Source organism: Ruoffia sp. FAM 20857 (genome assembly GCF_045528645.1).
Classification (GTDB): Bacteria; Bacillota; Bacilli; order Lactobacillales; family Aerococcaceae; genus Ruoffia; species Ruoffia halotolerans.
Map to the genome: position 1 here is coordinate 1 of NZ_JBGQRB010000013.1, position 51,338 is coordinate 51,338.

Genomic DNA, 51,338 nt, shown 5'->3' on the forward strand with positions numbered 1-51,338 from the left:
ACGGCGAGACAGAGTGATTGGAATTTATCCAAACATAGCCTCTGCAGAGCGTTTAATCGGTTCGATATTAATTGATTTCCACGAAAATTGGGAAAATAACGCTCGGACATTCTTACAAGTGTAATGTACATGATGACCAGATGATATAACTACATTGAGACTTTTACACAAGATTATGGACTTGACAATGACCCGTCCCGTTAGGTGTTTAATTTCCCGTGTCAAGAGGCGACGAGTCCTGTTAGGTGTTTAATTTCTCCTGTCATGCGGTGACGTGTCCTGTTAGCCGTCCAATTTCCCCTGTCATGCGATGACGTGTCCCGTTAGGTGTTTAATTTCCCCTGTCATGTGATGACGAGTCCTGTTAGGTGTTTAATTTCCCGTGTCAAGAGGCGACGAGTCCTGTTAGGTGTTTAATTTCCCATGTCATGTGTTGACCTGTCCTGTTAACCGTCCAATTTCCCCTGTCACCAAATGACCAGTCCCATTAACCATCCAACAACCCATGTCAACACCCAACACCCCCATCAACATCCTTTCCTAAATTTATATTCAATGAATCCTACATTTCCTATTGCAATATTCCATATACATGGTAAAATTTTGACAGGTTAAAGGGACTTTTAAAGTAATCCAGAGAGGTTACTAAAGACTTCATTTTATAGAGGGTTTTGCGATGAGCAGGCCATCGATTTACATATGAACTTCTTTAAAGCCCTGTTATTGCAAAGGGCTATTTTATTTTGTCCAAAATGAACCTAAACAAAAAGGAGCTGTTTATATGGAAAATTCAGGAAAAGAAAAAAGAATGTTGTTGGATGTGCATGAGAAGCCATTTTTAATACCTGGTTTATTATTAAGTTTCCAACATGTGTTTGCGATGTTCGGTGCGACAATTTTAGTGCCTTTAGTATTAGGTTTACCAGTGTCGACGGCACTTTTAGCAAGTGGGGTTGGGACGCTGATTTATATGGTTGTGACTCAGTTTAAAGTACCGGTATATTTAGGTTCATCATTTGCTTATATTACAGCGATGTCATTTGCGATTGATCAAATGGGCGGAAGTATTGATGCCGCTCAAACTGGAATTATGTTAGTTGGACTTGTTTATGTTGCTGTAGCATTTATCATACATATAATCGGAAGCGGCTGGATTAATAAATTATTTCCACCAATCGTTATTGGACCAATGATTGTTGTTATCGGATTAGGTTTATCAGCAACTGCAGTTCAAAATGCTGGATTTGTTGCAGGTGGAGATTGGCGTCAAATTCTAACGGCAGTGGTGACATTTGCTGTAGCTGTATTTGTGACATTTAAAGGAAAAGGTTTTGCGAAAGTAATTCCATTCTTAATCGCAATTATTGTGGGTTATATTGTGGCGATTTTACTAGGGATTGTAGATTTAACACCAGTTCAAGAAGCAAGTTGGTTCGCGTTACCAGATATTCGCCTGCCTTTTGGAAACAGTCCAGATCGATATAACTTCTACTTTGGTGCTGAAGCATTAGCGATTATTCCAATTGCGTTTGTAACAATTGCGGAGCATATGGGAGATGTGATGGTTCTTGGGGAAATTACAGGGCATGATTATATTAAAAAACCTGGTTTAGACAGAACTTTAGCCGGAGACGGAATTGCCTCTTTATTCTCAGCCTTTATTGGAGGACCAGCCAATACAACTTACGGGGAAAATACTGGAGTTATTGGTATGACAAAAGTTGCGAGTATATCAGTCATTCGTAACGCTGCTATTATTGCAATTATCATCAGTTTCTTAGGTAAATTTACGGCTCTAATTTCGACAATTCCTCAATCAGTTTTAGGTGGAATGTCCATCCTACTTTACGGGGTTATCGCAAGTAATGGGTTAAAAGTTTTAATCAGTAATAGAACAGACTTCAACCAATCACGTAACTTAATTATCGCAAGTGCGATGTTAGTTATTGGTTTAGGTGGGGCAGTTCTTGAAGTAGGTTCAGCCTTAGTTATTTCAGGAACAGCTTTAAGTGCGGTTGTTGGAATTATCTTAAACTTAGTTTTACCTGCTGAAGAAAAATAATATCCGCCTTAAGTTGGATGCCAAAACACCAAATTATGCGATAATAAATATACGCTAATCTACAAGCCGAAACGTTCAAAGCGTTTCGGCTATTTTTTATTCATCTTAAATTAATGTCAATGTTGTATAATAGCTACAAGTTGTCGGATGCAAAGAATAATGGTATATATGGTATAATTATTGTGATTTCAACTAAGGAGGAATACATATGTTTATGGATTGGACTTACATTTTAGTCCTTATCGGAATGGGAATTGTTATGTTTGCACAAAATCGTGTGCAATCGACATTCAATAAATACGATCAATTAGATACAGAAAAAAGAATTACAGGGAAGCAAGCAGCAGAGCATATCTTGCAAACAGCAGGAATATCTAATGTAAAAGTGGAACAAGTAAGAGGGCGTTTAACTGATCATTATGACCCTAGAAATAAAGTGTTGCGCTTATCAGAAGCAACTTATGATCAAACTTCAGTAGCTGCAGTAGCCGTAGCAGCCCATGAGGTTGGACATGCGATTCAAGATCAAAAAGATTACGCATTCTTAAAAGTAAGAAGTGCGATTGCACCGGTCGTTCAAATTGGGTCATCTATCGCGATGCCTTTAATTTTAATTGGTTTATTATTTCAATTAACTGGTTTAGTTAATATAGGGATTCTTGCTTTTGGTTTAGTTGTCGTTTTCCAATTAGTCACTTTACCCGTAGAGTTTGATGCAAGTAAAAGAGCCCTAGCGATTCTAGGGGATACAGGAGTATTTGTGCAGGAAGAAGTGCCCGCAGCGAAAAAAGTGTTAGATGCAGCGGCTTTCACATATATTGCAGCCACGTTAAGTACGGCGCTCCAGTTAATACGACTCATTCTAATATCGAACCGCAGAAGATAAGAATGAATTGAAAGGGATGGTAGATTGTGAGCTTATGGAATAAAATCACACAAAGAAAAGCGAATCGAGATATCGCGAATAATTTAATGGAGAAGACTCAGCAAGAAGTGGACCGCATTGAACCCATTAATATTTTAGTTGCTGGGAAAACAGGAAGTGGTAAAAGTACTTTAATAAATGCTGTCTTCCGAGAAAAATTAGCAGAAACCGGTGTTGGACAACCGATTACTCAACACGTTGAGAAAATTACTAAAGAAGGTGTCCCACTGACTTTGTATGACACAAAAGGATTAGAGCTTAATCCAGAAGCGCAGCATGAAGTGTTACTATCACTTTCAAATTTAATTAAAAGCCAAAAAGAAAAAGGATCTCATGAGGCCATCGATATAGTTTACTACTGTATTAACAGTACAATGGCCCGGATTGAACCTTTTGAAATTGAGTTAATTGAAGCGATGGCTGAACATGTGCCTGTATTATTAATCATGACGCAGTCAATTGGTGAGAAGAATAGTGACTTTGAGAAATATTTAAACGAACTCGATTTGCCAGTTCAGTCAACTATTCCACTATTAGCGAAAACGTATTTGATTCGAGGCGAACAAAGAATTCCTGCCTATGGATTACAAGAATTAATTGATACAACACTTGAAGTGGTGCCAACAGAGGTACACAAGGCTTTTATCAACGCCCAACAAATAGATTTGAACATTAAAGTGGAACACGCTAGGCGTTGGGCAAATAAGTATGTAGCTTCAGCTTTTGGAGTTGGTTTTTCACCGATTCCGATTTCCGATGCCACGCTTCTTGTGCCGATGCAAATCACAATGTTAGCGCACATTACATCTATATTTGGTTTGTCATTGGACAAATCACAAATTGTGTCAATTATTGCAGGGATTGGTGGGACTGGTGGGGCGACTTACTTCGGTAAAATCCTCGTCTCATCAGCTTTTAAACTCATACCAGGTATCGGGACAGTTGCTGGTGGGATGATCTCTGGGACAACTGCAAGTGTGTTGACTGTAGCTTTAGCTTTCAGTTATATTGAAGTACTTCGTCAAATTGCGATCGCTGAAATTATTGGACGCGATATGAAGATTAAAGAAATTCAACAAATAATGAACAAAAATTTATCTGAACAACTTGATGTTGTTTACGAAAATCTTCCTAAAGACATTAAAGAAAAATATTTACCTGAATGGTTAAGTACATTTTTAAATCAATAGACGCTAGAGTAAAGTGATTGTTTCCAATATGTTGGACACAATCACTTTTTTTGTATAAATTCAAAAGAATCTTTGAAAAAGTTTGTGATTAAGTGTACAGTGATACTATCTTGAATAATAAAAAGGAGGGATATAAATTGATAAAAAAATATATTTACATCATCTGTGGGTTTATTACGTTTGTGATAGGTTTTATTGGGACTATCTTACCTGTATTGCCGACGACTCCCTTTTTATTATTAGCCGGTTTCTTTTTTGCACGAAGCTCCGAACGCTTTACAAACTGGTTGCAACAAACTAAAATGTATCAGTTTTACGTTTCAGATTACGTTGAAACTAAATCTATTCCACGTAAAAAGAAATACAAAATGCTTGTCAATATCGTGATTTTAATGGGCGTATCAATTTATTTCGCACCAATTATATTTGTAAAAATTATACTCGCTTTATTAATGTTGGGCATTCTGTCTGTCTTGTTCTTAGTCGTACCAGATAGAGAAGAATCATATCAGTGTAACGAAAAAAACACGAGCCACACCGGAAATTAATCCGAAGTGGATCGTGTTTTCTATTTTATTTCACGTCGTTTGAATAGACTGATCCCAATAAACATAAAGATAGCGAAATAAATCAAGGCTAACCATGGCGTGAAATCAATCCCTTGAATCATGATTGGATTATCCGGACTTAATTGGGTGAAGATGTAAGGTTCAATCATTTCGATAAAATCAAAACGCAATGCCAAAAGCTGTAAGATTAAAGGTAAGGCAACGATACCTAGTATCGTTAAATTCATCAAAGCATTACTCGTTGAGAAAAAATATATGATTTGAAAAAGTGCCAAGTACATTAACCAAATTGGTAAGTAACTTAAAACAGTCTCCATAAATAAAATCTCATAATAAATCGAAATGCCACCATTGAAAATCATAGAACCCGCAATAGCAAACCCGGTGATAGTAATAAATAAAAAGCAAACAGCTAAAAATAGACTACTCAAGTATTTAGTTAAGTAAATCTTCATTCGAGAGTGCCCTGTACTCACAGTGTTAATTAAAGTGCGGTTTCGCGTTTCGTCATGAAAAGCCGTATTGCCTAGACCGATTAATAGGAAAATTGCGGTACTTGTCATTAATGGGATAAAGGCAAAGTAAATTAAAGACTCTGCCGGAAGGACTTGAATAATTGGGCGAATGCCTTCTTCTACCCAAGTTCCGAGATAAAAAATTAACGGAATGGCTGCACCCAGTAATAAACCAACAAGTAACCAAATTTTAGGTGCAAGGCGGGTTGAAAGTTGGTATAATTCAGCTTTAAATAATCTCATCATTAGAATGCGCCTCCTCAGTTAAATTAATAAACATCTCTTCAAGATTATGGGAGTTACGCGATAAATGAGAAAGTTTCAGATTGTTCTTTACAAAGGTATCAGCAATGTCGCTGGCTTCAATATTTGGGTCAAATACATGGATCATCCCTTCAGCTGTCACTTCAAATTCAGTTGTATTTAACTCTGTTTCAAGCAGTTGGCTAGCTCGGCCAGTGTCATCTACTTTAAACTCAAAGTAACTTTGCAGACGTTGTTGTAATTCTTCTTTGGTGAACTCATCGATTTTCTTGCCATGGTTTAAGATTACAAAGCGGGTCGCCAAGTTTTCTAACTCCGAAAGAATATGTGAAGAGACTAGAATCGTTAAGTTTGTTTCTTTAGCTAATTTTTGTAATAACTTTCTCACTTGAATAATACCTGCAGGGTCGAGACCATTTGTTGGCTCATCAAATACAAGCAGTTCCGGTTCATGAATTAGAGCTAAGGCAATGGCTAAACGTTGCTTCATACCTAAAGAAAAACCTTTGAATTTCTTGTTTCCAACATCTGCTAACCCGACAAGTGTTAATAATTCATCGATGCGGTTCTTATTTTTAATGCCTCGTTGAATCCGATAGAATTCTAGATTTTGTTTGGCAGACATTTCCGGAAAGAAGGCAGGGTCTTCTATAATAGTACCTAAATACTTGCGGTTTTCTCTTAAACCTGCCGCATCTAAGGAACCAAATAATTTTAAGTCCCCATCATAAACGGGAGTCATACCGGTAATAATTCGAAATAAAGTTGTTTTTCCAGCGCCATTGGGACCAGCGACACCGACAATTTCACCTTTGCTCACATTTAAATTAAAGTGTTCTAACGCTTGTTGTTTACCGTATTGTTTAGATACATTGTTTACTTCTAATACTAGCGAATTTTTCATTTTCTTATCCTCTCATTCGCATTTGGTTTATGCGATCATTTCTCTTTAAATATACGCGAATTGAGTACGCTTTTCATAGGACTCTAGTTGTATATTGAAAAATATGTGAACTATTCAAACGGTTTTTTATCCTTTCATACATAATAACACCGTCAAACAATAAATACGAAGAGAAACACATAGAATTATACATTTTTCATATGATTAAATTGTCATGTTTAATGGTCTTGACTTTAGCAAACTTCGGGAGTAGTATAGTGAAAGCCTAAATAGTAACCATTACATTTAAGAGAGGTTGATCATTATGAAATTATTTAAGAAGTTTATTTTATTTGTTATTGCTTTCGCTTTAATTATACCTGGAGCCAACATTCATGCCCAAGACAAAAAGACGGTCATGACTACATTTTATCCAATGTATTACTTAGCGAGCCGAATAGGTGGAGACGCTATTAATGTTGAGATGCTTTTAGAAAGTGGACAAGATGCGCATTCGTATGAATCTACGGCAAAAGATGCTGTGGCAGTTCAAGAGGCGGATTTATTCATCTATCAAGATGATGAGATGGAGTTTTTTGTCAGTGATTTATTAAGGATTGTTGATCAAGCGGCAACTCAAGTGCTTGAATCAACGGAAGGCATTGACCTATTATCAGGTGATCATAATCATGAAGAAGAGGAACATGATCATGAGGAAGGTCATGAAGAGGAACACAATCACGGCGATGAACATGACCACGAAGAAGGTCACTCGCATGAGTTTGATCCACATACGTGGTTAGATCCAAACTTTTATTCTCAACAGGCAGAAAATGTCAAAAATGCCTTAATTCAACTCGATCCAGCGAATAAAGCAACTTATACTGAGAATGCCGAAAAACTATCTGAAGAATTAACAGCATTGAATGAAGCATTTGAAACTGGTTTAGCTGATTTGAAGAACAGAACAATTGTCGTTCAACATGAGGCTTTCGGATACTTAGCTCACGCTTATGATTTAGAACAATTAGCCATTAGTGGCTTAGCAAATAATGCCGAACCGAGTGCTAAAAAGTTAGCTGAAATGACCAAAGTAGTGAACGAAAGAAACGTTCAAGTTATTTATATTGACCCGACGACATCAACGACTATTTCAGAAACAGTGAGCCAAGCAACCGGTGCAGAGTTACGACCATTAAGAACATTGGAATTCATTACAGAAGAAGAAATTGAGCAAGGTGAGGATTATTTCAGTATAATGAGAGAGAACTTAGCTCAATTAACGAAATAAAACGTACAACTAGAAAGGTGTAACATTATGTCTCTATTAGAAGTGCATGACTTATCATTTTACTATGATGACGAAAAAGTGCTAGACAGTATTAACTTTACAATTGAACCCGGAGAATTTGTTATCTTAACTGGGGAAAATGGTGCAGCAAAATCAACTTTAATTAAAAATATCCTCGGTTTGTTAAACCCAGCCACTGGTCGAGTCATCTATTCAAAACTAAACCAATTTGGAGAGAAGTTATCTATAGGATATGTCCCACAAAATGTGACGTCCTTCAATGCTGGTTTCCCCAGTACCGTTCAAAAATTAGTTGAATCAGGTCGTTACCCTAAAGGACGTTGGTTCAAAAAACTCGATGCCACAGATTATGAATATGTAGACCGAGCGTTGAAATCCGTCGGGATGGATCATTTAAGAGGTCGTAAAGTTGGGGAATTATCTGGCGGTCAAAAGCAACGAATTAATTTGGCTCGTACATTTGCGGTGGATCCAGACTTTTTTGTACTCGATGAGCCAACAACTGGGATGGATGTTGCTTCAAGAAAATCTTTTTATAAATTATTACGTCATACATCTAAAGTTCATGGGAAAGCGATCCTAATGGTAACACATGCGGATAATGAACTGGATGGCTTTTTTGACCGTGAGATTCGACTTGTCAGAGAGGGGGGAACACCATGGAGTTGCTTCAGTATGACTTCATCCAACGCGCATTAGTTGCGGGTGTTGCGATTTCCTTTATTACACCGATTATTGGCTTATTATTAATTTTACGCAGACAGTCATTATTAGCCGATACTTTATCACATATTTCCTTAGCAGGAGTAGCCTTAGGGATGTTCCTTCAAGTAGATCCAACACTTTCTACTTTATTATTTGTTGTCGGTGCATCAATTATCATTGAGTACTTGAGAACAATTTACAATACCTTCTCAGAGATTTCCGTTGCAATTATGATGTCAGCTGGAATGGCGATAGCCTTAGTATTGGTAAGTTTGAACTCAAACTCAGGTAATTTCCAAATTGATCAATACTTATTTGGTTCAATCTTATTGATCTCACCAAGTGAAGTGAAAATTCTAGTTGGACTCTCAGTCACTATTGTTATTTTCTATCTAATCTTTAGAAGAACACTATATGTGATGAGTTATGATGAGGCGACTGCTTATACTAGTGGACTGCCAGTTCGATTCATTTCAATTATTTTTTCGGTATTTACAGGGGTTGCGATTAGTATTATGATGCCAATTGTTGGTGCATTACTTGTTTCAGCATTAGTCGTTATCCCATCTGCAACTGCTATTAAAATATCAGATAGCTTTGGGAAGACAATTGTTATAGGTATTATCATTAATTTAATTGGGATATTTGCTGGTATATTTGCGAGTTATGGATACGATACACCGCCAGGAGCGTCGATTACATTAGCCTTTATCGTGATTTTTGTCATTGTATCGTTGGCTGCTTACTTTGTGACTTTACGCAAACGTAAACATAATAATCCATCTTAAACTAAAGAAGTCAAACTCGTGAGAGTTTGGCTTTTTTGTGTCATTTTATATAGAGTGTGTCATTGTCACAAAGAAGTGTGCCAAAGTTCCTAGTTGCTTGCTATTGAAGCGTTACCAAAAAGTCTATATTATAATAATTGAATACAAATTAAATTAAGGAGGCGTCGTTGTGGATAATACAAAAAATAATGCAGGGCTGAAAGCAAAAGTCCAGAAACTCGGTAGTTACTTAAGTAGTATGGTTATGCCAAATATTGGAGCGTTTATTGCGTGGGGTGTTTTAACAGCCCTATTCATTCCGGATGGATATTTCCCGAATGAAGATTTTGCTGGGATAGTTGGGCCAATGTTAAGTTACTTACTTCCAATCTTAATTGGGTACACTGGAGGTAAGATGGTACATGGTGATCGCGGAGCGGTCGTAGGTGCGATTGCAACAGTAGGTGCGATTGTTGGGTCAGATGTAACGATGTTTATTGGTGCAATGGTGATGGGACCTTTAGGTGGTTGGTTAATCAAGAAATTTGATGAGAGATACCAAGATAAGATTCCATCTGGTTTTGAGATGTTAGTCAATAACTTCTCATCTGGTTTAATTGGATTTGCATTAGCATTAATTGCTTTTGTGGTTGTTGGACCAGTTGTTGCTAGTTTAACGTCAATGATTGGTGTTGGGGTAGAAGCCTTAGTTCAAGCAGGCTTACTACCATTAGCAAATATTCTTATCGAACCAGCGAAAGTTTTATTCTTAAATAATGCGTTGAACCACGGTATCTTTACACCTCTTGGTTCTGAGCAAGTAGCTGAAGCAGGAAAATCAATTCTATATCTATTAGAAACTAACCCTGGACCAGGTTTAGGGGTGTTATTAGCTTTCATGTTCCTTGGTAAAGGGTCTGCAAAAGGATCTGCACCCGGAGCAGCGATTATTCACTTCTTAGGTGGAATTCACGAGATTTACTTCCCATACGTTATGATGAAACCATTATTATTCTTAGCAGTAATTGCTGGGGGTATGACAGGAACATTCGTATTCTCTCTATTTGATGCGGGTCTTACAGGTGCAGCGTCACCTGGTTCAATTGTTGCGATAACTGCGATGACCGCTCAAGGTAGTCACTTAGGAGTGTATGCAGGTGTGTTAGCTTCAACGATTGTTTCATTCTTAATCGCAGGTGTGATTATCAAATCCGATCGTAAAGCTGGAGTCGATGATGCATTTGAAGAGCAAGTTGCAGCGACTCAAGCAGCAAAAGCATCTTCAAAAGGTCAAAGTACAGATGTAGAAGCATTATCAGATTCTGCACCTGCCTTTGAAGAGATTGACCAAATTATCTTCGCTTGTGATGCAGGAATGGGTTCAAGTGCCATGGGAGCTTCATTACTTCGTAAGAAAGTGAAATCTCAAGGAATTGATATTAAAGTAACGAATTCAGCGATTAATAACTTAAAAGATGATTCGAAAACTTTAGTCATTACTCAAGAAGAATTAACAAATCGTGCGCGCAAACAATCACCATCATCGACTCACTTATCAGTTGAGAACTTCTTAGATGGCGATCGTTACGATGAGATTTTAAATGATATGTACAAAAAATCAGATGAGCCAGTGGCAACTAGCGAACCGGTTATGGCTAGCGAGCCAGAAACAGCAGCGACTTCAGTTGGACCGATTGATTATAGTGCAGTGAAGCAAGTATTTGTTGCCTATGACGGAAAAGTTGGGGCAAGTACAATGGCAGCGTCACAATTACGTAATCAATTTACGAAAAATGGCATCAATGTTCCGGTTGAAGCAAAAGATATTAATGACTTAAGCAATGATAGTTCAAACTTAGTAATTGCGACACCAGAAGTGGGCGAAAAAGTTCGTCAGCAATATGCTAACGTGATGGTCGACACTTATGATAAACTATTAAATGAAAGTCATTACAATCAGTTAATTGAATATTTTAAATAAACACAACTAACGTTAGGAGGGGTAAAATGTTCTTAACAGATCGAGAAAGACACATAGTGTCAATTTTGCTGAACGCACCGAGTGGTGTCAAAGTAAAAGAATTGACTGACCTATTAGACGTAAGCCGTCGGACTGTGTATCGTGAACTATCGAGTCTGGAAGAAACTTTGGCCCATTCTAACGTTTCTATTATTAATCAAAGAGGCATGGGTTACCAATTAGAAGGCGATGAAGAGAAGATCCATTCACTAGGACGACAGATTGAAGAGGCCCAGCCAAGCGAAATGACGATTCAAGAACGTCAACGGGCGTTGTCATTAAGACTTTTACTAAGTGAGAGCTTAACAATGGAAACTTTAGCAGATGAGTTACGTGTGAGTCCAAGTACGGTTCAAAGCGATTTAGATGATGTTGAAGAGGAACTTGAACGCTTCGGTGTGTATATTGACCGGGTTAAATTTCAAGGGCTCACGGTCATTGCGAGCGAACGCAAACGACGCGAGATTGCGAGTCAACTCATTTATGGTAGCGTTGAGGATTATGATTTTTTCAAGTATTTAAACACTTTAAAAGAAGATTCTGAAAATCAGTTTAATGATTACTTTCTGTCTTGTTTGACGCCAGAATCTTTGCGCTTTGTAAATGAAGCTATTAATCATGATTCGAGCCAACAATTTAGTAAAGTAACTGACAATCAACTCCAACATGTGATTATCATCTTAGCTTTGACGATTGACCGAATTCAAACGGGACATCCAATTAATGAAGCCATTCCAGCCAAAGCGATTTCTCAAGATATTATTTATTTGTCGCATGAGATATTTGGTTATATTTCCTCAGAAATGGCCCTAGCCATTGATTTGGATGAACGACATTTTATTGCTCTACAGCTTGAAGGTTTAAATTATAAGACCAGTCAAAGTATCTTTTTTGAAACCTTTGATTCGCAATTAACGTATCAAGTGAAAGAGTTAATTCGTTTAGTGACTGAACATACGGGGAATGATTTCCGATATGATGATAGTCTATTTTATGACTTAGTGGCACATATTCAAGCCACTTTAAAACGACCGGTCCTACTCGATTACAAATTAGATACTCCTGTCTTGAAGCGAATCAATGAAGAATATCCAAATCTCGCTGTGGCATTAGATATGGCTTGGGAAGAAGTCTTCACAGGTCATGAACTGACGAATGATGAGAAAGCTTATGTTGTGATACATTTCGCAACGAGCTTAGAAAGGCATCCAAGCATTCAACGCGAAGTGAATGCGATTGTTGTTTCTTCAAGTGGGGTTGGTACCGGGAAAATTTTAGAAAGTAGATTAAAACGCTACTTACCTGAAATTAATTCGGTAACAGTGATTCAATTATCAAGACTCCAATTAGTCGATTTTTCTAAGTATCAATTGATTTTGTCGACAATTTATTTATCCGGGATGGACCGGGATTACCGTGTCATATCACCACTTCTAACTGATAAAGAAATCGCGGCGATTCGTCAAGATATTCATGCAAGCATTCAAGTTGACGATAATAGCAAGAGCCAGATAACACAGCATACAAATTTGTCTTTTGATCAATTGTACGATTATTTAGCGGATGCAAAATACATTTTAGATCAGCTTGATCTAACCCAAATTGAGGCGGAGGCGACGGTAGAGTTAACCTTAAAGGCAATAATTAAAGAGTTGGATTCAGACATTATTGCAGATGCAGCTAAAGTGAGCCGTAAAGTGAATGAACGTTACTTAAAAGCACCGATTGGGATTCCTAAATCAAGTGTTGCCTTGTTCCATAGTTCGAATCATTGGGTGAAGCAGCCTTACTTCAGTATTTATGAATTAGACAAATCATTTGCTCTTGTTGGGATGGATGGGCAAGAAATTCAGTTAAAACGCATGTTATTGATGATTGCTCCTGAAAAGATGACAGTTTATCAACAACAATTATTAGGTTTAATTAGTTCATCAATTATTGAAAGTGATATTAATACAGTCATTTATGAAAATGGTACTTTAGAAGAGATACGCGAGTTAATCAGTTCACTTTTTGTGAAGGAAGTTCAACATTTACACTAAAGGAGAGAGAGAAGTATGGAATTAAAAGCAAAAAACATATTATTAAATCAAACATTTTCGACGAAGGAAGAGGCAATTAAAGCGGTTGGAACTTTACTAGTTGAGGATGGAGCGGTTGAAGAAAGTTACATTGATTCAATGTTAGACCGTGAAAAAGTGGTCACTACTCACATGGGGAATTTTGTGGCCATTCCACACGGCACCGATGAAGGGAAAGAGTTTGTGAAAGAAACAAGCATTACGATTGCTCAAGTACCTCAAGGTGTGAACTTTGCCCCAGGTGAAGACGAAGAGAAGATGGCTATGATGATCTTTGGAATTGCAGGAGTAGGTAATGAGCATTTAGATGTATTATCTAAGATTGCTGTCTTCTGTTCAGATGTTGAAAACGTCGTGCGTTTAGCAAATGCAGATTCAGCTGAAGAGATTATCGCGATGTTTGAGGAGGAAGTAGAATAATGAAAGCAGTACATTTTGGAGCAGGAAATATCGGACGCGGATTTATTGGAGAGATTTTATCTAAAAATGGTTTCCATATTGATTTCGTAGATATTAACGAGACGATTATTGATGCCTTAAAAGAACGTAAAGAGTATGACATTGGCTATGCAGCTAAAGATGGCGAAACAATTCATATCGATAATGTTAATGGTTTAAACAATGGGAAAGAACCTGAAGCGGTTGTTGAAGCAATCAAATCAGCAAACATTGTGACAACGGCCATTGGACCTAATGTTCTCCCTTACATTGCCGAATTAATCGCTCAAGGAATTCAAGCGCGTCAAGAAGCAGATGTTAAAGAAGCGATTGATGTGATTGCTTGTGAGAATATGATTGGTGGATCAGACTTTTTACGTGAGAAAGTTGAAGGGTTCTTAACAGAAGATAACTTATCTTATGTGGAACAATATGTTGGCTTCCCGAATGCAGCGGTAGATCGTATTGTGCCGAATCAACAACATGAAGATCCACTATTCGTATCGGTCGAGCCATTTAGCGAATGGGTGATTGACTCAACAAAAGCGAAAGCAAAAGATATCCGCCTAGAAGGTGTGTTATATGTTGATGATTTAGAGCCTTTTATTGAACGTAAATTATTCTCAGTGAATACAGGACATGCAACGGTTGCTTATGCTGGAGCTTTCTATGGTTACAAAACAATTGATGAAGCCATCAGTGATGAGCGAATCTTGAACCTTCTACAAAATGTACTCAAAGAAACTGGCGCATTATTAATTAACAAATGGGATTTTGATGCAACTGAGCACGAAGCTTATGCAAATAAAATTGTAAACCGCTTTGAAAATACATATATATCAGATGATGTTACTCGAGTGGCGAGAACACCAATTCGTAAATTAGGACCCAATGAACGCTTTATTCGTCCAATTCGCGAAGCTAAAGAACGTGATTTAGAGTATCAAAATCTAATGGAAGTTGTCGGAATGATCTTCCACTATGATAATCCAGAAGATAAAGAGAGCGAACATTTACAAGCGATGTTAAAAGAACAATCAGTTGAGCAAGTTGCGCGTACAATAACGGAACTTGAAGATGAAGTTCTATTAAACCGTATTGTAGCAGCTGTTGCGAATGTAGAAAAATAGATAAATACGAAAAGATCACCGTGACTCAGTCCGGTGATCTTTTTTGTGCTGTTATTGTAAATGGGTGAACTTGAGCCAAATGGGATAACGGTTTGTCTTGAGTAGCGCCAACTCCGGCCAAATGGGATAACGGTTTGTCATGAGTAGCGCCAACTCCGGCCAAATGAATTAGCGATTTGGCTCAAGTTTCGCTAAAAAAATATCGGTTAAGAAATCTTACAAGTGTCGTTTACTTAACCGATAATGATAGCCAGGAATCATAAAATGACTAATTCCATAACCTAAGAGTGCAATAGTCGCCAAGTACCGTGTCCAATGTGTTTCGGAAAGTGAGCCAGATATTAACATTAACAAGATGATCGCAAGAAAACTAAAGGAACTAAAAGATGAGGCAGTGATTGTGACAATGTCACCATCTAAGATTGGGAGCTTATTACTACGTAAACCCCCGAATTGAGATACTTGTAACTGGACTTTTGGCGTTGAGATGTCAATGTTTATTGAGCTATTATCTGCTAATTTGCCAACGACAACTCCATTAATTTTAATGTTTAATTTTGCACCCATATTGAATAACCAACCCGTTCGGCGAGTGATTTTAATTGCCATTTACTTTACCTACCTTTTGTACGTTAATCACGTGAAGTTTAATATTGACTATATTTTAACATAGTATAAGTTGGCTCCCTAAGAGAAAGAAAAATACACGAACAAAGGAAATAATTAAACACGAACAAAATTAAAGCATATATATTTATTGTCTGTGTTTTGGTAATATATGCTTAAGAGGTGACTTTCATTATGACTGATAAAAACTATAAACCAAAACGCAATCAACGTATGTTGTATATTTCCCACTATTTAGTAGATAGACCAGGACAGTTAATTAACTTGTCTTATTTTGTTGAGTTTTTGAATGCCGCTAAATCTTCAATTAGTGAAGATATTGATTTTGTTCGAGAAGTCTTTGAAATTAATGGACTCGGAGAAGTAAAGACGTTTCCGGGTGCAGCGGGTGGAATTATCTTCTATCCAAAAGTTCCTTTTATAGAACAGAAAGAGTTGTTGAATACTTTAATTGAGAAATTTACGCATGGAAAGCGAATTTTACAAGGTAATTACATTCATATGAGTGATATTTTGCAAGATTCATACATGTTAAGTAAAGTAGGCAGATTGATTGCTTCTCATTATATCCATAATGATATTGATGTAGTCATGACTGTAGAGTCAAAAGGAATTGGTCTAGCAACGATTGTTGCACGCTATTTAAACGTTCCTTATGTAATCGCGAGACGTGATTCAACAGATGGTATCGGACCAACCATCTCTGTTAATTATGTATCTGGGTCACACCAAACAGTTAAGAAAATGGAATTAGAAAAAAATAGTTTACAAAAGAATCAACGTGTCTTAATCGTAGATGACTTCCTTCGTAATGGTGGAACGGCGCAAGGGATGATTTCACTACTTGAAGAATTTGATTCGACGGCGGTCGGAGTTTGTGTCCTTGGTGAGAATCGTTCACACGAAACGAACCAATTAACTTTACCAATCGATTCACTCATTAGTGTTCAATTAGTTTATAACGATGAAGAGAGAGGTTATGAACTGGATGTTCAACCAGGAAGTTTATTTAATCAATTAACAGAGTAAACGTTTTTTTGTCGTTTCATTTAGGATTGTCAAATTAAACGGTAGATATCTTCGCCTATAATCGCTATAATTATTAAGAGTAGAATGTTTAAAATAAGGAGTGTTTATATGGAGAAGCGATTAGCCGTTGTACTGGCAGCGGGTAAAGGAACACGTATGAAATCAGAGTTATATAAAGTGCTACATACGATTAACGGCATCTCAATGGTAGAGCATGTATTACGGGCAGTTCAACAAAGTAATGTTGAGCGAATTGTAACAATTGTAGGACACGGTGCAGAAACAGTGCGAGATGTATTAGCTGATCATTCTGAATTTGCATTACAAGAAGATCAATTAGGAACAGGTCATGCTGTACTACAAGCTAAAGATCTATTAAAAGATGAAGAAGGAAGTACTCTTGTAATATGTGGAGACACTCCTTTGTTTTCAGCAGAAACATTAAATCAATTGTTCGATTTCCATGAAGAATCTAATGCTAAAGGAACAATCTTAACGGCAATCGCCGAAGACCCAGCGGGGTACGGTCGTGTAGTTAGACAAAGTGATAAAGAGGTTTCACGAATTGTTGAGCAAAAAGATGCAAACAAAGAAGAGCAAGCCATAACAGAAATTAATACGGGGACATATGTCTTTAATAATAAAGCGTTATTTGAAGCCTTGGATAAAGTCGGCAACGAAAATGCACAAGGTGAGTATTACTTACCAGATGTGATTAGTATTATGAAAGAAGCTGGCGATACTGTTAAAGCCTTTACGATGGATAACTTTGATGAAGCTATTGGAGTTAACGACCGTATCGCGTTAGCAGAAGCAACACGCTTAATGACTAAACGCATCAATGAAAAACATATGCGTAACGGTGTTACGTTTGTTAACCCAACAGCAACTTATATCGAAGCAGATGTTGAAATTGGACAAGATACATTAATTGAATCTGGCGTATCCCTTAAAGGAAATACAAAGATTGGTTCACATTCAACGATTGGTTCAAATTCAGAAATTATATCATCAAATATTGCTGACCATGTTGAAATTCGTCAATCTGTGCTAGAATTTGCAAATGTCGAAGAAAATGTAACTGTGGGACCATTTGCACACTTAAGAGCTAAGAGTGTCTTAAAAGAAGGGGCACATATCGGAAACTTTGTAGAAGTCAAAAACAGTGTTGTTGGAAAGAACTCTAAAGCAGGACACTTGACTTATATCGGGGACGCGGATATTGGTACAGATGTCAACGTAGGTTGTGGAACTGTATTTGTAAATTATGACGGAAAGAATAAATTCCGTTCAACAATTGGCAATGACGTATTCATCGGTTCAGGCTCAAATATTGTTGCACCTGTAACAGTAGGAGACCGAGCAATCGTTGCAGCAGGTTCTACGGTTAATAGTGATGTTCCAGAAGAAGCACTTGCAATTGCTAGGTCACGTCAAGAGATCAAAGACAAATACTGGAAACGCTTCAAGGACAAACAAAATCTGGAGGATTAATAATGATAGAGAAACCATATTCTGATTCAAAACTTAAAATTTTCGCACTAAGTTCTAACCGCCCGTTAGCAGAAAAGATTGCGGATGAAGTAGGTGTAGAATTAGGAGATATTAATATATCTCAGTTTGCTGATGGTGAGATTAAAGTTAATATTGATGAAAGTATTCGTGGAGACCATGTTTATTTGGTACAATCAACATCGTATCCGGTGAATGACCACTTAATGGAGTTATTAATTGCTATTGACGCATTGCGTCGTGCAAGTGCTAAAACAATTAACGTAGTTATCCCTTATTACGGATATGCACGTCAAGATCGTAAAGCACAACCTCGTGAACCAATTACAGCGAAGTTAGTTGCGAATATGTTAGTTCAAGCTGGGGTAGATCGTTTAGTAACGCTAGACTTACACGCGGCTCAAATTCAAGGCTTCTTCGATATTCCAATGGACCACTTATTAGGTGCGCCATTATTAACAAATTACTTTATCGATAACCATCTTGAAGGTGATGATGTTGTTGTTGTATCACCTGACCACGGTGGAGTGACTCGTGCCCGTAAATTAGCCGAATTCTTAAAATCACCGATTGCGATTATCGATAAACGTCGTCCAAAAGCAAACGTCGCTGAAATCATGAATATCGTTGGAGAAGTACAAGGGAAAACGTGTGTCATCATTGATGACATGATTGATACAGCTGGGACTATTACATTAGCAGCAGATGCTTTAATGGAAAAGGGTGCAAAAGATATTTATGTTTGTTGTACACACCCAGTATTATCTGGACCAGCAATCAGTCGTTTAGAAGCATCACCAATCAAAAAAGTGATTATTACAGATTCAATCTCTTTACCAGAAGAAAAATATTTAGATAAAATTGAAACAGTGACGGTTTCTCAACTTGTGGGAGAAGCGATTAAACGTATCCACGAAAACCGTTCAGTGAGTCCTTTATTTGAAGAACAATTCAAATTAATTGACTAAATATGATGATTGAAAAGTGCCAACAGGAGGGATCTTGTTGGTGCTTTTTTATTCTTAATGTATATTCTAATCAGTTTACTATTGATAGTTTGGGCTATATATGCAATAATTCTTTGATATTCCTATTGAAATTGTATAGAATTAGACAGGGTAGAAAAAGAACATTATATATAAGAAATATTTTATAGTAGAATAATGAAAGAAAGGAAGTTATTGCGTGAATAAGCATCGCTATGAATGGAATAACTTGTTACGTTTTGGTGCTGTTATACTAAGCTCAATAGTGGCGATTGGGTGTATTTATTTATCATTTTACATCAAATTTTTAGGCGATATACCGGCTAGAAACTTTAGTGCTTTTGAAGATAGTTATATATGGATATTTATCGGTTACATTATTATTAACTTTCTATTTGGTACTTATGTTTTCTATAACAAGAGTGTGTTAGATATTTTTTACTTTACGATGTTAAGTCAGTTAGTACTGAATGTTTACATTATGGCTCTGACTTTTGCGGGAAGCTGGCTAACATTTCCAAGATCAGTGTTACTAGTGAACTTATTTGTTGGGACCTTTGTGTTATTTATCTTTAATGTATTGGTTTACTTACTTTACCAGCAACTACGTGGGCAAAAGAAAATCTTAGTTGTTGGAGAATCGGACCGGGCACTTGAAGCAGTTCGGAACTTTTCATTAATGAAAAACAAACGTCATAAAGTGACACATGTAGTCTTATCAGATTACTTAAAACATGTTGAGGAATTAGCGAATCATGTGGATATTGTTTATTTAACAGGGTATATACCGGAAGAACAACGTTTAGATATCTATGAATATTTAATGCGCCAGAATAAAAAGTTATTTATAAGTACTCAATTTGAGAATTTAATGATGGTTAATCCAAATATTATGAACTTTGAAGATGAAAGTATTATTGAAGTTTCTAGTTTTGAAATTCCATCTGAAGATAATATGTTAAAGCGTATCATTGATATCTTAGTTTCTTTAGTTTTAACTATTTTGACCTTGCCGATTATGTTAGGAACAGCTATTGCGATTAAGATTGATTCTCCAGGACCTATTTTCTATAAGCAGGAGCGTATTACTAAAGGTGAAAAACACTTCAATATCTTAAAATTCCGCTCAATGTCAGTGACAGCAGAATCCGATTCAGGACCTGTTTTAGCGGCGAAAAACGATACGCGTGTGACAAAGGTCGGTAAATTTATTCGAAGTACACGAATTGATGAATTACCGCAATTGTTAAATGTGCTTAAAGGGGATATGTCGCTTGTGGGACCTCGTCCGGAGCGTCCGTTCTTCGTTGAACAGTTTAAGGAGCAAAATCCGTATTATACTTTAAGACATCACGTAAGAGCAGGAATTACCGGCTATGCGCAAGTTTATGGAAAGTATAGTACCGACTTTAATAGCAAACTGAACTTTGATCTGTTATATATTAAGAACTTTTCCATAGCTTTTGATTTTAAACTATTATTCCAAACGGTGAAAATCTTATTTGATAAAGTGAGTTCGCGTGGTGTTGATGATGAGGAAGAAGTTTCAACACAAGATGAATGGTCAGATTTTGCGAAGACAATTATTATCGTGAAATAAAAAGTATGAATCTTTTATGAACAAGTATGGTGCTCGAATGAGTCCATGCTTGTTTTTATCTTTAGGCAAATGCTATGGAATAAAGAATTATAGATGAAATTTTAAAGATAAAGTAGTAATAAATTGTTTAAATAAAGATCAGGTTGTCGATAAATTCTCAGTGGATTTTTTTGTTTTTATTTACTGGGAATGGATATCATTTGGCTTACTATCGATAAATATAGTATAATTAACTGTAAAGAAAGGATAGTGAAAAAATGAAAAAATCTATTAAAATATTTTTTAGTTTATTGACAACTGTAACAATGGCATTCGGTGTCGTAGCACCCACTGTTTCAGCTCAAGACACTAACTGGGACGAAGTCCTAACTCAACTTAATGAGGTAAACCAAGAGGTAGTATCTATGGAAGGTGACGGAACAATTAATGTTTCTGCCGATCAATTTATCGATGCTGCATTAAACTTTGACTTCCGTTATAACGTAGAAGAGTCTTTTGCACTTGAATTAGCTGGAGACGTTACGGGTGAGTTAGTTACAACAGATGCAGAAGGTAACCCATCTTCAATGCCTTTGGATTTCGCAGGACAAGCATCAATAATTGATGGTATTGCTTACTTATTCGATGGTTCAAGCTGGACTGTTGAAGATGTATCAGCTCAAGAAGAGCAAATTGCTGCCGAATTTGATAGTATAATGGCCCAAATACAAGAACAAGCAGATACAATGAGTAACCCTGAATTGACTCAAAAATACTTTGATTTAAGTGAGACGGATTCAGAATACGTCATGACTTTAAAACAAGATATTAATCCAGATGAATTCTGGGCAGATGTTGAAAGTGCTGTAGACATGGAACAAATCAAACAAGAAACTATAGACCAAACGATTCAACAAGCAGAAGCAAATGGACAAGAATTTACTGAAGAAGATCGTCAAACATTAGAAGAACAAATGGATCTTTCAATGGAAGCAACTAAGAGTGTAATGTTCCAATTAGTTGATACGATGGAATTCCGTTACTCTAAAGAAACTTACTACTTAACTCATATGTTAATGGACTTTAGTTTGGATAGAGCAAACATGGAAGAAATCGCTGCTGATATGGGAGAAACAACTGAAGGAATTCCAGAAGACTTTAATGTAGCATTCTCTATGGAATTCAACTTTGCTAACCATGGTGAAGTCTTTGATATCGTAGTTCCAGAAGGAGCACCAACTTTTGATGAAGCTAGCTCAACTGAAGAGTCAGCAACAGAAGGTACTGAATCATTAGAAGAAAGTACAACTGAAGAATCAGTTCCTGCTGAAGAAACATCAGAAGAAACAACTGAAGTGCCTGCTGAAGAATCGTCAGAAGAAGAAACGACTGAAGAAAGCTCAGAAGCTGCAGAATAATTTATGATTGATTTAATACCGCAAAGGTTCGCCTTTGCGGTATTTTTTTGTTGCAGTGAATTTTAGGGTAAAAGTAAGTAAAAAAAATATCCTCCCGAAACGGGAGGATAGGGTTATTCGTAATTATTCAGTTCCTTCACTGCTAGAGTCTTCCGAACTAGATTCTTCAGGTGTACTTTCTTCACTTGATTCTTCTTCGGATGATGATTCTTCATCTGAACTTTCCTCAGGAGTAGACTCAGACTCTGATCCAGATTCTTCATCTGACGATGATTCTTCGCTTCCACTTTCATCTTCTGATGATGATTCTTCGCTTCCACTTTCATCTTCTGATGATTCAGGAGTAGACTCTGATGTAGCTGGAGCAGTTTCTTCTGCGCCATCTAAAGTTGCTAACTCATCTTCTGTTACCCATTTGTGGTTAATGACTTCTTCGCCACTTTCAGTATCGATGTAATCAACTAAGTAAACAGTTGTTTCATTTACGGCATCGATTGTAGCCATTGCACCTTCCATACCAGGCATATGATAAGCTTCAACTGTCACTTCATCACCGACTTCAAACGGTGCGTCTACGTCTTCTTGATCAGCTGCTTCAGCAATTTCTTCTTGTACTATCCAACGGTGATTTTCTACGGGTTCACTGTCATCTGTTGGTGTGTAAGAGATTTCGTATGCAGTAGTATCAAAGGCAGCAACAACTGTCCCTTGAGCGCCTTCCATACCAGGCATATGTGTTGCATTAATTTGAACATCGTCGCCTACTTTATATGTAGGTTCACGTTCAATCTTAATATTTCCAGGTAAGCGACCTTCGTCATCATGCGTCATTTCTCCAGGTTCTTCCGTTGTTGATTCACTTTCTTCACCTGTCACAGCATCGCTAATATCACTTGCTGCGTCATCAACTGTATCCCCAACCGATTCAGATGCATTGTCAACCGTATCACCAATCGATTCAGAAATTTCGTCTACTGTATCTGAGTCTTGAGCAAATACGCCATTTAAACTTGTTGCGGAGGATGCTCCGAATAATAACACTGCTGAGAGCACCATTGCACTTTTACTAATGTATTTTTTCATATATAACATCTCCTCTGTTTATTACTATAAAACAAATTTAAATCGATTTCAAAAAATATGATTAATACGTTCACACAGAATGTTTTATAGTTACAAGTATTAAACTATGCTATGATAGGATTTTCAATAAATAAGAGGAGTTGAAATTTAGTGTTAAATGCGATTAAAAAAGTTCCTGCTGGAACATTTCTTGTCCCTATGTTGATAAGTGCAATATTATATACTTTTTGGCCAAACTTGTTCCAAGTAGGCGGTCTAACTGAACATATTTTTGGAGGTTCAGGAACGAACGGAATCGTTGGTGCGATTGTTTTTTGCTCGGGAACTGGGATTGACTTAAAGAAAATCGGATATGCTTTAAAACGTCAAGGTGTTCTATTGTTAGTTAAATTTGCTGTTGGAGTTGGATTAAGTTTATTGTATATTTCAATCTTTGGCTTACCAGGAGTTTTTGGAATTAATGCCTTAGCATTTACAATTGTTATTTGTTCAATTAACCCAGCTGTGTATTTATCATTAATGCAACAATACGGAACGGAACAAGATACAGCAGTTTACGGTATCACAGGTCTATTCAGTATCGCTGCAGTTCCAATGATTGTATTTGGTATATCAAGTGGGGGCGGCATGGACTGGACGCCTGTTTTAAGTACACTTATCCCGATGGCAGCAGGGATTGCCTTTGGCAATATTGATCCGAATTTTAGAAGTTTATTCATGCCCGCTTTACCAGGTTTAACGATGTTAATGGGTTGGAACTTAGGTTACGGGATGAACTTAATTGAAGCGTTCCAAGCAGGAGGAGCAGGAATTATTGTAACAATTGTCTTCTATATTGTAAGTGTCATCTTTGTTGTTATTGACCGCAATGTCTTAGGCAATGATGGGTCCGTTGGTGCGACATTTATGACAGTTGCTGGATTATCAGTTTCAACAGCAGGAATTTTAGGAAGTATTTATCCAGAGGTTCTTGCAGAATACATAACTGCCGCTGCATCTGAAACATTAATGGCAGTTGTCATCACCAGCGTGATTACACCTTCAATTGTTGCTAAATTATCGTCACGTGAGAATAAATTATCATAATAATTTTATTAGGCAAGAGACTTTTCCGGAAGTTTCTTGTTTTTTTATTGCTTCATAAAAGCCCATTAAAGTGTAATATATATGAAATCTGGTCTATTTATGCTATATTTAAAATAATTTAAGTGATGCTCGAATAATTAGTGGCGAGTTAAAATACACTATTAGTTATGTGATATAATATACAAGAAATGAAGTAAACAGTTTACTGGAGGATGCTTATGTATAAATTTGAAGATGATAGTTTAATGTTACATACAGATCTGTATCAGATTAATATGTTACAAACCTATTGGCAGAATGGAATGGATCAACGCAAAGCAGTCTTTGAATCTTATTTTAGATCAATACCTTTCGAGAATGGTTTTGCTATTTTTGCAGGGTTAGAGCGGATTTTAAATTATATCAATAATTTGAAATTTACTCAGAGCGATTTGGACTATTTAAGAAGCTTAGAAATATATCCGGAAGAATTTTTGACTTATTTAGAGAATATGGAATTCAATTTAACCATTCGTTCAATGCGAGAAGGTGAATTATGTTTCGCAGATGAGCCATTGATTCAAGTTGAAGGTCCGTTAGGTCAATGTCAACTAGTTGAGACGGCCATTCTAAATATGCTGAATTACCAAACTTTAATTGCGACGAAAGCAGCGCGCTTAAAATCAGTCGTTGACGAAGACGATTCTTTAGCAGAATTCGGATCACGTCGTGCTCAAGAAACAGCGGCGGCGATTTGGGGATCAAGAGCGGCTTATATTGGCGGGTTTGATTCGACAAGTAATGTGCGTGCAGGGAAATTATTTGGTATTCCCGTTTCTGGAACACATGCTCACTCATTAGTTCAAGCGTACCGTGATGAATATGAAGCTTTTACTGCTTATGCTAAAACGCATAAGAACGTGGTGTTCTTAGTAGATACATACGATACTTTACGTTCAGGTGTACCTACCGCAATTAAAGTAGCGAAGGAACAAGGTGATAAAATTAACTTTATCGGTGTTCGAATTGATTCAGGCGATATGGCCTATCAATCAAAACGTATTCGTGAACAATTAGATGAAGCAGGGTTCCCTGATGCGCGCATCATAGCATCTAACGATTTAGACGAGAAGACTATTCTGAACTTGCGTATGCAAGGGGCTAAAATTAATGACTGGGGTGTTGGTACAAAACTGATTACAGCTTATGACCAACCAGCTTTAGGTGCCGTATACAAATTAGTAAGTATCGAAAACTCTAAAGGCGAATTAGTGCCAACAATGAAAATTTCAAGTAATGCAGCCAAAATTTCTACACCAGGAATAAAACAAGTGTGGCGTATAACACGTAACCATGATGGTAAATCAGAAGGAGATTACGTGGCACTTATTGGAGAGCGTCCAGACTTAGAAGAGTCACTCTTTATGTTCCACCCGGTTCATACTTATATTAATAAGACTGTCGTTGATTTTACCGCACGTCCACTACTTACCGAAGTTTGGAAAGACGGTAAATGTGTGTATGATTTACCATCAGTCGACGAAATACGTGACTATGCGGCTCATAATATCTCTGATTTATGGGATGAGTACAAACGTATCTTGAATCCAGAACAATATCCAGTCGATCTGTCTCAAAACTTATACGATGAAAAGATGCGTAGCATTAAAGATATTCGTGATAAAGTTGACAATCATGTCCTTGAGATAGAAGAAGAGCTTTCAAAGGAAGGTGAGTAAGCTATGCGCCCATTACAAAAAGAAATCATCGAAGAATTAAAAGTCTTACCTGAGATTGATGTCCAAAAAGAAATTCGTCGCTCGGTTGATTTTTTAAAAAACTATTTATTAAAGAATCAAGGACTCTCTACTTATGTTCTTGGAATTAGTGGCGGACAAGACTCGACTTTAGCAGGAAGACTTGCTCAAATGGCTATTTCTGAATTGCGTGAGGAAACCGGTGATGAACGTTATCAATTTATCGCGGTTCGTTTACCTTATGGAGTTCAAGCAGATGAAAGCGACGCTCAACTAGCACTTGAATTTATTCAAGCCGACCAAACAATGACGGTTAACATTGAAGCAGCCACAAATACAATGATTGAGGCTGTTGAAGTCAATAATATTGAAGTGAATGATTATCATAAGGGGAATGTCAAAGCACGTCAGCGTATGATTGCACAATTCACCATTGCAGGTCAACTAGCAGGAGCCGTGATTGGTACAGACCATGCGGCTGAAGGTGTGACAGGCTTCTTCACAAAATTCGGAGACGGGGCTGCAGATATTCTGCCGCTCTGGCGCTTAAACAAGAGTCAAGGAGCAGAAATGTTGAAAGAACTTGGTGCTGTCAAAGAACTTTATGAAAAAGTTCCGACAGCCGATTTAGAAGAAAATCGTCCACAACTAGCTGATGAAGATGCACTTGGTGTGAGTTATAAAGCGATTGATGCTTACTTACGTGGGGAAGATGTGGCTGAAAAAGATGCCAAAGTCATTGAAGATTGGTTTATCAGAACACGTCATAAACGCCATTTACCTATTACGGTTTATGATGATTTTTGGAAATAAATTAAAAGATTTGTGAGTTAAAGGAGGGAGAATGTTGGCAGTCATAACTGTAGGCGGATGGAATATATTGCTGACATTCATCGCTTCTTTTTGTTTTACTTTTATATTGCAAAAGCTACTTCCTAACAAAGACGGGAAACCGCCTAATTATGGTGGTATTGCTGTGTTTGCTAGCTTTTGGCTGGGCTTTTTTACGATGTTTCCAGTCTTGCTTTTTAGCAGTCCGCAATGGAATATCTTCTTAGCCTCTGCCATTGTGTTAATCACTGGAATTATCGATGATACCTTTGATTTAAAACCTTGGCAGAAGACTTTAGGGGTATTAATCGCGGCGAATGTCATTTATTTTTATACGGATGTGGCTTTTTCATCTGTATTAATCGCTGAAGTGCCGGCTTGGTTATTTGACTCATTAGGTTACGTATTAACAATTGCTTGGATCTATTTTGTAACGAATGCGATGAATTTATTAGATGGGTTAGATGGTTTAGTCAGTAGTGTTGCGACAACAAGTTTAGTGACACTGACAGTCATGATTTACATTTCAAGTCTGTCAATTCGACTCACTCTCATTATGATGCTCGTTTTATTAGCAGCATCGATTCTAGGTTTTTTACCATTTAACTGGTTTCCTGCCAAAATATATTTAGGTGACACAGGAGCATTATTTATTGGGTTCATGTTCGCGACCTTAACAGTGTATAATTTAAAAAACATCAGTATATTTTCACTGATTGTGCCGATTTTATTTTATGCAGTACCATTATTTGATACTTCTTACGCCATAGTGAGACGATTTTTAAATGGACAATCGATGGTTGAGCGAGATGAGGATCATTTGCATCACCGTTTACTTCGTCAAGGTTTTACCGTGCCGCAAATTGTGATATTGATGATTGGGATTACGCTTGTTTTTTCAGTATTTGCGATATTTTCGCAACTTTATCATCAATTCCGTTGGGTCTTTATTTTTCTATCTGGAGGGCTCATCGTACTACTGACGGTCTTTATGTCGCGCCTTGATAATAAATAGTAACTGAAAGCATCGCTTTTTCGATGTTTTTTTGCATTTTTCGGCCATATAATACATACATAGTTAATGTTTCTTTGTTACAATTCGTAATGATTAAAATACAACCAAGTCATTTGAAGGAGATAGATATGAAAACTGCGTATATAATAGATAGTTCATCGAGTATTAATGAAACTCTAGGAAACCGTTCTGATGTTTATGTGCAAAATCTTGAAGTCACTTGGGGAGACGCTGCATATACCGATACAACGGATTTAAGTTTGATGAAAGAATTTTATCAACGCTTAGAATCAACGGAAGATTTACCGAAGACATCGCAACCTAGACAAGGGAAATTAAGTGAATCCTTTGATGATATTGTTCAAAAAGGGTTCGATTCAGTAATTATCATTACACTAGCGTCAGCAATTAGTGGGACGTATAATACTTTCCGTATGATTAGTGAGCAATATCAAAAGTCTTTAGATATTCGAATGATTGATTCCAAGGGAACGTCATACGTTGAAGAGCGACTGTTAGAATATTCGATTGAATTAAATGAAGCTGGTTTTGATTTGGATACGATCGAAGAAAAATTAAACTGGTTCTCTGAACAAGCAAAGATTTATGTTGTCATTGAAGACTTGAATGCGATTGTGAAAGGTGGTCGATTAAGTTCGTTCGGTGCCTTTCTAGGAAGTACCTTAAAAATCCGTCCGATTTTAAATTTTGATGATGAGGGGAAAGTCAAAGTGTTTGAAAAAGTTAGAACAACTAAAAAAGTTTATCAAAGGTACCTAACTCTAGTGGATGAAGCTGTGGCTAAATATCCAGATGGTATTGATTTGACCTTAGCACATGGGGACTGTGAAGACAGTGCTTTAGAAGTGAAAGAGTTAATATTGGAAAAATATCCGGAGATGTCTTTTAGAGTAGGCTACTTAACCCCCGTTCTTGGAACGCATGGGGGTAAAAACTCATTAGGAATCGGAATTTTACCAAAGTTACCAAAATAAAAAAGACTAGCATTAAGTGAATTAATACTAGTCTCTAATTGCTTTAGTTAGGTTGTGTAGATGTTACTGGAACATCAACGGTTTGTTCACCGATTTCAGTCCATTCGATTTGCCCACTGAATAGGTCGATTAATTCTTGATGGACCGGCTCAATGTCACCTAGATACAAAGCTAAGGTTAGAGACACTTTATCTGTATACTGAGTGTCAAGAACTGTAATAGGCGTACTCGTTTGTTCCAAGTAGTAGTTAAAGTTATCCACTTGATTATATTCTAATGTTAATTCAATCACCATTTGCGTTGCATTCGCAATCAATTTAGCGTGGTTTAGCGTTTCGCTGACCGACATACTATAAGCGCGAATTAAGCCACCCGCACCCAGTTTTGTTCCGCCAAAGTATCTTACGGTCACGGCCATAATATAGGTTAGATTGTTTCGCTTTAAAACTTCTAACATCGGAACACCTGCGGTTCCACTCGGTTCACCATCATCACTCATACGTTGAATCGATGAATCTGCGTTTAAGATAAAGGCTTGGCAATGATGCGTCGCTTTATAATGTTTTTTGCGGATCGCAGCAAGTTGCTCATTGAATTCTTCTTCTGTTTGAATGGGAATTAGATACGTAATAAAGCGAGATTTCTTAATATCAATCTCATGAATAATCGGTTCTTTGATACTATAATAATTAACCAAAGTGATGCTCCTTGTCTATGTAATTGTCTTATGACTATATTATCATGCTTAAACTACTAGCTCAAATAAGTAAAAAGAACATTGAAGCTTTAGTATAAGAAAAAATGGTAGTATCACTAGTTGACATAAACCTATGAATTCCATAATATAGTCTAATCGAGATGAATAAAATCATCTTAGAATCTTATAGAAAGGAGACCAGAATGAAACCAGCAATTATTACTGATAGTACAGCATATTTATCAGAAGAATTGAGACAACTTCCAAATGTTTATCAAGTAAACTTAAATGTTATTTTTGAAGATGGTTCGATTGCCCATGACACCAATGATCCAAAAGAGCAAGAAGCATTCTTCAAACAGTTAGAAACTCAATCCTCACTGCCAACAACGTCACAACCGTCTGTTGGACATTATTATGACACAGTGGATCAAATTATTGAAGATGGTTACGATACTATCTTTGCTATTCATCTATCTAGTGGGATTAGTGGTACATTCCAAAACGGGAAAATGGTTTTAGATGAATATAAACATCTGATTGATAGCTACTGTATTGACTCTTTAGCAGCGTCTGTTGCGATGGAGGCCATCATCGAGAACATCATTACTTGGTGTCAAGAAGGTGTTGACGCTGAAGAGATTTATCGACGTGCCACTTGGCAAGCAACGCATTTGGATATATATTTAATGGTCGAGAACTTAGACAATTTAGCTAAAGGCGGTCGTTTAAGTACGACAAGTGCCGTCTTGGGAAATTTATTAAAAATACGTCCACTATTATACTTTAACGAAGAAGGTAAAATCGTATTATTTGAGAAATTACGTACAAACCGTAGAGTGTATCAAAGATGGCATGAACTTGTTCAAAAAGCATCCGAAGAATACCCTGATGGGATTGAAGTGCGATTTGCACATGCTTTAGACCAAGAAGAAGTTGAGATAATCGCTCAAGGCATGGAAGCAAAATTCCCAAATATAAACATACGTATAAATGGTTTAGGAACGGTTATTTCAACACATACTGGTAAAGGAGCAAAAGGGATGTTAATCCTCCCTCTAATAAATTAATTGCAATTATAATATATTAAATATTAACAAGCCGTTCTTGGCTTGTTTTTTTTTAGCGAATTTTATCAAGAATGGTCAAAGATGGTTTATACTATAAGAGAAACGTAGTAAAATGAATATATAAATATGACGAAAGTGAGGATGACATGTCTAAATCGAGTTTGATTCACAGTCCTAATCCTAAGATTGATACATCGAATGGAATAGAATTTGGACTTTACTCATTAGGAGATCATTTACCAAATCCACATACTAAAAAGCGTATTTCAGCCAAGGAACGGATTCAAGAAATTATTGAATTAGCAAAGCTTGCTGAAGATGCTGGTTTCGATATTTTCCAATTAGGCGAGTCTCATCAGGAATATTTCGTATCACAATCACACTTACTTATTCTGACAGCAATTTCAAAAGCGACGAAAAATATCCGATTGTCATCGGCAGTTACAACGATTGGCGTATTAGACCCAGTTCGAGTTTATGAAGATGCAGCGACCTTAGATTTAATATCGAATGGCCGAATGGAATTAATTGTAGGACGTGCATCAAGGTTTGGTTCCTTTGAGTTATTAGGTTATAATAGTGTTGCTTATAAAGAATTATTTGAAGAAAAATTTGAGTTATTATTGAAACTAAATAAAGGTGAAAGAGTCACTTGGGAAGGTGAGTTTAGAGCACCTTTAAATGATGCATTAATATTGCCGCGTCCTTTAAAGAATCATCTACCTATTTGGCGAGGCTTAGGGAATACAATGACTTCAGCAATTCGTGCAGGTGAATTAGGCGTGCCTGTGTTTCAAGCGACATTAGCAGGAGCGGTCATGACCTACGCAAACCGCATTAATAATTTTAGAAGCGCTGCCAAAGAAGCAGAGCATGATATTGATAATATTCCTGTCGGGACGGGTGGTTGGGTCTTTATTCGTGAAAGTACGAAAGAAGCCTACCGTCAAGTTTATCCGCATATCAATGAAGGTTTTAAATTAACGAATGGAGAGTCTTTCCCCAAACGTGCATTAGCTCAAGGACAAAGTATTAAAAGCGTTGTAACTATTGGAGAACCATCACTCATCATTGAGAAGATTTTGTACCAACACGAAGCGTTTAAACAACAGCGATTTAGTGCTGAAATTGACTTTGCCGGGATGGAGTTTGACGAAGTGAAAAAGACACTCTACTTATTAGCTGATAAAGTTATGCCCACTGTAAAAAAATATACGAAGTCATAGAAAGGAAATCACTATGAAATCTCAAAAAAATACATTACCACAAATTGATACATCAAACGGAATTGAATTTGGTCTTTACACATTAGGAGATATTGTAACCAATCCACATACAGGTGTTAGAATGTCTGAGAAAGAGCGTATTGACCAAATCATTGAGATGGCTTTACTTGCTGAACAAGCAGGAATGGATGTGTTCCAAGTAGGGGAATCACATCAAGAACATTTTGTGTCACAAGCACACATGATTATTCTATCTGCGATCGCTCAAGCAACCAAAGATATCAAACTAACTTCTGGTGCAACCATTATCAGTACATCTGATCCAGTCCGCGTTTATGAAGATGCGGCAACCATTGACTTAATTTCAGACGGAAGATTCGAAATAGTCGCAGGGCGTGCTTCTCGTGTCGGAATCTTTGATTTATTAGGTTACAAATTAGATGACTATGAAGCTTTATTTGAAGAAAAGCTAGATTTATTACTTAAAATTAACCGAAACAAACGTGTCACATGGGAAGGGGAATTCCGTGCACCTCTAAATGATGCGCAAGTTCTTCCAAGACCGGATAATGAATCAGGTAGCTTGCCAATTTGGCGTGCGGTTGGTGGTTCTTTAAATTCTGCTAGAAACGCAGCGATTGCAGGTATTCCGCTTTACTTAGCTTACTTAGGTGGCCCTGCTGAAGCCTTTAGACACTTAACGGATGCTTACCGTGAAACTGCGGTTCACGAAGGTTATGACGTAAACACTTTGCCAGTCGCAACAGCGAGTTATTTATATGTTCGTGAAGACGCTCAAAAAGCATTCCAAGAGTATTACCCACATGTAAACTCAGGAATGGTTCACTCGAATGGACAGTCATTCCCTAAACAGCAGTTTGCTCAAGGACTAGATTCAAGAAGCATCATTAATGTTGGAGATCCAAGTTTAGTTATTGAAAAGTTACTATATCAACACGAAGTCTTTGGAATGGATCGCTATGTTGGGCAAATCGATTTAGGTGGTGTTTCAACCGATGACATCAAACGTACGATTGATTTATTAGCAACAAAAGTCATTCCAGAAGTTAAAAAACATACTAAGAAATAGCTAGGAGTAATCGATTGAAAATTTTAATATTATCCGCTTCAACCGGTGGAACTAAAACTAAGAAAATAACGACGACTTTTTATAATTTGATGAAAGAGTCCTACGAAACTGAACATGATATTCGCTATTTAAATATTCAAGATAAGAAAATTCAATTCAGTGATGGACGCAATTATTTAGATTATTCGGGTGATACATTAGAAGTAGCGTCAGCAATTATGGAAAGTGATGTCATTATGTTTGGCGCACCAATCTTCCAAGCATCGATTCCAGCTGCTTTAAAAAATCTGTTTGATTTATTACCCGTTCGAGCCTTTGACCGAAAAGTGATCGGACTAATTATTACTGGAGGATCACTACGCCATTACTTAGTTCCAGAAACCCAAATTAAACCAATTATCCATTATATGCATGGAGTTATTATTCCAAAATATGTTTATGCTATTGACACGGACTTTAATACGGATGGCAAAGTCAATGATGAAATCGAATTGAGATTACAAACTTTACTGGATGATACGATTTCAATCTCAGAAACTTACAAGGAAGTTTGGAATAAACAAGACGACATGTTTGGTTTTTAGAGGACGCGACTATGGAAATCGAATTTTTCACAATTCTGTCTGCTCGTATTGTTATATCCAATCCAGACGTTTGCAAGAGATTTTAAAGAAATTTCCAGAAGCGACAGTAAAACAACGGTCATTTCCTTTGAACCTGCACAGTGAAGAACTGCGATTTTAACCGCGAAGATCTTTTGACATCAATTATATTCCTGCCTTAGTGATGAATGGAGAAATAGTTATCAAAGGAGCCCTTCGCCCACAACTGGTTCAAGAAAAACTTAATAGTATTCGCCTATCATAAGCAATGACCGTTTTTCAGTGAAAACTGAGGAACGGTTTTTTTGTTGTCTGGAATCACAGTACGGCGTCTTAGGCCAAATGAGATTGTGGTTTGTCTTTAATTACTTCAACTCAAGTCAAATGGGAATGCGGATCGTCTTTAGTGTCATCAAAAGCAAATTTTTATAAAAACTTAATAATGGAAACACCTTAAAAATACGTATTTATATATAGAACGGTAAGCGTTCAAAAAATACGAAAGGCTGGAAGAAATAGTGATTCCAATCCAACAAGAAGATTACCTAAAAAATCTGCGGGGACGACTTTTGACTAGTGCAGAAGTAGAACTGCAATTAAGTGACTTAGATGAAACACCACAACTCAATGAAGTATTAGACCAAATGGAGCAACAACCAGCAATTGAAATAACTCAAGATGGTTATTGCTGTCGGCGTTGTCGTAATCAACAATCTAAATTATTCACCGCCTTACCCACTCAAGCCGTCTTCAATTTAACAGATGAGCGCGTGTACTGTTTAAATTGTCTACAGATGGGGCGAGTTCTTCAAGGCGATTCGCTTTATTACTTACAAGACCAACAAAGTTATCTAACAACACCAACACAGAGTAAACTCACTTGGCAGGGAACTTTATCACCTGAACAAGCACGCGCTTCAAAAGATTTAATTGAAAGTCTAGAGGACAGTGACCGGACCCATATGGTGCATGCGGTGACAGGAGCAGGCAAGACAGAGATGATTTTTCCAGTGATTGATCACATTATACGACGCAACGGTCGAGTCTGTGTAGCGTCGCCTCGTATCGATGTTTGTATGGAATTGAAACCCCGACTTCAAGCAGCTTTTGAAAGTGTTGATGTCACTCTCCTTTATGGTGGAAGTGAGGAAGGGTATCGTTATTCTCCGATAGTAGTGTCTACGACTCACCAGTTATTAAGATTTCAAGACGCTTTTGATTTATTAATTGTTGATGAAGTCGATGCTTTTCCCTACGTCAATGATGTCAGTTTACATTTTGCGACGCAAAGAGCAGTGAGAAAGCTCAATGGGAAGTTGGTTTATTTAACTGCAACGCCTGATCAACATTTAACGCAAGAAGTTGCTAATAAAAATATGACATCCACCATTCTTCCCGCAAGGTATCACCGGAATCCGCTTCCCGAGCCGCAATTTTTTTGGATAGGTGATTGGCGCCAACAAATTGAAAAACGCAGAAAAAGACGACTGTACTCATTGCTCAATTGGTTTCTAAATCTAGAGGGAGTGAAATTAGTCTTTATGCCAAATATTCGCTTGGCGGAGAATCTGTTTGCATGGTTGAGTAAAGCTTGGCCAGAATTGAAGATTGCGGTAGTTCATGCAAAAGATACCCAGAGAAAAGAGAAAGTGCAAGCATTGCGTGATGGTAATTATGACGCGCTGATATCAACGACCATCCTTGAAAGAGGAGTTACTTTCACCAATTGTCATGTATGTATTGTGGGATCAGAGAGTCAACTATATTCAACATCAGCTTTAGTTCAAATGAGCGGGCGTGTCGGTCGTAAACCTAATTTTCCCACCGGAGAATTAATTTATGCCCATGGAGGTAAGAATCTTGCAATGCTAGAAGCACGTAAGCAAATTAAGGAAATGAATCAATTGGCCAATGAAAGGGGATTAATCGATGACTATAGCTCAAAGTGATATCTGCGTAATTTGTAGTGAACACCTCAATCATTACTTATCTATTAAGCAATTATTTACTTTTAAACCATTAGCGTTTCCAATTCTTTGTCAAACATGTCAAAGTAAATTTAATTTACTAATCCCGCATACTGATGACTGCAAAGGTTGTGGGCGGCCTTTAGAGGTTAGCTCTAAAAATGTTTTTTTAAAACCTATAGTCATATCTCAGCAGGCGTATTGTTTCGATTGTGCGAATTGGCATAAAAATACACCGAGTCAACTAATCAGTCACCAAGCCTTATTTGACTATAATGAAGCGATGCAAGAGTGGATTGTAAATTACAAATACCATGGTGACGTTCGTATGGCTGCCATTCTATCCCCATATTTAAAAGAGGTTTATGAAAAATACAAGGAGTACCAATGGGTAGTATTACCAAGTTCCCCGACAAGTTTAAAAATCCGACAATTCCACCCTACTGCTTATTTACTAGATGTAGCAGACATACCCTATCAAGTTCCTTTTGACTATATCGGTGACGGCGTAAAGCAAGCAAAAAAATCAAAAAAAGAAAGATTAAATCTAAATAACACCTTTAAAATTAAAGAAGAGGCACTAGACTTGTCAAAAGAAAACTGGTTAATTTTTGATGATATTTATACGACTGGAGCCACGCTTATTCATGCTAAAAAAATCTTGTATCAATTTTATGAAGAACGTGATAGAATAATCCGGTTAATAAGCGTTAGTGTTGCTAGAGACCAATTGAGCGAGTAATAACAAGGCTTTTAATTGTGTTTTAAATAAGGGTATGCTAGTATAGGCTCATTATAAAAAGAAAATGGTGAATACAGATTGAATAGGCGGACGCTTGCTGTTTTTATTATAATAATCACGGCAATATTATGCATATTTGAATGGTCATATGGCCTAGGTTGGTTATATGGTTGGTTCTTTATTTTCATACGAAGAACATTCATGTATAAGTATTTAAAATATGTATCTGATAAAAAATCATTCAATATGGGACTATACATTCTTTATACTGTCCTATCATTTGCGCTTGTCATTGGAACAATCTACTTAGCGATTCAAATGCAAGAATGGATTCACCCGGTTTCAGTCCTTGTAGCCTACATCATTGACTACATTCTTTGGATGATCAAAAGTATGAGTCAAAGCAGAAAGGAGTGAGTTGTAAGAAAAAATGAAAAATCGAATCATAGATAAATTAACTATTCCGCAAATTGTAGTCTGTATATATTTGTCACTTATCCTAATTGGTGGGTTTTTGCTCATGTTACCAGTGTCTTCACAAGCAGGTAATTGGACGAATGGCGTTGATGCGATATTTACAGCTACATCTGCTATTTGTGTGACCGGTCAAGTCACTTTGAATACAGCAGAACATTGGAGTCCCTTTGGCCAAACCATTATTATTACCTTAATTCAAATTGGAGGGCTTGGATTCTTAACGATTTGGATGCTTTTTTTCACTATACTCGGTGCAAAAGTTAATCTTAAACAACGAAATCTAGTTCTAGAAACACTGAATTTATCTTCAAGTTATGGGATGCAAGATATCGTAAAAAGTATCGTGAAAGTGTCTTTAACTATTCAAGCACTGGGGGCTTTAGCGTTAAGTTTTGTTTTAATCCCAAGACTCGGGTTAAGTACCGGCTTTTTTTATTCAATCTTTCATAGTATTTCAGCCTTTAATAATGCAGGATTTGATTTATTTGGAGATAGTTTAATCGGCTTTCAAGATAACTCTTATATCCTTTTAATAATCGCGAGTTTAATATTTTCGGGTGGTTTAGGTTTTATTGTTTGGATGGATATTATCTCTTTTCCGAAGAATAAAAAACTGACTCGTTATTCTAAATTCACCCTAATTTTGACGGGGATTATTCTGACAATCAGTATAATATTTATTGGTTTATCAGAATGGCGCTATGGGACATTCAATCACCTTTCTCTTGGCGATCAATTAGCCAATATTATCTTCATGGCGGTCACCCCAAGAACAGCAGGGTACGCGAATGTTGATTACATGGACGTTTCTCATGCAGGTTTATTTATGACCTTCATATTAATGTTTATCGGTGGATCTTCTGGCTCAACCGCTGGGGGAGTGAAAGTGTCAACAATCGGGCTGGTTGTTATGTTTATGTACCGAATGTTTAAAGGGGAAGAAATTAATGTCTTCTCGAGACATATCTCTTATGACAACGTTAAACGCGCGTTCTTCATTATCTTCGTGGGTATCATTATGCTAATATCGAGTTCAATGATTCTCTTTATAACCGAAGAGATTCCGCATGGTTTTGGAATGGAGTATATCTTAATGGAAGTCATGTCGTGTTTTGGAACGGTTGGTTTGTCACTTGGTTTGACACCAGATTTAACAGTTATAGGCAAATTTGTCATGATGTTATTAATGTTTGTTGGACGTGTCGGATTAATGACTTTCTTTTGGTCATTAGGCGGACCAAAGAAAGAATCTAAAGTGCATTATCCAGAAATGAATATTATGGTAGGATAAAAGGAGAAATTATGAGAAGAAAAACAATTGCCGTGTTAGGCTTAGGTTTATTTGGAACATCACTAGCGCGTACTTTAACTAAAGAAAATATTGATGTTATTGGGATGGACAAAAATATGGATCATGTTGAAGAGATTATTGATGAAGTAGCTCAATGCCTTCAAGGTGATTTTACAAAGATTGATCAACTGAAAGATGCCGGTGTTGGTGACTGTGATATCGCAGTTGTTGCAACATCACAAAGATTAGAAGATACTATCCTAGCTATTCTCCATCTACAAAAATTAGGCATCGAAAAAATTATCGTCAAATCTAAAAATGCGGATTACCGAGACGTCTTACTAAAAGTTGGTGCGGACGGTGTCATATTACCAGAAGTAGAGATGGGTGTTCGAATTGCACGTGAATTAAGTAACCCAACGGTCCATGAATTAATTGGACTTGATAACCGTAACAATATCAGTATTTTCCCAGTAAAAGACAAGTGGATTGGTAAGAAAATAAGCCAAATGAATTTCCGTGAAAAATACGGTACGAATATTATCGCCATTCGCAAAGAAAATACGGAGCAGTTTCACGTGGAGTTCACTGGGGATTATATCATTCAAGAAAATGATGAATTTCTTGGGATTTCGACCGGTGATACTTTAAGACAACAGTTTCGTAATTAATACGAAATCTAGAGAGTGTTTACGTTTTCAATATACTGGATCTATGATATAATAAATAAAAGTGGTAGATAACTACTTTTTTTCCTAATCACTATTTATTCTTTAGAATCAAATGTTAAGTGAGAGGTAAAGTTGAGTGAATAATAGAGACTTGCATTTATTCCATATTAACTTTGAGTTTAATTAATTCATAGTATTAGAAAATATTGGAAAAGAGGGATTAGTATGTTTAACTATAATGTACGTGGAGAAAATATCGAGGTTACACAAGCAATTCGCGATTATGCAGAGAAAAAAGTTCAAAAATTAGAACGTTTCTTTACAGACGTTCCGGACGCAACTGCTTATGTAAATTTAAAAGTATATTCTGATAAAACTGCAAAAGCTGAAGTAACAATTCCATTACCATTCTTAGTTCTTCGTGCAGAAGAGACAAGTGAAGATTTATATAAAAGTATTGACTTTGTCGTGGATAAATTAGAACGACAAGTAAGAAAATACAAAACAAAAATTAACCGTAAGTCAAGAGAACGTGGTTTCGAAGGCTTATACCCAGATACATCTGCTCCAGCGGAGCCAGTTTCTGAAGACCCAGAATTAGAAATCGTTCGTTCTAAACGAGTAGATTTAAAACCAATGGACAGCGAAGAAGCAGTTCTACAAATGAACATGCTAGGTCATGACTTCTTTATTTATACAGATGCTGAAACAATGGAAATTTCAATTGTTTACCGTCGTAAAGATGGTCGTTACGGCTTACTAGAAACCTCATCACTCTAATGACAGCATTATAAAGATATTAAAAGGCAAGGGACAATGTGTCCTTTGCCTTTTTTGTTGATATATTTTAAGAAATTACAAAGAATTAAAAATTACTTTAAAGACAATGAGAAAAACCCCTGAAATTCTTGATAAGAGTGCTTATGAATGCTATTTGATATTTTCATTTTTCGATATTCATGTTAGAATAGGGAAGTGTGTTTAACTATTGGCCGGTTCAGACTGAATCAAGGTCTTACATGACATAGATAATGAATAAAAGGAGCAGTATTGATGGCTAATTTTCTTAAAAATTTAATTGAAAATGATAAAGGCGAATTACGCAGAACAAGTAAAATCGCTGACGAAGTTATGGCTATGGAGCCTACTTACCGTGAAATGACTGATGAACAACTCCGTAACATGACTACTGAATTTAAAAACCGTCTCGCTAATAAAGAGACATTAGAGGACATTTTACCTGAAGCATTCGCTGTTGTAAGAGAAGCAGCTCGTCGTGTACTTGGATTATTCCCATATAAAGTTCAAATCCAAGGTGGAATTATTCTCCATGAAGGTAATATTGCTGAGATGAAGACTGGTGAAGGTAAGACGTTAACAGAAACAATGCCAGTTTACTTAAACGCGTTAGCTGGTAAAGGTGTTCACGTTGTAACAGTGAACGATTACTTAGCAACTCGTGACTCGAAAGAAATGGGAGAAGTGTACCGCTTCTTAGGCCTAACAGTTGGCTTGAACTTAAACTCAATGAACCCAAGCGAAAAACGTGAGGCTTATAACTCAGATATTACTTATAGTACAAATAACGAACTAGGCTTTGACTACTTACGTGATAATATGGTTGTTTACAAACACCAAATGGTTCAAAGACCACTTTATTACGCGATTGTCGATGAGGTTGACTCAATCTTAATTGATGAGGCAAGAACTCCTTTAATTATCTCTGGGCAAGCTGGTAAATCAACAGCTTTATATACGCGTGCCGATTACTTTGTTAAAGGGTTAAAAGAAGATGAAGATTATACAATTGATCTAACATCAAAATCAATCAACTTAACAGACGGCGGAGTGGATAAAGCAGAGAAAGTATTCCGTTTAGAAAACTTATATAACGTAGATAATACTGCACTTGTTCACCATATTGACCAAGCCTTACGTGCCAACTACATTATGTTAGTCGATATTGACTATGTAGTTGACGAAGGAAAAGTAAAAATCGTTGACGGCTTTACCGGACGTATCATGGAAGGACGTCGTTACTCAGATGGACTACACCAAGCGATTGAAGCGAAAGAAGGCGTAGACATTGAAGATGAGTCTAAGACTATGGCGACAGTAACGTTCCAAAACTACTTCCGTATGTACAACAAATTAGCTGGGATGACTGGTACAGCTAAGACGGAAGAAGATGAGTTCCGTGAAATTTATGCGATGAATGTTATTCAAATCCCAACAAACCGTCCAGTGATTCGTGATGACGCAGCGGATCTATTATTCCCGAACCTACGCTCGAAATTTAACGCAGTAGCGGATGAAATTATTCGCCGTCACGAAAAAGGCCAACCAATTCTAGTTGGTACGGTTGCGGTAGAAACATCAGAATATTTATCACAACTTTTAACTAGAAAAGGTGTACCGCATGAAGTATTAAATGCGAAAAACCACTTCAAAGAAGCAGAAATTATTATGCAAGCTGGTCAACGCGGTGCAGTTACAATTGCAACCAACATGGCTGGTCGTGGTACCGATATTAAACTAGGTAGCGGAGTGAAGGAGTTAGGTGGTTTATGTGTAATCGGTACAGAACGTCATGAGTCACGTCGTATCGATGATCAATTACGTGGTCGTTCGGGTCGTCAAGGTGACCCAGGTGCATCACAATTCTACTTATCATTAGAAGATGATTTAATGCGTCGTTTCGGTTCAGACCGTATTAAAGGACTCTGGGAGAAATTAAACGAAGACGAAGATGAGAACGATGTAGCAATTCAAAGCCGCATGTTAACTCGTCAAGTTGAATCAGCTCAAAAACGTGTAGAAGGTAATAACTATGATACACGTAAAAATGTTCTTGAATATGACGAAGTTATGCGTGAACAACGTGAAGTTATCTATGGACAACGTCACGAAGTGATTGATGCAGGTGAACCATTAACAGATTATGTCAAAGCAATGATCAAACGTACCATAGAACGCCAAGTTGCTTATGCAACCGAAGGTGAGAAAAAAGATTGGAAATTAGAATCTTTACTAGACTTCGCACATTCAGCGATTGTAAATCCAGAAACTTTAGAGTTATCAGACTTACAAGGTAAAAATAAAAAGGAATTAGTAAACTTCTTATATGAAAAAGCTGAAGAAGTATATAGTGAAAAAATCTCTCAACTTAATGGACCAGAACAAATTGCTGAGTTTGAGAAAGTAATTATCTTACGTGTTGTTGACTCTAAATGGACAGATCATATTGATATGATGGATCATTTACGTCAAGGTGTAGGACTAAGAGCATATGCCCAAACGAATCCATTAACTGAATACCAAACAGAAGGATTTGACCGCTTTGAAGAAATGGTTGCCGCGATTGAATATGATGTCACTCGCTTTATTATGAAAGCTCAAGTAAGACAAAATGTTGAACGTGAGCAAGTGAATAAACCAGGTGGAACAAACTAATTTTTGAATAAGTTAGCCGGCAGGGGAATTATCACTGCCGGTTTTTCTTTTACGAAAGATTATTATGGTGCTATACTACAAAGGAATTTAATTAGATGGAGTGAATAGAACGATGGAACTTTATGAAATGACACAATTTGTCGAAATTGCTCAAGAAAAGATGGATAGCTTTAGGGGGTCTCTTTGACTTAGACGCATTAGAAGCGGATATTGCAGATTATGAATATCAAATGAGTCAACCAGATTTTTGGGATGATAATGAGGTAGCTCAAGAAGTCATCCAAGAGTTAAACAGTAGTAAAGAAACATACCAAACCATTAGCTCACTTGAAGACCAAGTTGAAGAGTTGACGATGGCACTTGAATTATATAATGAAACGAAAGATGAAGAGATGTATCAAGAAGCTGAGGAATTAACTGAAGCTCTTTCTAAAGCCATAGATAGTTATGAAATAATGCTACTACTCTCTGGTGAATATGATAAAAATGACGCTATTCTTGAAATTCATCCCGGTGCTGGAGGAACTGAGTCCCAGGATTGGGGAAGTATGCTCCTTCGTATGTACCAAAGATATGCAGATCATAAAGGTTTCAGCGTTGAAGTCTTAGATTATCAAGTTGGAGACGAAGCGGGTATAAAAAGTGTCGTCTTAGAGATTAAAGGACATAATGCTTATGGCTTACTTAAATCAGAAAAAGGAGTCCACCGTTTAGTTCGTATCTCGCCTTTTGATTCAAATGCACGTCGTCATACTTCTTTTGCTTCTATAGAGGTAATGCCTTTGATTGACCAATCAGTTGAAATAAATATCAATCCAGATGATATTCGAATTGATACATATCGTGCAAGTGGTGCCGGTGGACAACATGTTAACAAGACGGATTCTGCTGTACGTATTACTCATATTCCAACTGGAGTGGTGACTCAAAGTCAGGCTCAAAGATCACAACTTCAAAACCGTGAACAAGCGATGAAACTATTAAAGTCGAAACTGCACCAACTTGAAGTTGAACAAAAAGCAAAAGAACTAGCTGAAATTAAAGGGGATCAAAAAGAGATTGGCTGGGGCTCACAAATTAGATCATACGTCTTCCATCCCTACTCAATGGTTAAAGACCACCGTACAAATTATGAAGTTGGAAATACCGATAAAGTCATGGACGGGGATTTAGATGATTTTATTGATGCCTATCTAAAATGGTCCATTGAATAATCTAATAGTTAGCAGTTTGTTATCACTGTGATACATATTTCATATACAATGGGACAGAATATTTTGAAAGTGAGGATAAGGACATGATTCAATTAACAAACGTATCGAAACGATATGAGAATGGTGTTGTTGCATTGAACGACATTAATCTACGAATCGAACAAGGCGAGTTTGCCTACCTCGTTGGACCGAGTGGGTCCGGTAAATCGACATTAATGAAAATTCTTTACCGTGAAGAAATACAAACGCAAGGAAAAGTCGTCGTAGGAAAATATCACTTAAATAGATTAAAACCAAAAGATGTCCCTATGTTAAGAAGACAAGTCGGGGTCATCTTCCAAGACTTTAAACTCCTTCCATCCCTAACGGCGTATGAAAATGTCGCCTATGCGATGGAAGTAACAGGGAAAAGTCGTAAAGAAATTAAAAAGCGAGTTAAAGAAGTTATGGAACTCGTTGGGTTAAGAACAAAAGTAAACCAATATCCAAAAGAGTTATCAGGTGGGGAGCAACAGCGAGTATCGATTGCACGTGCGATTGTTAATCACCCACGTATTCTCGTTGCCGATGAGCCAACCGGAAACTTGGACCCTGAGAATGCAATTGAGATATTTAGATTACTCGAACGCATTAACCAGAATGGAACCACTGTTCTCATGGGAACACATAATGACCATTTGGTTAATGAATTTAAGCACCGCTTAATTCGTTTAGAAAAAGGCAATCTCGTTCGTGATGAGTATGAGGGGGAATATAATGAAAAGCATTAGAAATTTCTTCAGACAACTCCGTAATGGTTTCCGTAATTTATTTCGTAATGGTTGGATGACTGCTGCCTCTATCTTAACAATGACAGTCACACTCTTAATGGTGGGTGGATTAATTATGCTCTTGAGTAACGTTGATAATATAACTCAAGATATCGAAGAAGGCGTTCAAATTCGAGCTCACATCGACCTAGCTGCAGATGAACAAGATGAAGCGGACTTACACCAAGCCATCGAAGAGATAGAGTATGTGTCTGATATAACGTATCGAACAAGAGAAGAAGAACTAGAGGACTTAATCGACCGGGTCGGGGAAGAGTTTGCTCTATTTAGTGATGATGCGAACCCATTATTTAATGTGTTTGTTGTATCTGTTGAAGATACAGAATATTTAGACGCTGTCACAGAGCAAATTAGTGAATTACCTTACGCTGTGGATGTCACTTATGGTGAAATTGATACGCAAAACTTATTGAGCACCCTTGAAATTGTCAGAGTTGTGTTTGCATTAATTGCAGCCGTTCTCGTTGTAATTGCAGTAGCGCTAATATCGAATACAATCAAGTTAACCATCTACGCACGGCAAACTGAAATTGAAATTATGCGCTTAGTTGGGGCACAAAATAGCTATATCCGCGCACCATTTGCTTATGAAGGAGCCTTTATAGGTTTAATTAGTTCGATCTTTGCCAGTGTCTTACTTTACGGAGCTTATGAAGGGATGCAAAGTGCCACCGTTGAGATTACAGGAGTAGAAGTCATTGCCTTTACACCAACCACACCATTTATTTATTATGTTGCGGGTGGTTTAGTCATTATAGGAATTTTATTAGGTGTTATCGGAGCAAGGCGGTCGATTAAACGATTTTTAAAATTTTAAATAGTCATATGAAAACTCAAAGATTATTAAAGCAAGAGCTTACGTAACCTTTGAGTTTTTTTTAATGGATAAGGTACAATATATACACAGAATGAATATTAAAAGAATGTTATAATAAAAAATGATGTAGAGTTTCCTGTACAAAATGGTTTGATACTTTGATAAGATAGGAGACACGAGCATTATTATAGTATATAGGTATGAACTGGAGGATAATTATGAAACATATTCTAGTTGTTGATGATGAGATTGCAATCTTAACATTATTAGAATACAACTTAAAAGAAGCCGGATATACCGTTGACACCGCCAATAATGGTGAAAGTGGATATAAGATGATAAAGACGAATGAATACGACTTTATTATATTAGATGTGATGTTACCAGGAATGGATGGTATGGATATTTGCCGTCGGGTAAGACAAGAGGATATAGATACACCGATTCTGATGTTAACTGCTAAAGATGACGAGTACGATAAGGTAATCGGCTTAGAGCTTGGTGCAGATGATTATATGACTAAGCCATTTAGTCCTAGAGAAGTAACGGCAAGAATAAAAGCAATCTTGAGAAGAACTGAAGCAAAACATATGTCAGAAAAAGACAGTGAACAAGCTCATCAAGAAGCAGTTGATGCTGAGTTACGTGAATTAGAAGATAATTATAATGACTACGAAGAAGATCGTTACTTATTACAAGATGAATCAGATTCAGTGATTAAATTAGGTGATATTGAAATTTACGCTGATCGATATGAAGTTGTCGTTCACGGCGATAAAATTGAAGTGACACCTAAAGAATTTGAGTTATTAGTTTATATGGCTGTTCGTAAAGGTCGTATCTTAAGTCGTGAACAATTATTAAATAGTATTTGGCGCTTTGATTATGCGGGTGAGACACGAATTGTCGATGTTCATATTAGTCATTTACGAGAAAAAATCGAAAAGGATACGAAAAATCCTGAATATATCAAAACCGTGCGAGGATTTGGGTATAAATTCGTGGTGCCAAAAGAATGATTTTTAACCAGAGATTACATAAACGCAATTCCCGAATTATTTTAATTGTGTGCGTAGTAATTGGAATCAGTATCTCTGGGTATTTTGTGAGACAACTTATTCATCGTTCAATATTACAGCCTTTGGAGACACGAGCTGAGATTCAAGCAGAATTTCTAGAAGATTTAGGAGTGAATGCTGAGAACTTTTCAGAAGTCGAGTTAAAAATTGAACCATTCAAGCGTACAGATAGCGCAGAATCAATTGTACTGAAAGATGGCGAAGTTATTTGGAATGATTTTGCTGAAAGAACCCGACTACAAACGGTTCGACAACAGTTAAAAGACTTTCCAAAAGATAAAGTGTCGAGCAAGGTATATCTAAATGGTTATGTTGTTTACACGCCAATCGAAGCAAATGATGGGACGTATCAGTTAGTAAAGTACTATAACAAGTCGTTGTTTCAAGATCAGTTAGATGACTTTTATTTGTGGATGGCAGTCATTATTTTCCTAATCTTACTTCTAATATACTTGGTGTATAGACATATAATCAACTTTGTTACAAAACCAATCGAAGCCATCAATTTAGCGGTTGAACATGTAGAAGATGATCAGTACCAATTTGAATATATACGAGGTAATTTACCCGTTATCGATAATTTAGGTACAAATATTTCGACATTAAAACAAGAGTTAAAAACCAAACGTGGTGATTTAAATGCTAGTGAGCAACGACTATCCTTATTAATGGGACATTTAAACTTGGGTGTAGTTTTAATAAGTAATTCTAGAAAAATCGAATTAATTAATTCTGAAGCGATGCAATTATTAAATATAGATATACATACAACGCAAAGATCTTTCCAGGCAGTAATTAAGAGTTATGTACTGGTAGATATGATTAATGAAGCACTTAAGACGCATCAGCCATTAAGCAATCACATCGAACTATATATTCCGACGTCTAAATTTATAGATGTGAATATTATTCCTTACGGGAAATCACCTGATGAGATTGAATCGATTCTTGTCTTATTGTATGACATTACACAAGTAAGACGCTTAGAAACAGTTCGAACAGAGTTTGTTGCGAATGCTTCACATGAGTTAAGAACACCAGTGACAGCAATCAAAGGTTTTGCTGAGACACTTTTAGATGGTGCTTTAAAGCAACCAGAGTTAGCGGAGAAATTTATTACAATCATTGCAAATGAAAGTAATCGGTTAGAGACGATTATTAGTGATATTTTAGAATTGTCTCGTGTTGAGAAGAAAAGTGAACCTATGGTTGTTAAGTCGTTTGAAGTTGTAGAGACCGTGAATAATCTAATTCAGTTCTTCTACAAACAGGCTGATAGGAAACATATTAGTATTTCAGTTGATGCTGAGAGACCTGTGATGATGAAGGCAGATCAACATCGTATTGAACAAATTTTTACAAATCTGATTGATAATGCCATTAATTATTCAGATGTCGATAGTGAGGTAAAAATTAATATTGAACAAGTTAATAATTCTGTACATTTTTCTGTTTCAGATAAAGGAATTGGAATTCCAAAAGCAGACCAAGAACGAATTTTTGAACGCTTCTATCGAGTAGATAAAGGGCGAAGTCGAAATTCAGGTGGAACCGGGCTTGGTTTATCAATTGTACGTAACTTAATTATGAACATGAACGGAACCATTCATGTTGAAAGTGAGGTGGGAATTGGTACCACATTCCATATCAAACTCCCTTTAGAATAATTTATTTCCCATTGAGTCAAGCTAAAAGTTATATTAAAAAAGCATTTAATAAAGCGAAAAAGTATGAGTCTCACCTATGCAATCTATATATTTTTAATCATAGAAATTATATGCAGAAAAATATATATAGATTCATTTGTGTAATTCGGTTGTAACAATACTTGATGATATAAAGTGTTTTTTTATTGTTGCAATTTTTCCCGAGTTCCCGTCTTTACAATGACTATAATAAACCGCTTTATAAATATTTACATAAAATTTACACAAAATTTACAATTGAGTTGTAAAATGAAGACGCAAGTATTCTATTACGGTACTTAATTGTAATGTAATTTATTTTTTTAAAGGAGATTCTGTATGCAGTCTAATTTTACTGAAACATTTATGAAATATGTTTTCATAGTGTGTGCGTCATTATCGATTCTTTCGATTATTTTAATATTCTACTTCATTTTTGAAGGTGGAGTACCTTTTATACTTGAAGAAGGAATTGGTAACTTTATTTTTAACGAGGTATGGCGTCCAACTGCTTCCAAACCTTCATTTGGTATCTTACCAATGATTGTTGGGTCACTTGTTGTTACAGCAGGAGCAATTATTATTGGGGTTCCAATCGGTGTTCTTTCTTCTATCTTTATGGCATTCTACTGTCCTGACTGGTTATATAAATTTGCAAAGCCTGCAATTAACTTAATGGCATCAATTCCATCTATTGTATACGGTTATTTTGCATTAAGATTATTTGTGCCATTCTTCCGTGATTTAATGGGTGGAACAGGGATGAATATTGTAACGGCTTCTACATTGTTAGGTATTATGATTTTACCTACTATTATTGGTTTGTCTGAGGCATCTTTACGTGCTGTTCCTAAAGAATACTACTCAGCGAGTGTTGGTTTAGGTGCTGATCATGACCGTTCAATTATGCGCGTTATTTTACCTGCTGCAAAATCAGGTATCTTATCTGCGATTATCTTAGGTATTGGTCGTGCGATTGGTGAGACAATGGCTGTTATTCTTGTAACTGGTAACCAACCAGCAATCCCTAACGATTTAAACCAAGGTGTTCGTACGTTAACGACGAATATTGTTCTGGAGATGGGTTATGCAAGTGGTCGCCATAGAGAAGCGTTAATTGCTACAGCGGTTGTATTATTTATCTTTATTATCCTCCTAAATACTACTTTCATGTTCGTTAAAAACAGAGGAGGGAACGACTAATGACTAAAAAAATCAGCTTTTTTAAAATATTAGTATGGGCAGCAGGTTTATTTACATTAGGTATGTTACTTTTCATTGTAGGTTATATCTTCTATAATGGAATACCTCATTTATCTGCATCAATGTTTGAATGGGATTATACGACTGATAATGTGTCTATGATGCCGTCAATTATTTCAACATTAATTATTATTGGTGCATCATTACTCATTGCAGGTCCAGTAGGAATCTTTACTGGGTTCTACTTAGTAGAATACGCTGATCAAAAAAGTAAATTCTTACCAATTATTCGTTTAGCAACTGATACATTAGCGGCAGTTCCATCAATTGTTTACGGACTGTTTGGTATGCTTTTATTCGTATATCAGTTTGAGTGGGGATATTCTCACTTTGCGGGTATTTTAACGGTAACAATTATGATTTTACCAATCATCATCTCATCTACTGAAGAAGCATTGCGTTCGGTCAATGATTCTTTACGTATGGGTAGTTATGGTTTAGGAGCAGGAAGATTAAGAACAATCTTTACTGTCGTTCTGCCAGTTGCGATGCCAGGTATTCTTTCCGGAGTTATCTTAGCAATTGGACGTATTGTCGGTGAGTCAGCAGCATTTATCTATACTTTAGGATCATCATCAAGTATGATATCATCACTAGGAGATTCAGGTCGTACTCTTGCGGTTCACATGTATATGTTATCTCAAGAAGGACTTCACGTAGATGAGTCATATGCTGTTGCATCGATTCTAATATTAATTGTTCTATTCATTAACGGCTTATCAAATTTAATTGGTAATCGACTAGGCTCTGGAGGGAAATAAAAAATATGGCTAACACAAAATTTAAAATTAAAGACTTAGACTTTTATTACGGTGATTTTCAAGCGTTAAAAAATATTAATATGGATATTGAAGAGAAAGTAGTTACAGCATTTATCGGACCTTCAGGTTGTGGTAAATCAACATTTATCAAAACATTAAATCGTATGCAAGATTTAGTATCATATGCTCGTGTGGATGGATTAATTTCTTTAGATGGTCAAAATATCTACGAAAAAGGCTATGACGCTAATTTATTACGCAAAAAAGTTGGTATGGTGTTCCAACATCCAAACCCATTCCCAAAAAGTATTTATGACAACATTGCTTATGGACCTAGAACTCACGGGATTAAAGATAAAACTCAACTTGACCAAATTGTTGAAGAAAGTTTACGAGCAGCAGCAATTTGGGATGAAGTAAAAGATAAATTAGATAAAAATGCAACAGCAATTTCTGGTGGACAACAACAAAGAATTTGTATTGCACGTGCGATTGCTAACGATCCAGAAGTATTACTTATGGATGAGCCAACTTCTGCACTTGACCCAATTTCTACTGGGAAAATTGAAGAACTTATTTCTGAATTAAAAGAGAAATATACGGTTGTTATTGTTACTCATAATATGCAACAAGCTGCACGTATTTCTGATAAAACAGCATTCTTCTTAACTGGGGAAGTCATTGAATTTGATGATACTGAGAAAATCTTCATTAACCCGTCAGAACAACGCACTGACGATTATATTTCAGGTCGCTTCGGTTAATTTTATTTAAACTAATACGTATATTTTCTAGGAGGAAAAACAGTGAGAGAAGCATTTCAAGAAGAATTAGAAAAATTTTTGGATAAATTAATTATGTTAAGTAACTTCGCTAATGAGTCATTACATAAAGCGATTAAAGCGTTTGACGAAAATGATAATGAATTAGCGCACGAAGTAATTGCTGATGACCTAAGAATTAATGCTTTAAGTGTTGAAATCGAAAGAGATGCATACCTTCTAATAGCATTACAACAACCAGTGACTGGAGATTTAAGAAAAATCTTTACAGTATTTTCTGCAAATTCAGATGTAGAACGTATCGCTGACCATGCAACATCTGTTGCTAAGACTGTCATTCGTCGTAATCCTGACGAAGAAAAAATCGAGCGCCTAGATGATATTGTTAAACAAATGGGTGAGCTTGCTCAAGAGATGATTACTGATGTCATTCAAGCATTTGTTAAGGGTGATGTTAGAGCAGCACGTAAGATTGCTGACCGTGATAATGAGTTAGATGCTCTACAACAACAAATTTATGGAATTGCTGCACAAACAATGGAATTTGATACTGAAGTAATTATCGGAGGTATTAACTATATTGGTGTTGCAAATAACTTAGAACGTATCGGAGATTATGTGACTAATATTTGCGAAAGAATTGTGTACTTACACTCAGGAGACATCGTAGAATTAAACTAATGGCATACCCATCCCCTCTTCATTAAGTTAAGGCTTAATAAAGAGGGGATTTTATTGGTTCTTGAATTTTTGGTGTTGGTGAGAGAAATCTCACTGACACCTTTTTTTGTATGTACACAAAAGCCAGTGAATTCCTATATAATAAAGTTACCATACATTACTAAAAGGAGAATTCACTTGGC

General features: G+C 36.7%; 47 protein-coding genes. 42 read left to right on the plus strand and 5 right to left on the minus strand.

The annotated features are described in order from the left end of the window. The first annotated feature begins 13 nt into the window (after positions 1–13). The 5 genes from ACEN4N_RS04430 to ACEN4N_RS04450 all read left to right on the plus strand — a co-directional run bounded on the left by ACEN4N_RS04430 (position 14) and on the right by ACEN4N_RS04450 (position 4,725). Entirely contained in the window at positions 14–124 is a 111-nt protein-coding gene (locus ACEN4N_RS04430; RefSeq protein WP_407093776.1) for a hypothetical protein, read from the plus strand. A gap of 657 nt (positions 125–781) precedes the next feature. Continuing rightward, positions 782–2,062 carry a uracil-xanthine permease family protein gene (locus ACEN4N_RS04435; RefSeq protein ID WP_138404279.1) on the plus strand — a complete coding sequence of 427 codons (1,281 nt, stop codon included), beginning with the start codon at positions 782–784 and terminating at the stop codon, positions 2,060–2,062. A gap of 208 nt (positions 2,063–2,270) precedes the next feature. Beyond that, positions 2,271–2,948, plus strand: a complete 678-nt coding sequence (locus ACEN4N_RS04440; protein ID WP_138404278.1) for a zinc metallopeptidase — start codon at positions 2,271–2,273, stop codon at positions 2,946–2,948. A 26-nt stretch (positions 2,949–2,974) separates the two neighbouring features. After that, positions 2,975–4,177, plus strand: coding sequence for a YcjF family protein (locus ACEN4N_RS04445; RefSeq protein ID WP_407093759.1), 1,203 nt, complete (start codon positions 2,975–2,977; stop codon positions 4,175–4,177). 140 nt (positions 4,178–4,317) lie between these two features. Beyond that, positions 4,318–4,725, plus strand: coding sequence for a YbaN family protein (locus ACEN4N_RS04450; RefSeq protein ID WP_407089480.1), 408 nt, complete (start codon positions 4,318–4,320; stop codon positions 4,723–4,725). Positions 4,726–4,745: 20 nt separating this feature from the next. On the opposite strand, the gene ACEN4N_RS04455 is transcribed toward ACEN4N_RS04450, so the two are convergent. Both ACEN4N_RS04455 and ACEN4N_RS04460 read right to left on the minus strand, forming a co-directional pair. Then, positions 4,746–5,507 (minus strand): hypothetical protein, encoded by a 762-nt coding sequence (locus ACEN4N_RS04455; protein ID WP_407089422.1) that lies wholly within the window; start codon positions 5,505–5,507, stop codon positions 4,746–4,748. Continuing rightward, positions 5,491–6,429, minus strand: coding sequence for an ABC transporter ATP-binding protein (locus tag ACEN4N_RS04460; RefSeq protein ID WP_407089423.1), 939 nt, complete (start codon positions 6,427–6,429; stop codon positions 5,491–5,493). Before ACEN4N_RS04460 ends, ACEN4N_RS04455 begins: the two co-directional genes overlap by 17 nt. A 304-nt stretch (positions 6,430–6,733) precedes the next feature. Between ACEN4N_RS04460 and ACEN4N_RS04465 the strand changes: the two genes are divergently transcribed. From ACEN4N_RS04465 to ACEN4N_RS04495, 7 genes are all read left to right on the plus strand, one after another. Beyond that, entirely contained in the window at positions 6,734–7,699 is a 966-nt protein-coding gene (locus tag ACEN4N_RS04465; protein WP_407089424.1) for a metal ABC transporter solute-binding protein, Zn/Mn family, read from the plus strand. 27 nt (positions 7,700–7,726) lie between these two features. Next, on the plus strand, positions 7,727–8,419 hold the full coding sequence (locus ACEN4N_RS04470; RefSeq protein ID WP_407093760.1) for a metal ABC transporter ATP-binding protein: 693 nt from the start codon (positions 7,727–7,729) through the stop codon (positions 8,417–8,419). Then, the gene (locus ACEN4N_RS04475) at positions 8,380–9,213 is read left to right on the plus strand and encodes a metal ABC transporter permease (protein WP_407093761.1); all 834 of its coding nucleotides are present in this window, start codon (positions 8,380–8,382) and stop codon (positions 9,211–9,213) included. The genes ACEN4N_RS04470 and ACEN4N_RS04475 overlap by 40 nt, the downstream gene beginning before the upstream one ends. 169 nt (positions 9,214–9,382) lie before the next feature. Then, positions 9,383–11,173, plus strand: coding sequence for a PTS mannitol transporter subunit IICBA (locus ACEN4N_RS04480; protein ID WP_407093762.1), 1,791 nt, complete (start codon positions 9,383–9,385; stop codon positions 11,171–11,173). A gap of 26 nt (positions 11,174–11,199) precedes the next feature. Further along, positions 11,200–13,254, plus strand: coding sequence for a BglG family transcription antiterminator (locus ACEN4N_RS04485; RefSeq protein ID WP_407093763.1), 2,055 nt, complete (start codon positions 11,200–11,202; stop codon positions 13,252–13,254). Positions 13,255–13,269: 15 nt separating this feature from the next. Then, positions 13,270–13,713, plus strand: a complete 444-nt coding sequence (locus ACEN4N_RS04490) for a PTS sugar transporter subunit IIA (RefSeq protein ID WP_407089429.1) — start codon at positions 13,270–13,272, stop codon at positions 13,711–13,713. Next, on the plus strand, positions 13,713–14,861 hold the full coding sequence (locus ACEN4N_RS04495; RefSeq protein ID WP_407093764.1) for a mannitol-1-phosphate 5-dehydrogenase: 1,149 nt from the start codon (positions 13,713–13,715) through the stop codon (positions 14,859–14,861). Before ACEN4N_RS04490 ends, ACEN4N_RS04495 begins: the two co-directional genes overlap by 1 nt. 216 nt (positions 14,862–15,077) lie before the next feature. Here the strand turns inward: ACEN4N_RS04495 and ACEN4N_RS04500 are convergent, their stop codons facing one another. After that, entirely contained in the window at positions 15,078–15,470 is a 393-nt protein-coding gene (locus tag ACEN4N_RS04500) for a hypothetical protein (RefSeq protein WP_407089431.1), read from the minus strand. A 192-nt stretch (positions 15,471–15,662) separates the two neighbouring features. On the opposite strand from ACEN4N_RS04500, the gene purR reads away from it, so the two are divergent. The 5 genes from purR to ACEN4N_RS04525 all read left to right on the plus strand — a co-directional run bounded on the left by purR (position 15,663) and on the right by ACEN4N_RS04525 (position 22,012). Next, on the plus strand, positions 15,663–16,517 hold the full coding sequence (gene purR / locus ACEN4N_RS04505; protein ID WP_407093765.1) for a pur operon repressor: 855 nt from the start codon (positions 15,663–15,665) through the stop codon (positions 16,515–16,517). A gap of 108 nt (positions 16,518–16,625) precedes the next feature. Beyond that, positions 16,626–18,011, plus strand: a complete 1,386-nt coding sequence (glmU, locus tag ACEN4N_RS04510; protein ID WP_407089433.1) for a bifunctional UDP-N-acetylglucosamine diphosphorylase/glucosamine-1-phosphate N-acetyltransferase GlmU — start codon at positions 16,626–16,628, stop codon at positions 18,009–18,011. Positions 18,012–18,013: 2 nt separating this feature from the next. Then, positions 18,014–18,997 (plus strand): ribose-phosphate diphosphokinase, encoded by a 984-nt coding sequence (locus ACEN4N_RS04515; protein ID WP_407089434.1) that lies wholly within the window; start codon positions 18,014–18,016, stop codon positions 18,995–18,997. Positions 18,998–19,214: 217 nt separating this feature from the next. After that, positions 19,215–20,615, plus strand: coding sequence for a sugar transferase (locus tag ACEN4N_RS04520; RefSeq protein ID WP_407089435.1), 1,401 nt, complete (start codon positions 19,215–19,217; stop codon positions 20,613–20,615). A 257-nt stretch (positions 20,616–20,872) separates the two neighbouring features. Then, a complete protein-coding gene (locus tag ACEN4N_RS04525) occupies positions 20,873–22,012 on the plus strand; it encodes a hypothetical protein (RefSeq protein WP_407093766.1) in 1,140 nt (379 codons plus the stop codon). A 123-nt stretch (positions 22,013–22,135) separates the two neighbouring features. On the opposite strand, the gene ACEN4N_RS04530 is transcribed toward ACEN4N_RS04525, so the two are convergent. After that, positions 22,136–23,095 carry a YdhK family protein gene (locus ACEN4N_RS04530; RefSeq protein ID WP_407093767.1) on the minus strand — a complete coding sequence of 320 codons (960 nt, stop codon included), beginning with the start codon at positions 23,093–23,095 and terminating at the stop codon, positions 22,136–22,138. Positions 23,096–23,245: 150 nt separating this feature from the next. Between ACEN4N_RS04530 and ACEN4N_RS04535 the strand changes: the two genes are divergently transcribed. The 5 genes from ACEN4N_RS04535 to ACEN4N_RS04555 all read left to right on the plus strand — a co-directional run bounded on the left by ACEN4N_RS04535 (position 23,246) and on the right by ACEN4N_RS04555 (position 28,758). After that, positions 23,246–24,181, plus strand: coding sequence for a 2-keto-3-deoxygluconate permease (locus tag ACEN4N_RS04535; protein WP_407093768.1), 936 nt, complete (start codon positions 23,246–23,248; stop codon positions 24,179–24,181). A gap of 218 nt (positions 24,182–24,399) precedes the next feature. After that, entirely contained in the window at positions 24,400–25,899 is a 1,500-nt protein-coding gene (locus tag ACEN4N_RS04540; protein WP_407089438.1) for a nicotinate phosphoribosyltransferase, read from the plus strand. A gap of 3 nt (positions 25,900–25,902) precedes the next feature. After that, positions 25,903–26,730, plus strand: coding sequence for an ammonia-dependent NAD(+) synthetase (gene nadE, locus ACEN4N_RS04545; RefSeq protein ID WP_407089439.1), 828 nt, complete (start codon positions 25,903–25,905; stop codon positions 26,728–26,730). Between the two features lie 34 nt (positions 26,731–26,764). Then, positions 26,765–27,763, plus strand: coding sequence for an MraY family glycosyltransferase (locus tag ACEN4N_RS04550; protein WP_407093769.1), 999 nt, complete (start codon positions 26,765–26,767; stop codon positions 27,761–27,763). A 128-nt stretch (positions 27,764–27,891) separates the two neighbouring features. Further along, positions 27,892–28,758 (plus strand): DegV family protein, encoded by an 867-nt coding sequence (locus tag ACEN4N_RS04555; RefSeq protein WP_407089441.1) that lies wholly within the window; start codon positions 27,892–27,894, stop codon positions 28,756–28,758. A gap of 43 nt (positions 28,759–28,801) precedes the next feature. Here ACEN4N_RS04555 and ACEN4N_RS04560 read toward each other — a convergent pair whose 3' ends face one another. Further along, a complete protein-coding gene (locus tag ACEN4N_RS04560) occupies positions 28,802–29,455 on the minus strand; it encodes a YigZ family protein (protein ID WP_407089442.1) in 654 nt (217 codons plus the stop codon). Between the two features lie 203 nt (positions 29,456–29,658). On the opposite strand from ACEN4N_RS04560, the gene ACEN4N_RS04565 reads away from it, so the two are divergent. From ACEN4N_RS04565 to phoU, 20 genes are all read left to right on the plus strand, one after another. Continuing rightward, positions 29,659–30,525 carry a DegV family protein gene (locus ACEN4N_RS04565; protein ID WP_407089443.1) on the plus strand — a complete coding sequence of 289 codons (867 nt, stop codon included), beginning with the start codon at positions 29,659–29,661 and terminating at the stop codon, positions 30,523–30,525. Between the two features lie 146 nt (positions 30,526–30,671). Continuing rightward, positions 30,672–31,751: an LLM class flavin-dependent oxidoreductase gene (locus ACEN4N_RS04570; protein WP_407089444.1), complete on the plus strand. Its 1,080-nt coding sequence runs from the start codon at positions 30,672–30,674 to the stop codon at positions 31,749–31,751. Positions 31,752–31,764: 13 nt separating this feature from the next. Further along, positions 31,765–32,841 (plus strand): LLM class flavin-dependent oxidoreductase, encoded by a 1,077-nt coding sequence (locus tag ACEN4N_RS04575; RefSeq protein WP_407089445.1) that lies wholly within the window; start codon positions 31,765–31,767, stop codon positions 32,839–32,841. Positions 32,842–32,855: 14 nt separating this feature from the next. Beyond that, positions 32,856–33,425, plus strand: coding sequence for an NADPH-dependent FMN reductase (locus ACEN4N_RS04580; RefSeq protein ID WP_407089446.1), 570 nt, complete (start codon positions 32,856–32,858; stop codon positions 33,423–33,425). 587 nt (positions 33,426–34,012) lie between these two features. After that, complete coding sequence (locus tag ACEN4N_RS04585) at positions 34,013–35,392, plus strand: DEAD/DEAH box helicase (RefSeq protein ID WP_407093770.1); 1,380 nt, start codon at positions 34,013–34,015, stop codon at positions 35,390–35,392. Beyond that, positions 35,373–36,152: a ComF family protein gene (locus ACEN4N_RS04590; RefSeq protein WP_407093771.1), complete on the plus strand. Its 780-nt coding sequence runs from the start codon at positions 35,373–35,375 to the stop codon at positions 36,150–36,152. The genes ACEN4N_RS04585 and ACEN4N_RS04590 overlap by 20 nt, the downstream gene beginning before the upstream one ends. Before the next feature lie 201 nt (positions 36,153–36,353). Then, positions 36,354–36,569, plus strand: a complete 216-nt coding sequence (locus ACEN4N_RS04595) for a hypothetical protein (protein ID WP_407093772.1) — start codon at positions 36,354–36,356, stop codon at positions 36,567–36,569. Between the two features lie 13 nt (positions 36,570–36,582). Next, positions 36,583–37,920, plus strand: coding sequence for a TrkH family potassium uptake protein (locus ACEN4N_RS04600; protein ID WP_407089448.1), 1,338 nt, complete (start codon positions 36,583–36,585; stop codon positions 37,918–37,920). Positions 37,921–37,931: 11 nt separating this feature from the next. Then, positions 37,932–38,591, plus strand: a complete 660-nt coding sequence (locus ACEN4N_RS04605) for a potassium channel family protein (RefSeq protein ID WP_407089449.1) — start codon at positions 37,932–37,934, stop codon at positions 38,589–38,591. A 225-nt stretch (positions 38,592–38,816) separates the two neighbouring features. Further along, positions 38,817–39,371 carry a ribosome hibernation-promoting factor, HPF/YfiA family gene (hpf, locus tag ACEN4N_RS04610; protein ID WP_407093773.1) on the plus strand — a complete coding sequence of 185 codons (555 nt, stop codon included), beginning with the start codon at positions 38,817–38,819 and terminating at the stop codon, positions 39,369–39,371. Between the two features lie 273 nt (positions 39,372–39,644). Then, positions 39,645–42,044 (plus strand): preprotein translocase subunit SecA, encoded by a 2,400-nt coding sequence (secA, locus tag ACEN4N_RS04615; protein ID WP_407093774.1) that lies wholly within the window; start codon positions 39,645–39,647, stop codon positions 42,042–42,044. Between the two features lie 112 nt (positions 42,045–42,156). After that, positions 42,157–43,258 (plus strand): peptide chain release factor 2 gene (prfB, locus tag ACEN4N_RS04620; protein WP_407089452.1). Its coding sequence is split into 2 segments (ribosomal slippage): positions 42,157–42,228 and positions 42,230–43,258, totalling 1,101 coding nucleotides; the frame shifts between segments, so codons are not numbered across the junction. A gap of 83 nt (positions 43,259–43,341) precedes the next feature. Further along, positions 43,342–44,028: a cell division ATP-binding protein FtsE gene (ftsE, locus tag ACEN4N_RS04625; protein ID WP_338490112.1), complete on the plus strand. Its 687-nt coding sequence runs from the start codon at positions 43,342–43,344 to the stop codon at positions 44,026–44,028. Next, positions 44,015–44,905, plus strand: a complete 891-nt coding sequence (ftsX, locus tag ACEN4N_RS04630; RefSeq protein ID WP_407089453.1) for a permease-like cell division protein FtsX — start codon at positions 44,015–44,017, stop codon at positions 44,903–44,905. The genes ftsE and ftsX overlap by 14 nt, the downstream gene beginning before the upstream one ends. Positions 44,906–45,123: 218 nt before the next feature. Beyond that, on the plus strand, positions 45,124–45,924 hold the full coding sequence (locus tag ACEN4N_RS04635; RefSeq protein ID WP_231606915.1) for a response regulator transcription factor: 801 nt from the start codon (positions 45,124–45,126) through the stop codon (positions 45,922–45,924). Between the two features lie 47 nt (positions 45,925–45,971). Beyond that, positions 45,972–47,651, plus strand: coding sequence for a two-component system histidine kinase PnpS (gene pnpS, locus ACEN4N_RS04640; RefSeq protein WP_407093775.1), 1,680 nt, complete (start codon positions 45,972–45,974; stop codon positions 47,649–47,651). Between the two features lie 357 nt (positions 47,652–48,008). Then, positions 48,009–48,872, plus strand: a complete 864-nt coding sequence (gene pstC, locus ACEN4N_RS04645; RefSeq protein WP_338490102.1) for a phosphate ABC transporter permease subunit PstC — start codon at positions 48,009–48,011, stop codon at positions 48,870–48,872. Next, positions 48,872–49,693: a phosphate ABC transporter permease PstA gene (gene pstA / locus ACEN4N_RS04650; RefSeq protein WP_407089456.1), complete on the plus strand. Its 822-nt coding sequence runs from the start codon at positions 48,872–48,874 to the stop codon at positions 49,691–49,693. The genes pstC and pstA overlap by 1 nt, the downstream gene beginning before the upstream one ends. 5 nt (positions 49,694–49,698) lie before the next feature. Beyond that, positions 49,699–50,457, plus strand: coding sequence for a phosphate ABC transporter ATP-binding protein PstB (pstB, locus tag ACEN4N_RS04655; protein WP_407089458.1), 759 nt, complete (start codon positions 49,699–49,701; stop codon positions 50,455–50,457). A 42-nt stretch (positions 50,458–50,499) separates the two neighbouring features. After that, positions 50,500–51,156: a phosphate signaling complex protein PhoU gene (gene phoU / locus ACEN4N_RS04660; protein ID WP_407089459.1), complete on the plus strand. Its 657-nt coding sequence runs from the start codon at positions 50,500–50,502 to the stop codon at positions 51,154–51,156. Positions 51,157–51,338 lie beyond the last annotated feature (182 nt).

What these genes read in the sequence shown, in the direction of transcription:
- ACEN4N_RS04435 (WP_138404279.1), top strand. Translation starts at nt 782, where the DNA reads ATGGAAAATTCAGGAAAAGAAAAAAGAATGTTGTTGGATGTGCATGAG.
- ACEN4N_RS04440 (WP_138404278.1), top strand. Translation starts at nt 2,271, where the DNA reads ATGTTTATGGATTGGACTTACATTTTAGTCCTTATCGGAATGGGAATT.
- ACEN4N_RS04455 (WP_407089422.1), bottom strand. Translation starts at nt 5,507, where the DNA reads ATGATGAGATTATTTAAAGCTGAATTATACCAACTTTCAACCCGCCTT.
- ACEN4N_RS04460 (WP_407089423.1), bottom strand. Translation starts at nt 6,429, where the DNA reads ATGAAAAATTCGCTAGTATTAGAAGTAAACAATGTATCTAAACAATAC.
- ACEN4N_RS04465 (WP_407089424.1), top strand. Translation starts at nt 6,734, where the DNA reads ATGAAATTATTTAAGAAGTTTATTTTATTTGTTATTGCTTTCGCTTTA.
- ACEN4N_RS04470 (WP_407093760.1), top strand. Translation starts at nt 7,727, where the DNA reads ATGTCTCTATTAGAAGTGCATGACTTATCATTTTACTATGATGACGAA.
- ACEN4N_RS04475 (WP_407093761.1), top strand. Translation starts at nt 8,380, where the DNA reads ATGGAGTTGCTTCAGTATGACTTCATCCAACGCGCATTAGTTGCGGGT.
- ACEN4N_RS04485 (WP_407093763.1), top strand. Translation starts at nt 11,200, where the DNA reads ATGTTCTTAACAGATCGAGAAAGACACATAGTGTCAATTTTGCTGAAC.
- ACEN4N_RS04490 (WP_407089429.1), top strand. Translation starts at nt 13,270, where the DNA reads ATGGAATTAAAAGCAAAAAACATATTATTAAATCAAACATTTTCGACG.
- ACEN4N_RS04495 (WP_407093764.1), top strand. Translation starts at nt 13,713, where the DNA reads ATGAAAGCAGTACATTTTGGAGCAGGAAATATCGGACGCGGATTTATT.
- ACEN4N_RS04500 (WP_407089431.1), bottom strand. Translation starts at nt 15,470, where the DNA reads ATGGCAATTAAAATCACTCGCCGAACGGGTTGGTTATTCAATATGGGT.
- purR (WP_407093765.1), top strand. Translation starts at nt 15,663, where the DNA reads ATGACTGATAAAAACTATAAACCAAAACGCAATCAACGTATGTTGTAT.
- glmU (WP_407089433.1), top strand. Translation starts at nt 16,626, where the DNA reads ATGGAGAAGCGATTAGCCGTTGTACTGGCAGCGGGTAAAGGAACACGT.
- ACEN4N_RS04515 (WP_407089434.1), top strand. Translation starts at nt 18,014, where the DNA reads ATGATAGAGAAACCATATTCTGATTCAAAACTTAAAATTTTCGCACTA.
- ACEN4N_RS04525 (WP_407093766.1), top strand. Translation starts at nt 20,873, where the DNA reads ATGAAAAAATCTATTAAAATATTTTTTAGTTTATTGACAACTGTAACA.
- ACEN4N_RS04530 (WP_407093767.1), bottom strand. Translation starts at nt 23,095, where the DNA reads ATGAAAAAATACATTAGTAAAAGTGCAATGGTGCTCTCAGCAGTGTTA.
- ACEN4N_RS04540 (WP_407089438.1), top strand. Translation starts at nt 24,400, where the DNA reads ATGTATAAATTTGAAGATGATAGTTTAATGTTACATACAGATCTGTAT.
- nadE (WP_407089439.1), top strand. Translation starts at nt 25,903, where the DNA reads ATGCGCCCATTACAAAAAGAAATCATCGAAGAATTAAAAGTCTTACCT.
- ACEN4N_RS04555 (WP_407089441.1), top strand. Translation starts at nt 27,892, where the DNA reads ATGAAAACTGCGTATATAATAGATAGTTCATCGAGTATTAATGAAACT.
- ACEN4N_RS04565 (WP_407089443.1), top strand. Translation starts at nt 29,659, where the DNA reads ATGAAACCAGCAATTATTACTGATAGTACAGCATATTTATCAGAAGAA.
- ACEN4N_RS04570 (WP_407089444.1), top strand. Translation starts at nt 30,672, where the DNA reads ATGTCTAAATCGAGTTTGATTCACAGTCCTAATCCTAAGATTGATACA.
- ACEN4N_RS04575 (WP_407089445.1), top strand. Translation starts at nt 31,765, where the DNA reads ATGAAATCTCAAAAAAATACATTACCACAAATTGATACATCAAACGGA.
- ACEN4N_RS04590 (WP_407093771.1), top strand. Translation starts at nt 35,373, where the DNA reads ATGACTATAGCTCAAAGTGATATCTGCGTAATTTGTAGTGAACACCTC.
- ACEN4N_RS04595 (WP_407093772.1), top strand. Translation starts at nt 36,354, where the DNA reads ATGTATAAGTATTTAAAATATGTATCTGATAAAAAATCATTCAATATG.
- ACEN4N_RS04600 (WP_407089448.1), top strand. Translation starts at nt 36,583, where the DNA reads ATGAAAAATCGAATCATAGATAAATTAACTATTCCGCAAATTGTAGTC.
- ACEN4N_RS04605 (WP_407089449.1), top strand. Translation starts at nt 37,932, where the DNA reads ATGAGAAGAAAAACAATTGCCGTGTTAGGCTTAGGTTTATTTGGAACA.
- hpf (WP_407093773.1), top strand. Translation starts at nt 38,817, where the DNA reads ATGTTTAACTATAATGTACGTGGAGAAAATATCGAGGTTACACAAGCA.
- secA (WP_407093774.1), top strand. Translation starts at nt 39,645, where the DNA reads ATGGCTAATTTTCTTAAAAATTTAATTGAAAATGATAAAGGCGAATTA.
- ftsE (WP_338490112.1), top strand. Translation starts at nt 43,342, where the DNA reads ATGATTCAATTAACAAACGTATCGAAACGATATGAGAATGGTGTTGTT.
- ftsX (WP_407089453.1), top strand. Translation starts at nt 44,015, where the DNA reads ATGAAAAGCATTAGAAATTTCTTCAGACAACTCCGTAATGGTTTCCGT.
- ACEN4N_RS04635 (WP_231606915.1), top strand. Translation starts at nt 45,124, where the DNA reads ATGAAACATATTCTAGTTGTTGATGATGAGATTGCAATCTTAACATTA.
- pstC (WP_338490102.1), top strand. Translation starts at nt 48,009, where the DNA reads ATGCAGTCTAATTTTACTGAAACATTTATGAAATATGTTTTCATAGTG.
- pstA (WP_407089456.1), top strand. Translation starts at nt 48,872, where the DNA reads ATGACTAAAAAAATCAGCTTTTTTAAAATATTAGTATGGGCAGCAGGT.
- pstB (WP_407089458.1), top strand. Translation starts at nt 49,699, where the DNA reads ATGGCTAACACAAAATTTAAAATTAAAGACTTAGACTTTTATTACGGT.